General features: G+C 59.4%; 45 protein-coding genes, 1 tRNA gene and 1 other RNA gene (1 of these 47 only partly in view). 13 read left to right on the forward strand and 34 right to left on the reverse strand.

Annotated elements, in window-relative coordinates:
- Positions 1 to 37: 37 nt before the first annotated feature.
- Together J3R75_RS07820 and J3R75_RS07825 are read right to left on the reverse strand one after the other, a co-directional pair.
- Positions 38 to 985: an AbaSI family restriction endonuclease gene (locus tag J3R75_RS07820; RefSeq protein WP_307260944.1), complete on the reverse strand. Its 948-nt coding sequence runs from the start codon at positions 983 to 985 to the stop codon at positions 38 to 40.
- 385 nt (positions 986 to 1,370) lie between these two features.
- Positions 1,371 to 1,745, reverse strand: a complete 375-nt coding sequence (locus J3R75_RS07825; protein ID WP_307260945.1) for a transposase — start codon at positions 1,743 to 1,745, stop codon at positions 1,371 to 1,373.
- Here J3R75_RS07825 and J3R75_RS07830 point away from each other — a divergent pair.
- The 3 genes from J3R75_RS07830 (at position 1,646) to J3R75_RS07840 (ending at position 7,758) form a co-directional block, all read left to right on the forward strand.
- Positions 1,646 to 2,485, forward strand: a complete 840-nt coding sequence (locus J3R75_RS07830; protein WP_307260946.1) for an IclR family transcriptional regulator — start codon at positions 1,646 to 1,648, stop codon at positions 2,483 to 2,485. The genes J3R75_RS07825 and J3R75_RS07830 overlap by 100 nt on opposite strands.
- 15 nt (positions 2,486 to 2,500) lie before the next feature.
- Positions 2,501 to 4,705: a pyruvate formate lyase family protein gene (locus J3R75_RS07835; protein WP_307260947.1), complete on the forward strand. Its 2,205-nt coding sequence runs from the start codon at positions 2,501 to 2,503 to the stop codon at positions 4,703 to 4,705.
- Positions 4,706 to 6,174: 1,469 nt separating this feature from the next.
- Positions 6,175 to 7,758 (forward strand): bifunctional metallophosphatase/5'-nucleotidase, encoded by a 1,584-nt coding sequence (locus J3R75_RS07840; protein WP_307260948.1) that lies wholly within the window; start codon positions 6,175 to 6,177, stop codon positions 7,756 to 7,758.
- 547 nt (positions 7,759 to 8,305) lie between these two features.
- Here the strand turns inward: J3R75_RS07840 and J3R75_RS07845 are convergent.
- The gene (locus J3R75_RS07845; RefSeq protein ID WP_307260950.1) at positions 8,306 to 8,581 is read right to left on the reverse strand and encodes a hypothetical protein; all 276 of its coding nucleotides are present in this window, start codon (positions 8,579 to 8,581) and stop codon (positions 8,306 to 8,308) included.
- 180 nt (positions 8,582 to 8,761) lie between these two features.
- Between J3R75_RS07845 and J3R75_RS07850 the strand changes: the two genes are divergently transcribed.
- Entirely contained in the window at positions 8,762 to 9,475 is a 714-nt protein-coding gene (locus J3R75_RS07850; protein ID WP_307260951.1) for an NYN domain-containing protein, read from the forward strand.
- A 155-nt stretch (positions 9,476 to 9,630) separates the two neighbouring features.
- Here the strand turns inward: J3R75_RS07850 and J3R75_RS07855 are convergent, their stop codons facing one another.
- The 18 genes from J3R75_RS07855 to J3R75_RS07940 all read right to left on the reverse strand — a co-directional run bounded on the left by J3R75_RS07855 (position 9,631) and on the right by J3R75_RS07940 (position 34,085).
- A complete protein-coding gene (locus J3R75_RS07855) occupies positions 9,631 to 10,755 on the reverse strand; it encodes a zinc-binding dehydrogenase (protein ID WP_307260952.1) in 1,125 nt (374 codons plus the stop codon).
- 66 nt (positions 10,756 to 10,821) lie between these two features.
- Positions 10,822 to 12,894, reverse strand: a complete 2,073-nt coding sequence (locus J3R75_RS07860; RefSeq protein ID WP_307260953.1) for a pyruvate formate lyase family protein — start codon at positions 12,892 to 12,894, stop codon at positions 10,822 to 10,824.
- 356 nt (positions 12,895 to 13,250) lie between these two features.
- The gene (locus J3R75_RS07865) at positions 13,251 to 14,078 is read right to left on the reverse strand and encodes a hypothetical protein (RefSeq protein WP_307260955.1); all 828 of its coding nucleotides are present in this window, start codon (positions 14,076 to 14,078) and stop codon (positions 13,251 to 13,253) included.
- Between the two features lie 5 nt (positions 14,079 to 14,083).
- On the reverse strand, positions 14,084 to 15,040 hold the full coding sequence (locus J3R75_RS07870; protein ID WP_307260957.1) for a hypothetical protein: 957 nt from the start codon (positions 15,038 to 15,040) through the stop codon (positions 14,084 to 14,086).
- 1 nt (position 15,041) lies between these two features.
- The gene (locus tag J3R75_RS07875; RefSeq protein WP_307260958.1) at positions 15,042 to 15,932 is read right to left on the reverse strand and encodes a hypothetical protein; all 891 of its coding nucleotides are present in this window, start codon (positions 15,930 to 15,932) and stop codon (positions 15,042 to 15,044) included.
- Positions 15,933 to 16,067: 135 nt separating this feature from the next.
- Positions 16,068 to 18,410, reverse strand: coding sequence for a glycoside hydrolase family 2 protein (locus tag J3R75_RS07880; protein ID WP_307260959.1), 2,343 nt, complete (start codon positions 18,408 to 18,410; stop codon positions 16,068 to 16,070).
- A gap of 174 nt (positions 18,411 to 18,584) precedes the next feature.
- Positions 18,585 to 20,114: a prenyltransferase/squalene oxidase repeat-containing protein gene (locus J3R75_RS07885; protein WP_307260960.1), complete on the reverse strand. Its 1,530-nt coding sequence runs from the start codon at positions 20,112 to 20,114 to the stop codon at positions 18,585 to 18,587.
- Between the two features lie 60 nt (positions 20,115 to 20,174).
- Entirely contained in the window at positions 20,175 to 20,570 is a 396-nt protein-coding gene (locus tag J3R75_RS07890) for an ExbD/TolR family protein (protein WP_307260961.1), read from the reverse strand.
- Between the two features lie 83 nt (positions 20,571 to 20,653).
- A complete protein-coding gene (locus J3R75_RS07895; RefSeq protein WP_307260962.1) occupies positions 20,654 to 21,067 on the reverse strand; it encodes an ExbD/TolR family protein in 414 nt (137 codons plus the stop codon).
- A gap of 51 nt (positions 21,068 to 21,118) precedes the next feature.
- Positions 21,119 to 21,874: a MotA/TolQ/ExbB proton channel family protein gene (locus tag J3R75_RS07900; protein WP_307260963.1), complete on the reverse strand. Its 756-nt coding sequence runs from the start codon at positions 21,872 to 21,874 to the stop codon at positions 21,119 to 21,121.
- A 77-nt stretch (positions 21,875 to 21,951) separates the two neighbouring features.
- The gene (locus tag J3R75_RS07905; RefSeq protein WP_307260964.1) at positions 21,952 to 22,698 is read right to left on the reverse strand and encodes a YfgM family protein; all 747 of its coding nucleotides are present in this window, start codon (positions 22,696 to 22,698) and stop codon (positions 21,952 to 21,954) included.
- A gap of 77 nt (positions 22,699 to 22,775) precedes the next feature.
- Entirely contained in the window at positions 22,776 to 26,876 is a 4,101-nt protein-coding gene (locus tag J3R75_RS07910) for a tetratricopeptide repeat protein (RefSeq protein ID WP_307260965.1), read from the reverse strand.
- A gap of 119 nt (positions 26,877 to 26,995) precedes the next feature.
- Positions 26,996 to 27,073: transfer RNA gene (locus tag J3R75_RS07915), tRNA-Pro, on the reverse strand.
- Between the two features lie 246 nt (positions 27,074 to 27,319).
- Positions 27,320 to 28,570 (reverse strand): type II secretion system F family protein, encoded by a 1,251-nt coding sequence (locus tag J3R75_RS07920; protein WP_307260966.1) that lies wholly within the window; start codon positions 28,568 to 28,570, stop codon positions 27,320 to 27,322.
- Positions 28,571 to 28,630: 60 nt separating this feature from the next.
- A complete protein-coding gene (locus tag J3R75_RS07925; RefSeq protein ID WP_307260967.1) occupies positions 28,631 to 29,710 on the reverse strand; it encodes a type IV pilus twitching motility protein PilT in 1,080 nt (359 codons plus the stop codon).
- 74 nt (positions 29,711 to 29,784) lie between these two features.
- Positions 29,785 to 31,485 carry a GspE/PulE family protein gene (locus J3R75_RS07930; protein WP_307260968.1) on the reverse strand — a complete coding sequence of 567 codons (1,701 nt, stop codon included), beginning with the start codon at positions 31,483 to 31,485 and terminating at the stop codon, positions 29,785 to 29,787.
- 67 nt (positions 31,486 to 31,552) lie between these two features.
- Entirely contained in the window at positions 31,553 to 33,280 is a 1,728-nt protein-coding gene (locus tag J3R75_RS07935; protein WP_307260969.1) for a GspE/PulE family protein, read from the reverse strand.
- Positions 33,281 to 33,437: 157 nt separating this feature from the next.
- Positions 33,438 to 34,085, reverse strand: a complete 648-nt coding sequence (locus J3R75_RS07940) for a D-sedoheptulose-7-phosphate isomerase (RefSeq protein WP_307260970.1) — start codon at positions 34,083 to 34,085, stop codon at positions 33,438 to 33,440.
- Positions 34,086 to 34,403: 318 nt separating this feature from the next.
- Between J3R75_RS07940 and dnaN the strand changes: the two genes are divergently transcribed.
- The 5 genes from dnaN to J3R75_RS07965 all read left to right on the forward strand — a co-directional run bounded on the left by dnaN (position 34,404) and on the right by J3R75_RS07965 (position 38,687).
- Positions 34,404 to 35,495: a DNA polymerase III subunit beta gene (gene dnaN / locus J3R75_RS07945; RefSeq protein ID WP_307260972.1), complete on the forward strand. Its 1,092-nt coding sequence runs from the start codon at positions 34,404 to 34,406 to the stop codon at positions 35,493 to 35,495.
- A 55-nt stretch (positions 35,496 to 35,550) separates the two neighbouring features.
- On the forward strand, positions 35,551 to 36,654 hold the full coding sequence (gene recF, locus J3R75_RS07950; protein WP_307260974.1) for a DNA replication/repair protein RecF: 1,104 nt from the start codon (positions 35,551 to 35,553) through the stop codon (positions 36,652 to 36,654).
- 68 nt (positions 36,655 to 36,722) lie between these two features.
- Positions 36,723 to 37,715 carry a DMT family transporter gene (locus tag J3R75_RS07955; RefSeq protein WP_307260976.1) on the forward strand — a complete coding sequence of 331 codons (993 nt, stop codon included), beginning with the start codon at positions 36,723 to 36,725 and terminating at the stop codon, positions 37,713 to 37,715.
- Positions 37,716 to 37,776: 61 nt separating this feature from the next.
- Positions 37,777 to 37,899 (forward strand): hypothetical protein, encoded by a 123-nt coding sequence (locus tag J3R75_RS07960; protein WP_307260978.1) that lies wholly within the window; start codon positions 37,777 to 37,779, stop codon positions 37,897 to 37,899.
- 449 nt (positions 37,900 to 38,348) lie between these two features.
- Positions 38,349 to 38,687, forward strand: a complete 339-nt coding sequence (locus J3R75_RS07965) for a cupin domain-containing protein (protein ID WP_307260980.1) — start codon at positions 38,349 to 38,351, stop codon at positions 38,685 to 38,687.
- 63 nt (positions 38,688 to 38,750) lie between these two features.
- On the opposite strand, the gene J3R75_RS07970 is transcribed toward J3R75_RS07965, so the two are convergent.
- Positions 38,751 to 39,569 carry a helix-turn-helix transcriptional regulator gene (locus J3R75_RS07970; RefSeq protein ID WP_307260981.1) on the reverse strand — a complete coding sequence of 273 codons (819 nt, stop codon included), beginning with the start codon at positions 39,567 to 39,569 and terminating at the stop codon, positions 38,751 to 38,753.
- 130 nt (positions 39,570 to 39,699) lie between these two features.
- Here J3R75_RS07970 and J3R75_RS07975 point away from each other — a divergent pair, with 130 nt between their 5' ends.
- Genes J3R75_RS07975 through J3R75_RS07985 form a run of 3 tightly spaced genes read left to right on the forward strand, consistent with a single transcriptional unit; the run spans position 39,700 to position 42,663 of the window.
- Complete coding sequence (locus J3R75_RS07975) at positions 39,700 to 40,797, forward strand: Gfo/Idh/MocA family protein (RefSeq protein WP_307260983.1); 1,098 nt, start codon at positions 39,700 to 39,702, stop codon at positions 40,795 to 40,797.
- 57 nt (positions 40,798 to 40,854) lie between these two features.
- The gene (locus tag J3R75_RS07980; protein WP_307260984.1) at positions 40,855 to 41,511 is read left to right on the forward strand and encodes a ThuA domain-containing protein; all 657 of its coding nucleotides are present in this window, start codon (positions 40,855 to 40,857) and stop codon (positions 41,509 to 41,511) included.
- Positions 41,512 to 41,541: 30 nt separating this feature from the next.
- A complete protein-coding gene (locus J3R75_RS07985; protein WP_307260986.1) occupies positions 41,542 to 42,663 on the forward strand; it encodes a TIM barrel protein in 1,122 nt (373 codons plus the stop codon).
- Between the two features lie 161 nt (positions 42,664 to 42,824).
- Here the strand turns inward: J3R75_RS07985 and J3R75_RS07990 are convergent, their stop codons facing one another.
- From J3R75_RS07990 to J3R75_RS08010, 5 genes are all read right to left on the reverse strand, one after another.
- Positions 42,825 to 43,892, reverse strand: a complete 1,068-nt coding sequence (locus J3R75_RS07990; RefSeq protein WP_307260987.1) for an Ldh family oxidoreductase — start codon at positions 43,890 to 43,892, stop codon at positions 42,825 to 42,827.
- Positions 43,893 to 43,984: 92 nt separating this feature from the next.
- The gene (tsaA, locus tag J3R75_RS07995) at positions 43,985 to 44,848 is read right to left on the reverse strand and encodes a tRNA (N6-threonylcarbamoyladenosine(37)-N6)-methyltransferase TrmO (RefSeq protein WP_307260988.1); all 864 of its coding nucleotides are present in this window, start codon (positions 44,846 to 44,848) and stop codon (positions 43,985 to 43,987) included.
- Entirely contained in the window at positions 44,845 to 48,360 is a 3,516-nt protein-coding gene (locus tag J3R75_RS08000; protein ID WP_307260989.1) for an alpha-amylase family protein, read from the reverse strand. Before J3R75_RS08000 ends, tsaA begins: the two co-directional genes overlap by 4 nt.
- Positions 48,361 to 48,455: 95 nt before the next feature.
- Positions 48,456 to 49,589, reverse strand: a complete 1,134-nt coding sequence (locus J3R75_RS08005; RefSeq protein WP_307260991.1) for a Gfo/Idh/MocA family protein — start codon at positions 49,587 to 49,589, stop codon at positions 48,456 to 48,458.
- Between the two features lie 85 nt (positions 49,590 to 49,674).
- Entirely contained in the window at positions 49,675 to 50,004 is a 330-nt protein-coding gene (locus J3R75_RS08010; RefSeq protein WP_307260992.1) for a hypothetical protein, read from the reverse strand.
- A gap of 137 nt (positions 50,005 to 50,141) precedes the next feature.
- On the opposite strand from J3R75_RS08010, the gene J3R75_RS08015 reads away from it, so the two are divergent.
- Positions 50,142 to 50,846, forward strand: a complete 705-nt coding sequence (locus J3R75_RS08015; RefSeq protein WP_307260993.1) for a DUF1559 family PulG-like putative transporter — start codon at positions 50,142 to 50,144, stop codon at positions 50,844 to 50,846.
- 704 nt (positions 50,847 to 51,550) lie between these two features.
- On the opposite strand, the gene J3R75_RS08020 is transcribed toward J3R75_RS08015, so the two are convergent.
- From J3R75_RS08020 to ptsP, 7 genes are all read right to left on the reverse strand, one after another.
- Positions 51,551 to 52,246, reverse strand: coding sequence for a hypothetical protein (locus J3R75_RS08020; protein ID WP_307260994.1), 696 nt, complete (start codon positions 52,244 to 52,246; stop codon positions 51,551 to 51,553).
- Between the two features lie 96 nt (positions 52,247 to 52,342).
- Positions 52,343 to 52,948, reverse strand: coding sequence for a recombination mediator RecR (gene recR / locus J3R75_RS08025; protein ID WP_307260995.1), 606 nt, complete (start codon positions 52,946 to 52,948; stop codon positions 52,343 to 52,345).
- A gap of 15 nt (positions 52,949 to 52,963) precedes the next feature.
- Complete coding sequence (gene dnaX, locus J3R75_RS08030) at positions 52,964 to 55,219, reverse strand: DNA polymerase III subunit gamma/tau (protein ID WP_307260996.1); 2,256 nt, start codon at positions 55,217 to 55,219, stop codon at positions 52,964 to 52,966.
- Between the two features lie 85 nt (positions 55,220 to 55,304).
- Positions 55,305 to 55,404, reverse strand: an RNA gene (gene ffs / locus J3R75_RS08035) — signal recognition particle sRNA small type.
- A 193-nt stretch (positions 55,405 to 55,597) separates the two neighbouring features.
- On the reverse strand, positions 55,598 to 56,512 hold the full coding sequence (gene era, locus J3R75_RS08040; protein ID WP_307260997.1) for a GTPase Era: 915 nt from the start codon (positions 56,510 to 56,512) through the stop codon (positions 55,598 to 55,600).
- Positions 56,513 to 56,570: 58 nt separating this feature from the next.
- Positions 56,571 to 56,846, reverse strand: coding sequence for an Lrp/AsnC family transcriptional regulator (locus J3R75_RS08045; RefSeq protein WP_307260998.1), 276 nt, complete (start codon positions 56,844 to 56,846; stop codon positions 56,571 to 56,573).
- 23 nt (positions 56,847 to 56,869) lie between these two features.
- Positions 56,870 to 57,671: the 3' portion of a phosphoenolpyruvate--protein phosphotransferase gene (gene ptsP, locus J3R75_RS08050; protein ID WP_307260999.1), read on the reverse strand. It continues 1,523 nt past the right edge of the window; 802 of the gene's 2,325 nt are visible here — the last part of the coding sequence; the start codon falls outside the window, past its right edge — the gene reads right to left on this strand; the stop codon is at positions 56,870 to 56,872.

The raw sequence follows: 57,671 nt of genomic DNA on the forward strand, positions 1-57,671 counted from the left end.
AGAATCGTGACATAGCCAAATCAGGTTGAAGCAGTTGTTATGTTTCTTCACTTACTAATTCACTAAAACTTATTTTTTTAGCAGTTCTTGAATAGGATCTTGTTTGTATTCCTTTACTCTTTTTAAGGTCATTGGCCTCAAATACCCCTAAAAACCTTAAGCGATCCAAACCAAAACAATCTCTGATATGCATGAAAACAATTCTTTTATATTTATTCTCATTCCATGATCCATCTGGTAATGTTCGAGTATCACATCTATTCATATCCCCAACGACTTCAGTAATAATTGTTTTATCTTCATTAAGTGTATTTTTCCATCCATTTTTTGTTTTTACAGAACCATCTTCAAGTTGCACTGCTAAACTTGGAACCCATAGTTTATATTTATCATTAAGTTTTACAAAACAACGACCAAGATTTTTTACACTATGTCCAAGATAATTGTATATTTCTGTTATTCCTTCATAATCAACATCATCTTCTATATTAAATAAGCCTTTCTCAAGAATCTTTGTTTTGCGCATACTATTATCTTCCCACTTAAGCTTTTGTCCAGTTTTTTTATTTCTATCTAGAACCATATTATTAATAATATTTACTTCTCTATTAATTTGTTTGTTTACTTCATCATAGGCTTTTAGGGAACCATTATCATTATAAATTGCTATTCTACCTTGCTTACATTGAATAGAACTTAATATATCTTCTGCACGTATTTCATCATTTATTCTACTCTCATCACTAAGGTGATGACTCTCATCCACTTCAACACCATATTGTAACTGTGGAAAATAGAGATCCAGTAAATAATACTTTTTACTATTTGTTACAGAATGATTTTTGTTCCTTACATATTGTTGAGTAATCGGAATAAGCTCGGGATTCGAAAGCTTTGTATATATCGAGTTTATTACGAAGTTTTCATACCTCTTCCCTTTAGTACGTCTATTTAGCATAATTGATACGTGCTCTAGTTTATCCATATGACAATTAAACCTTCTTTATTCCGCCCGCGCAGCGTGAACATAACGTGTTTTTCTGGGGAAATCTCCATTACCCGGGGCAAGACCGTACCGCAGGCATAACTGACTATAGGCCGTTCGGCTACGGAGTCAAGGCAGCAGCCAGGAAATCCTCTCCGACGGCACTTGCCAGGGCTGCGAGGCGCATTACCACAACTATGGGATTTCCGTGGTTATGGAGATTCCCCATAAGCAGGGAGGTCGGATATGGCCGGTTTCGACGAGCGGCCGAGGAAGATACTCGACGGCTACGCGAACTTCCCGCGTGAGAACCTGAAAGTAGGCTAAAGCGCACACGTTAAGCCCAAAATTCGCATCATCCCGGTTTTACGAAAAAAGGCCATGTCTACGAGCAGGAACTGAGCAGTTGCGTCTTTATCTCCATTGAAGGCAATTCATGGATTTTCAGTTTTACGTAGTCGTAGTCATGAAAGCCGTAGGCCTGTGAGAACATGTGGCGCACCTTGTTGTTGAAGCCTTCCATGGCGGCGTTGGTTATGCGGTCGCTGTTTGAGGAAATCCTTTGACAGCCTCCGTTATGCGGATATACTAGCGTTATGCATTTAAAGACGGGTACCAGATCGGGGTTCCCCGTTAACCGTCCGCCACGCGAGGTGCAGAATGTCCGCAGGCAAGCCCAATGAAGCGACGGCGGGGAAACGCTATGCGGCGCCGGCCGTCGACGCCATGCTTGACATTTTGGAATACCTCTCGCAGGCAAACCGGCCCTGCGGGGTTACCGAGTTGTCGCGGGAGCTGGGCATAACCAACAACTTGGCGTTCCGGGTCATGAAGCGGCTGGTCGAGCGCGGCTACGCCGAAACGGGCAGCACCGCCTCGTACAAGCTCGGCACTCGGTTTTTCACCTTGGGCATGAAGCTGTACAGCGACTTCGAGCTGCGCAAGCGGGCGCGACCACATCTCGAGTGGCTGAGCGGCGAGTTGGGCGAGACGGCGCAGGTGCATGCCCCTGACGGCGACCGGATGCTGGTGGTTGACACGGTAACGCCGCACGCCAGCTACTTCCTCCAGGTGGTACCCGGCTCGCGGGTCTACTACCACAACAATGCCTTTGGCAAGGCGGTCATGGCCTTCATGGACGAGAAGGATGTCCGCCGACTGCTGCCGAAGGAACGCCTGCCCTCGCTGACCCACAACACCATCACCTCTGCGGACGCCCTGATCTCCCAGCTCGCCCAGGTGCGCAAGACCGGCGTGGCCTTCGACAACGAAGAGTACATGTACGGAATTTTTTGCATTGGCTCGCCGGTTTTCAACCACGAAGGCAAAGCCGTCGCCGGCTTGGGATGCACCGGCCTGACCAGCCGCTACCAGACGGGCGGCGGCGGCGGGGCGATCAAAGCGGTGCTGGCCGCAGCGGAAAACGTCTCCCGCGATCTGGGCTACGACGGCGAGTTTTTTGCCGAGACGAAGAACAGGAACGACCCGGAGCGATCTTGACAGGATGGAAGCGCGATGAATATGGATGTTCTGCGCGAAATGCGCGAGTGGACGGCGCTGGGGTTCTACGAGGCCGAGGCCGAGGGATTGCCATGGCCGATGAACTATGGCCGGGCGTTGCGACGGCTCTACGAAAACATGGAAATCGTGGTGCCGGAGGGGCGCTGGCTCATCCCCGTCGAACCGATGGAATTCTGCCAAACGCGAGCCAGCGACAACACGTGGCATGCCGAAAGCATGGTCTTCAACCTCCATCACGACTCCGGGCTGATGGTCAACCGGCGGCTGGCGGCGAGAAAAAAAGGTCAATTCCCCGAACGGGCGGCATTCATCGACGCCATGGTCGCCGACTTGAAATCCAAAACGGTCCGGTTCGGCGGCTATACCCACGCCAACCCGGATATCCGCCGGGTGGTCGGCGAGGGCGTCCTGGCCATGGAAGCGGAACTCGACGGCGAGCTGGCCGCCGTCAGGGCGATGGGGGAAAGTGCGGATTCCGCGGAACGGAATCTTCTCCTGGCGCTGAAAGACTATGTCGAGGGGGTGAAGGCGTTCCACCGTCGGACGCTCGAAGCCATCGGCAAGGCGAGGGACGCCGCGTCCGGCCGGCGGCGGGATGAACTGGCGGTCGTGGCCGAGGCGGTGGCCAACTGCCTCCTGGTGAAGTCAGAGACGTTTTATCAAGGTTTTCTGGCGGTGAATTTCGCCTGGATGCTTGATGGTTGCGACAGCATCGGTCGCCTCGACCAGGCGCTCGGTCCGCTTTTCGAGCGGGACATTCGCGAGGGCCGGCTCGACGTGGCGTTCGCGCGGGAGCTGCTCGACGAGTTCTGGTGCAACTTCGAAACCATGAACGGCTGGAACCTCCAGATCGGCGGTTACACCCCGGCGGGGAAGGATGGCTGCAACGAACTCACCCGCGAATGTATTCGCGCCTGCGCCCGCAACAAATTGCGCCGCCCCAACGTGGCGCTGCGAATAACCCGGGACACTCCGGACGACCTCCTGGCCGAGGCGCTCGAGGCTTTGGCCAAGGGAAGCGGCCGACCGGCGCTGTACAACGACGACCTCTATGTGGAAACCCTTAGATCGATGGACTTGGGATTGTCGGACGCCGATGCCCGCGAAATCGGTTTCGGCGGTTGCACCGAAACCATGATCGCCGGCCTGTCCAATGTCGGCAGTCTGGAAGGTTCGCTCAACTTGGCCAAAGCCCTGGAATTGGCGATGTTCGACGGCTTCGATCCGGTGGCGAATGTCCAGGCCGGGCCGCACACCGGCAGGTTCGCGGACTTCGCGTCGTTCGAGGCGTTCATGGCGGCGCTGAAACTCCAAATCGCCTACGCGACCGACGCCTTTGTGGCAGTTAACCGCGGCGCCCTCAAACGCCGCTTCAGCGAAGGCGACCCCAAGCTCTACCGCACTTTTTTCACCGGGGATTGCGTCAAAAACCGCAAATCCTTCGAGGCGGGCGGCGCCCGCTACAACTGGGCGGTGGTCTCCTACCAGGGCATCGCCAACACCATTGACGGCACCGCCGCCATCCGCAAAACCGTTTTCGAGGACAAGTCGGTCGCCGCCGCCGAACTCGTAGCCGCACTGCGGAACAATTTCCATGGCTGCGACGACCTGCGCCGCCGCTTGCGTGCGTGCCCCAAGTTCGGCAATGACATCGCCTTCGTGGACGATCTCGGCGCGGAGTTGATCGAATACGCCTGGCGACATCTCTACCGCCATGAAACGCCCCGGGGCGGTCGCTATCTGGCTTCGTGCATCCTTTTCACCACCTACCTCGGGGCCGGGCGCGCGGTCGGCGCCACCCCGGACGGTCGCGGCGCCGGCGAAGCCCTGGTGGACTCGGTCGGCGCCGTTCCCGGCTACGACGTCAATGGCCCGACCGCCCTGCTGAAGTCGGTTGCCAAATTGCCGCTGTGGCTGGCGGCGGGAACCCCGGTGCTCAACCTGCGCTTCCAGAAATCGTTGTTCGCCAACCGGGACGTCCTCGCCAAGATGGCCAGCCTGGTCCGTTCCTTCTTCAGCCAGGGCGGCATGCAAGCCCAAATCTCGGTTCTCGACGCCGCCGAACTGCGCGCCGCCCAGGCGAATCCCGAACCGTACCGCGACCTCATTGTCCGCATCGGCGGCTACAGCGAATATTTCAACGCCCTCGACAAGGAGTTGCAGGACAGCGTCATCTCGCGTACCGAGTATGGACTGTGAACCAAGGTGAACCGCAAGGCAGGCCAGCCAACCACAAAGAACGCAGAGAACCTGGCCAGAGCCTGTCCAGAAAGCCATTTGAACCGCAGATGAACGCAGATGGACACAGAGTGACATCCGTTCGTGCCGCGCGGGCAGGGCTTCGGACGGATCAGCCAGGGCGAGGCATACCGCAGATGCGGCGGCGGCAAAGATTGCCTGCGCATCATTAAGGTGAGACAGTACCTGCGGAAGGATCTGAATGCGAACCACGAGTTTCGCCGATTGCAGAAACGCCTGAAAAAGCGCGTGTCCAGTTTCCGTGTTGCAGACTGCATCCACCATTACCTGCGCTTTCTCTCGGGGACACGCGAGGCGTGTTTCCAAAAGCTCGGCATGCAGTCTCTCCCATTCCACCCGCAATGCACTGAAAAAGGCATTTTGGGTCTTGTTAGGATTGGAGTACCCCAGAATGACGGCATCGGTATAGTTTCCGGTACGCACCGCCCCTAACACCGGTCCGTCCGTCGGTTCAAATCCCAATGCGGCACGCAGGTCGGTGATGCCGTACCAAGTAAGCAGAACATGCTTTTTATTTTCGCGCCGTTTCAGTTCTCCGTCAGTCGCGGTGATAACCGGCAACACCGAGTCAGCGAGCGTCCTTTTCAACTCATGATATTCTTCGGGGCGGATGGTGATGACCGCATCCGCATCGCCGATGAACGCAGATTGTATTTGAGGCGAAGTGTTTGCTGGGGCAGAAGATGCGCAGGACATGGGCGGCTTCGCAACGGTGGTTCATGTTGTCCATCCTGGCCCATTTCTGCCTGAAAAATAAGGACTGTAGTGCCTTTTTGAGGCTAGCTTTACCCCCAAATGCGAAAGTCGTGCCGACGCAGGGCACGGCCTGGTGCCGCTCGCGGCGCGCCAAGGTATTCTTGGGCCTGCGCGGCAAATAGCAGGCATCCAGTGATCGGAGGTCTACCTTAGGGGGCGTTCGATAATTACATTTACAGCTATGCCCAGGCACGCTGAAAGCGTGCGACATCGCAAACAAAAAAAGGTGAGGTTCCATTGCCCCTTTGGCCCCAGTCAGCTTCGCCGACTGGGGCCAAAGGGGCCGAGGAACACGAGCGCAATAGGCGCTGTACCCAGGGCGGCGCTCCGCCTTCGGCGTCGCTTGCCCTGGGCTACGATGACACGCGCCCCTCCAGGGCGCGTGCCGCTTCGCGGCCAGGGAAATGTTGGCCGGCGACAAGGTATGACATGAAAGAGCGTTTACACTGCAATGTGTAAACGTAATTTGTGAACGGCACCTTAGCGGAAAAGGGTGGCGGATGAAGGCGACGGGCAGTCGGTGGGCGCGGCGCGATCTCTGGGCTCCCTTGGCTGCATTGGCGCGGCAGCCCTTGCGTTCGGGGGCGTTGCCGGTTATTGTCTTGAGGCTTTTGGCAATGGTTGCAGATCATCGCAGACATGGAGGACAGCGCATGGGCATGGCTTATCGGTTTTATCTGTTGTTGCTGGTAGTCTTTTCGGCGGGTGTTGTTGCGGGGCCGACGATCAGTATTCTGCATACGAACGACCTGCATCAGTCCTTGGCGCCGTTGCCGGCGCTGGCGGGCTATGCGAAGGCGTACAAGGCCGAGCATCCGGCGACGGTATTCATAGACGCGGGAGACTGGTTTGACCGCGGTTCGGCGCTGTGTCGGGTAACGCGCGGCGAAGCGATCTATGGCGCGATGGCGACGATGGGCTACGACATGTGGATTGTCGGCAACCACGACTGGGCCTACGGCGGCGCGCGGCTGGGCGAACTGATGGAGCGCTATCCCGTGCCGGTGCTGGGCGCGAATCTCGGTTGCACGGATCATCCACTGCCCACGAATGTGCTGCCCTACCTCATCAAGGAGCTGGCGGGACTGCGCGTGGGATTTTTCGGCATCACGATTGACAGCTACGGCCAGAATCCAAAGGGACGGCCCTATATTCATGTACTGGAGGCGCGGGAATCAACCCGCCGGGCGATCGCCGAGCTGCAAGCGCAGAGGGCCGATCTGATAGTGGCAGTCACCCACCTGGGCTTTGAACGGATGAAGCACGAGGCCACGCGGGCCTGCCCAAGCGACGTGGACCTGGCGCGGGAATTCCCGGACATCGACGTGATTGTCGGCGCGCATTCACACACGGCGCTTGCCGAGGCACGCGTACGCGAGATTCACGCCGAGACGGGCGTCATCGTGGTCCAGGCCGGCGCCAGTGGCCGCAATATGGGACGCCTCACCCTCGAGATTGATCCCGAAACGCGGCGCATTGTCGGCTTTGCCAGCGAACTAATTACCGGCGAGCAATTGCAGCCGTCCTGTCCCGAAACCGCGGCGTTCATCTCCGAGCAGTATGCGGCGCACATGCCCAATGCAAAGCAGGTAGTGGCGGCGCTAGCGGCGCCTTTGGAACGGCACAATGCGGGCAGCTGGTACGCGGAGTTCATCCGCGGCAGTAGCGCTGCCGACCTGGCCTTGCTGCCCGTGGGTGCTTTTGACAAGGAACCGAAGGCTTTTCCGCAGGGCGAGTGGACGGCGGAACAGCTGGCCGGTTATTTCTTTGATCGCTATCTGGTAACGATGCGAGTCACGGGTAAGGATTTGTTGGCCTACCTCCAGCAGCCAGCACGGGTGCACCGCCTCAATCCGCTGCACGACCGGGGGCGGCCCTTCAGCGAGGACGCGATCTACTGCGCGGGCTTCGCCGTACATTTTGACCCAACCACCAAGGATATTCACATTGACCTCGAGCCAGACCGGGAGTACACCCTGGTGACGCCCTGGCTGCATTCTTGGCGCGATCTGTTCAATGGTGACGAACGGGGACTCCCGCCGCGCAACCGGGCCGCGGCAGCCGACCCGCTGCCCGGACTGGCCCATGCCAACCGACACGTGCTGGCCAAGACCAGCATGCAGCACGTCTTTGACGCCGCTGCCAGCAAAGCGCTGGACATCACCCGCAAGTACGCCGACATCCCCGCCGAATGGCTGGCATGGAAGGAATTCTACGAGGCCGAACGCGCCAAATGACACCACGCAACGCGAGGTAGAGTGACTATCGCCGTCTGGTCGCGAGCCACTGCCAACGCGCCACTGCTTGCCGCCTTGACAGCGTCTGTTCGCCACAAATATCAATCACTCCTATGAAACCGATGTTCTTCACTTAACAAATTTCATAGTGCCTTAAGCTTCAGCAAAACAGTCTGTTATGATCGCGGCATTTATGGCCGGGAAGCGGCAGAAGCGCTGAAAGCGCGGCCTAAGAAAGCCCAGGGCAAGCGGCGCCGAAGGCGCGCGTCGCCCTGGGTAGAGCGCCAGTATTGTTCGTGTTCCTCGGCCTCTTCGGTCCCAGTCGGCGAAGCTGACTGGGGCCGAAGAGGCAATGGAACGATGTGTCTTCCCTCTCCTGTACCTAAGCACCCTGCACGGTGTTTTTTTTAGGTCGCCCCTACAGGGCTCCTTTCGGATAGGACTCTTACCCAGGGCGACGCGCCCTGCGGGCGCTTGCCCTGGGCTATCTTAGGTCGCGCCTTCGGCGCTCAAAACCTCGGCGAATGGTCACGCGAACGGTCACCAATCAACTCCTCGCCAACCATTGCCAGTACACTACGTGAAGAGCATTAATCCTAGGAAACCCGCTGCCGCAAAGATCGGCGGAAATCAAGGTCGAATGGTTGGGCGGCGGTTGGCCGTGGGTTTCCTGCAAATTGTCCCCGGTGTTTTCCCCACCGGGGTGGTTACTCCTATGAAACACGCTGCCGCAAAGGTCGGCGGAAATCAAGGTCGGATGGCTGGGCGGCGGCTGGCCGTGGGTTTCCTGCAAATTGTCCCAGCGAAGCGCCGGGGTGTACACTGACCGGTTACACTTGCCTCCCGAATGGACGTAAAATTGTCTTGACAGGGAACCCTGGATGCGTATATTGTGTCCCAACACAAAGAAAAGCAATCCCTTGGCAGTACGCTCCCGTCGTATATAATTGACGGGCAGCCGAGCCCAAGGGGTTTTTTTTCTATGGGATTAGGGGGAAAGGTAATGCCTACTGCGATCCTCGTTGATGGAGACTTTTATCTGCGTCGCTATCGCTTTCTGCGTGGCAGAGCGACACCGGATGTTGTTGCCAAGAACCTGCATTGGATGGCACGTCAACACCTAAAACAGGATCATGGTCGAGACGATAGAACGCTGTACCGGATTTTCTTTTACGATTGCCAACCGCTGCAGCATAAAGTGCATAACCCTGTCTCTGGCACTGCTATTGATTATTCAAAAACTGATGTAGCCCGCTGGCGCTTGGCATTTCATGAGGAACTGCGCAAACTGCGCAAGGTAGCGTTACGTCTAGGTTACCTCAACGAACGCTGTGGTCAATGGGTTCTTGGGGGCGAGAAGTTGAAGCAACTCCTCGCAGGAAAAATCACCATAAATGACCTGAATGACCACGATGTGCGTTACGAAGTCACTCAAAAAGGTGTTGACATGCGTATTGGTCTGGACATAGCGTCCATGTCATATAAACGCCAAGTCGATCAGATCATCCTAGTAGCTGGAGATAGCGATTTTGTGCCCGCCGCCAAACTTGCGCGCAGAGAAGGCATCGATTTCATCCTAGACCCAATGTGGGCACAGGTGAGGCCAGATTTATACGAACATATTGACGGCCTGCGATCTGTGTTTAACCGCCAAAACGGCCATCCCACTAACGCCGATGCGACATCCGAGGCTCCGCTGGCCCAGGAAGAAATATAGGCGCCAGCGACTGGTTCTACAGCTTTGAGTGCCCTTGCGTCTGCGACCTTGATCCGCAAATGACGCAGACTATCGCGGAGTGATTTCGACATCTTCAGCACATGAAACCTGCGGGAATCTGCGGAATCTGCGGATAGGGTCTTGACGGCGTGTTGTCAGCCGGCGCCTGAATCGGCGGGGTTGATGAAGACGGCTTTGATGGCCTGGCCGGCTTCGACGGCGGCGAAGGCGGCGGCGTGCTTATCGAGGGTGAAGCGCGCGGCGGTGCAGCGGCGAAAAAGCTCCGTAAGGCGGGCGTGGGTGAGGACGAAAGCGAGGTAGTCCTTGACGTCTTCCAGGTTGTATTGGCCGCTGCCGAAGATCTGCAGGGCCTTGAAGGTGATCAGCTGCGGCGAGACCGCGACAGCGCCGCTGTTTGAGTACTGCCCGGGGACCAGGTAGCGGCCGCGGATGCGGAGCAGGTCCAGTCCTTCCACGAAGGAGTCGGGCGTGCCGCTGGTTTCGATAACGACGTCGGCGCCGTTGCCGCCGCTGAGCTCACGGATGGCCTTCACGCGGTCGTCACGGCTGGCGCGGTAGTCGAAAATCTGTTCGACGCCGAAGGCCCGGGCCAGATCATTGCGTTCGTTGTTGGTCATGGACCCCACGGCGACCACGCGGCAGCCCGCCGCAGCGGCAGCGGCGATGGCAAAGAGCCCCATCGCGCCGGTGCCCTGCACGACCACGAACTCGCCGGCGCGAAAACCGCCGCTGTATTTGGCGGCGCGCATCATGGTCGGCCCCACGCAGGGGAAAGCCGACACGGCGACGGGGTCCACCGCCGCCGGCAGCCGCACGATATTGGCCGCCGGCGCGAAATGATACTCGGCGAAACCGCCGTGCAGATGGGGCGCGTCGGCTGGCGCTTTCTTGTAGGTCACGCCGAAGTTCATGCAGCTCGACGTTTCGCCGCGTCGGCAGTTCGCGCAGTCGCCGCAGGGTATGGCCACGCAGACGATGGCTAGGGCGCCGCAGCTGATCTTCTGGCCGATCGCGTCGCAGTCGGCGCCGGCGCCAATGGTGTCAATGCGGCCGACAAATTCGTGGCCGAGGACAATTTCGCCGGGGGGGAGGGCGAGGGTGCCGTGCAGAAAATGCATATCGGTGCCGCAGATGCCGCTTTGGAAGAGGGTGAGGCCGACCTGGCCAGGCCCGGGTTCCAGCAGCGGGTAGCGCCGCAGTTCAAATTGCCGGGCGGGCGAGCAGAACACCAGTGCCTGTGCGGTTTTATCCTTGACCATAATCAGTCTCCTGTCTTTGCGTGGTCCAGCGCGGCGCCGGTCGTCTGCCATGCTTGCCACGCCCATTCAGGCGTGGCCGTGGGCGTGACGGCGAATGACATCGCGTTGGACCATCGGGTCCAGATACACAAAATACGCAGAAAAACCGCTCACCCGCACCACCAGATTTTCGTGTTCGCGGGGATGCTGCAGTGCGTCTTCGAGCTCGGCGTTGTTATTGAAATTGAACTGCATTTCCTGGATGCGCCGGCGCACAAAGGCCTTGGTGAACACGACCATGCGGTCGAGGCCGTCGGCGCCGGCGAAGGCGTCCGGATCAAAGCGCGCATTAACGACCGTGCCGCCCTTGGAAAGAGTGAAGTCCGGCGCCGCGACCGAAGCAAAGAAGGCGGTCGGGCCGCTGACGTCGTTGCCGAAGAACGGCGAGCAGGCCGTAGACAGCGGCGTGTGCGCAAAACGACCGTCCGGCGAGGCGCCGACTTCGCGGCCCGCCGAGATATTGTGGATATTCGACGCGATCAGCGGCAGAAAGCGCCCGCCGTCAATCGTGTGATGCGCGAGCACAATCCGGCAATAGAGACCGGCAACGTCGCGGGCGATGCCGTCCACATAGGGATTGTCGTTGCCGAATTTCGGTGCGCGGCGTAGGAGCAGCTGCCGTTCGTTTTCGTAGCCGGCGAAGTCCTTGGCCAGGATTTCCTGCAGCTGTTCGATGCTCAGGAGGCCGTCCTCAAAGACGACTTTTTTGATTGCGGCCAGGGAATCGACCATGGAGGCGAAGCCCCGGATGCCCAGGCCATGCCAGCGCGGATAGAGAGCGCCGCCGGCGTTCACGTCCAGGCCGCGGGCGATGCAATCGCGGGTGAAGAGCGAGAGAATGACGTCTGGCACGCGTTCCGGCGGCTGGTCGGCGAGCTGCTGGTTGTACTGATCGACGGCGGTTTGGATGGAGCGTTCGACCTCATCCCGGAAGTTGTCCCAGAGTTCGTCGTAGCTGCGCGGGAGGCGCTGCCAGGAGCGCTCCAAGCATTGCATGGTGTTGGAGCTGAAGCCGTCGCTCCAGCCGGTTTGGCAGCCCGGTATATGCGATTCAATGCAGCCCACCAGGCAGTAGTCGCGCGCCGCCGCGAGCGGTATGCCCAGTTCGTGGAGCGACGGCACGTTCACTTCGTCGTTGAATATCGCGGGAAAGCCAATGCCGGACATGATGCAGCGCGCGCAGGCGCGATGGTAGCGTTCCGACGACCCGTCGTGGAAGCGCGCCGACAGGTTGGTCGACGGGCTGCGCACCGTACTGGTCGCCTCCAGCGCGATGTAGCTCAGCTCATTCTCGGCATTTTCGCCCGACGGCGTCAGACCGCCGATGGCGATATTGGTGACGCTGGACTGATTGTTGGGCGACTGATGCAGCGACTCGATCTTGGTCCAGAGATGACAGAAGAGGGCGAAGGTCTCGTCGCGCCGATTAGCATCGTAGAAGGGCCACAGGTACTGATCGATGCGGCCGAAGCCATTGGCGCCACGGCCTTCCGTGCGCAGGAAGAGGAACAGCAGCCAAATCAGCTGCAGGGCGTCATGCATATCCCGCGGCGGCTTGGTGCTCAGCCAATCGACGCGGTCGGCGAGGTCGCTGCGGCCTGCCGCGCGCGCCGCCGAGGCATGGCGCCGGAAAAAGACCTCGATCGCGTCCAGGCCAGCCAGCATCGCTTCGAGATAGGCCTTCTCGCTGGCCGGCCGTTCGCGGCGGCGTTCGGCATCGACGCGCTGGCGATAGCCGGCAAAGCCCGCCGCGAGCACCTCGGGGAAGTCGATCACCAGGTGGCTGCCGCCGCGCTGAAAATCGCGATTGGGGTGTGCGGCGTGGGCCGCCCGGGCCTGCTGGTAATCGTCATCGCTGATGCCCGCCGGCAGGGCGTGCAGAAGAAAGGTCGGCTCGCCGGCGAGTTCGTCGTCGTCATGCACGACACATGGCAGCATCGCCGCCATGTGCTGTAGAGCGCGCATCCGGTAGAGCGCCTCGGAGACGCCCGCGGCGCGCGGGTGGTCGCGATAATAGCTGCCGCGATAAAAGAGCCCGAGGTCGATCATCTCGCCCCGACCGGGCCGATACAGCTCACGCAATGGCCGCCAATCACGCATCACGGGCCTCCGTAGTCATCAACCAGCTTATGAAAATTCTACCCGCAGACGACGCTAAGACTTCTGAAAAATGATAATGTGCGAAATCTTGTGATAAACACTTGTATTTGCGCCAATGTGACCGAAACTCTTCTTTTGCGAAAGGCTTTTTGACAATAGACTCATTATCAAGTGGTTATGCATGAATTTGCCCCGTAGGGGCACGACTATGCTTAACCCCAGGCTAAAGCCTGGGGTTAAGCATGGTTAAGCGCCTACGGCGCTGAGAAAGGCTTCAGAACTACTTGTGTCAAGTCTCTCTTTTTATCACAAGATTTCGCACATTACCAAAAAATGCGGCTAGGAGGATTTGCGGACTAGCCTTGGAAGGTGGGGTATCCCCAGGCTTCGCGGCGGCGGAAAGGCGCCTTGAAGGCGGTCTTGACTTTGCCGCCGTCTTCGAGGCAGGCGATGCAGGCGCGAGTACAAGCGGCGGCGAGGCGGTTCGGCGGGGCGCTGGCGCTGGAGGTATCTGGGTAGGCGCCATTGACGCAGAAACGGCAAGCGTCGTCATTGAAACAGGCGACAGTGACCTGCTGGTCGCCGACAGCGATGGTGGTGTCAGTGGCGCCGAGAGCCTGGGCCGGGCAGCCCGCCACGCAGGCGCGGCAGTGCTCGCGATCACAGACCTGGCCGCTGCGGAAGGGCTCGTCGGGCTCGATGTCGGCTTCGCAGAAGAGTAAGCCCAGTGCCTGGCGGGCGCCGAAGCGCGGGGTCAGGAAGGCGCCGTTGTAGCCGATTTCGCCGAGGCCGGCCAGCTGGGCGGCGACGCGGATGTCGGGCGTGACATTGGGCGCGGGCTTACCGTTTCCGGCGGGGACGCCGTCGGGCCAGCGCTCGGGCGCGAGGGGCGAGCTGGGGACGGCGAGGATGCCATTGTCTTCGAAGCGACGGCAGAGCGCATAGGCGTCGGTGGGAGCGAGGATGCGGTTGACGCGCATGAAGACCGTGCCTTCTTCCATGCCGCGGAAATAGCTGCGCGGAATTTCACGGGCGAAGACCACGATGGCCCCGGCATTGGGAAGGATGCTCAGCGGGTTCCACTGCGGATCGACATTGGCGAAATGCTTCGGGTCGGCGACGCCGATCATATCCAAATGCAGTTCGGCGGCCCATTGTTTGAGTGTTTCTTTCGGGAATTTCATAGTCATCACCCTTTCACTCCGCCCTTGAGGCGTTTACGGCTTTCGAGGTGGTCATTGCAGGCCTGCACGCAGCCGATGGCGCCGCAGACGGAACCGGGGCGGCCGCCCTGGCCATGTTCAACGCTGCCGTTGGCAATGAGGCCGAGGTACTCGATGCGGGTGGACAGCGCGAAGCCCAGGCGATATGCCGAGTACCAGTCGTAGCTCACTTTATCGATGTCCATCTGCATGCCGGGCAGGTCCTTGGTGACAAAGGGCGAGGCCTTGGGATTGAGGCCCCAGTGCGTCACTTTGCACTTGCCGCAATTCACACGGCCCCAGGAGAACTCGCGGTCCTCGCAGACAACGCTTTCTTTCTCGCCGCCGAGGGCGTGGCCGGGGCAGTGGCGAACACAGGCCTTGCAGTTATCGCAGAGCTGCTCGCGGTAGAGCGGGTCGGGCTCCAGCTCGGCGTCGGTCAGCAGGATTTCGAAGCGCTGGCGGGGGCCGAATTCCGGGGTAAGGAAGACTTTCGACCAACCGATTTCGCCGAGGCCGGCGAAGGCGGCGGCGACGCGCATGTGCATCATCACGCAGGGCGGGAGCTTCCCGGGCGCGAGGGGCTGGCGGGCCGGCGGCGCTTCGTCAAGAAGCGTATGGCCGCCCGGGGAGGCGACGGCTTCGTAGCCGTGGTCTTCGAGCAAGGCGGAGATGGCTTCGCCTGCTGAGCCCAGCGAGTTGTAGAGGCCGCTGCCGTAGCCGTAGATCCAATAGGTGGACCAGTCGGTGCCTTCCTGGATGCCTTTGTAGCAGCCCTTGAGAATGCGATTGGCATAGACAATGACTGACTTGGCTTCGGGGAAGAGTGACAGCGGGTGGGTTTCGGGCGGGCAGTCTTTAAAGCGGTCGATACTGGCGATGCCGCAGATGTCGGCACCGCGCGTAATCGCCGCGTCTTTGATCATCTTGCTGGTCAGTGTCATGTTATTGCTCCTTCGCTTGATCGGGACGGAAACCCCAGGGCTCGCGGATGCGGAAAGGCAGGCGGTAGCCCGTGTCGTGCGTGGCTTCAAAATGGGCGATGCAGGCCCGGCCGCAGGAAGCCGCCAGGCGGTTTGGCAGACTGCCGCCCAAGAAGCGGCTGCTGCTTTCGCCTTTGACCTGGTTGTTCTCGACCTCGAAATGCAGTTCTTCGGCACCGGCGAAGTACTTGGAGTCGCCACTGACGCCATTGGGGCAGGCTTGGCAGGACAAGGCGTTGATGGCGCCGACGGCCATGGTCTGGCCCTGGCAGGACACCGTGCCGCGATCTGTCGCCGAAATAGCCGACAGCGGACAGCATTTCACGCATTCCATGCAGAGATCACAGATGGGCTTGCGGCCAGCCGGTACGCCCGGGCCGGGTTCAATGGGCATGTCCGTAACCAAAAGACCGAGGGACTGCCGAATGCCGTATTGCTCGGACATGAACATGCCGTGGTAGCCGATCTCGCCCAGGCCAGCGGCGACGGCGGCGTACTCCACCGCAATGCGGTAGGAATTCGGCCGGCACAGGTCCATATGGACGGCGCGGCGCGGCATCTTCGGGGCGTCGACGGGTGCGAAGGGCACGCATTCGTAGCCCTCGCGTTCGATGGCGCGGACAACGCCGTCCATGCCGGTCAGCCAGCGCGCTACGCCCGTCCACAGGGAGCCTTCCTCCATAGCCCGGAAACGCCCGCGACGAATGTGCTGGCCAAGGACCACGACGGATTTGGCGCCGGGGAACAGGGACAGCGGATTTTCCTGCGCCGGCACATCAGCGTAGGCACTGAGCGGCACGACGCCGACCAGGTCGTAGTGGGCTTTCGCCCGGAATTCTGCGAAGGGAATCATCGTCGGTTCTCCCGATGGGTTTGTGCGCCGCGGTAACCTCGTGGCGCTGGACAAGGACTCAGGACTGTGGTGAAATCGCTGCGAGCACTGTTGCCCCGGCCAAGGCCGGGGCGTGGCGTCGTTCTTTCGCGGTTGTCAGTTGCAGGTCCACTCGAAGGGCTCGAGGTCGCGGATGATGGGTAGCCAGCGCTGCCACTGTTCGAGAGCGAAAGGCGGCGTACCGAGAATGTAATGGTTCGCGCCGCGTTCGCCATCGGCTTCCCATTCAAGCAGGTAGAGCTCCTGGGTGCTGCGTGGCGCCCGGATGCGGCCGACGGTGATATTGTGGTTGGCCGGCGAGGTGAAATCGCCTTCCAGGACCACGCTTTTGTCTTCGCCGCGCTTGACCGTGAAATGGCCCTTGCGCTCGCGTTGCGAGTCGTTGCCGATGACGACCTGGCAGTGCCAGCTGTCAGGCTCGGACATCATCACGCAGAGCTCCTTATGGACCCGCTTGAGGAAATAGTACGCAAGTTTCTTGGTGAAATAGTAGTCCACGATGGCATCGGAAATTTGCGGCCAGCCGTCCATCATGTTCCACCAGAGAATACCGCCTGTGCGGCCCTTGCGCAGCCGGAAATTCTCCACGAAGAATTTTTTAGCTTCGGCCTGGACGAATTGTGAGGCGAAAGCGAAGTCATCGAGGTTATCGGGGATTTTGCCGAAGACTTCGAGGGTCTGGTCGGCCATCATCTTGATGCGGCCGTCGATATGGGAGACGCCGGGGATGGGGTCGGTAGCGTGGATGGCCCATTCGGGGTTGTCATACCAGGGCCAAAGTTTGTCAGGCGAGATGAATTTTTTGAGTGAGGTGATGGCTGGGCAGCCGTGGTAGCCGGTTTCGGAGGCGAAGCAGGCGTTGTTATTGGCGTAGAAATTACTCTTGTAGTAATCGCGCGGTCCCCACAGGTGCTGTTCGGGTCCGATGCGTTCATTGCCTTTGAGGGCGACGATGGACGGGGTGATGAACGGTGAGCTGGGCAGGTATGGCCGGTGCGGGTCGAGGCGCTGCAGGACTTGGGGAAGCACCTCGCGCGTCAGGCGGTTTTGGCCGGGATCGCGGTAGAGGCCCCACCAGCCGACGTAGCCGCTGTCGTTTTCATTGTCGCCGGCCCAGAGGGCAATGCAGGCGTGCTGCCGGCGTTCTTTGACTACGATCTCGGCTTCGCGGCGGAAGCGCGCCAGGAAGCCCTCGTCCTGCGGGTAGGCGGCGCAGGCCATGGAGAAGTCCTGCCAGATCATGATGCCGTAGCGGTCGCAAATGTCGTAGAATTCCTTGGCTTCGTAGACATTACCGCCCCAGCAGCGGGCCATGTTGCAGCCCATATCGCGGAAGAGTTCGAGGATGGCCGGGATGCGCGCGGCATCGCGGCTGTGCAAGGCGTCAGCCGGCACCCAGTTCGAGCCCTTGATGAAGACCGGCACGCCATTGACGATGAAGTTGAACCGGCCGGGGTGCTCGGGAGTGTTGAGCTCGGTGTGATCCAGCTCGACGGTGCGGATGCCGAGGGTGACGGTTTTGCTGGCGACAACCTCGTCGTGATGCAGCAATTCGACCACGACCTCGTAGAGATTGGCCTCGCCGTAGCCGTGCGGCCACCACAGTTTCGGCTTGGAAACCGTAAACGCGAATTGGTCCCAGACAAACTGCAGCGGCCGGCAGTGCTCGAAACTCGCATCGCCGCAGCGGCCGCGCAAGCGGAGCTTGAAGCCCTCAATGACCAGCGCGTCATTGCGCGTCTTGACCACGGCCCGCAACGCGGCGCTGCCGGCGTCACAGCGCTCGGTGAAGATGTAGATGTCCTCGATCTCATTCTTCGGGCGGTCTTCGATGTAGACGGGCCGCCAGATACCGGCGGAGACGATGCGCGGCATGATGTCCCAGCCGAAACAATGCGCGGGTTTGCGCAGGCGGAGCAGTTCGACGCCGAAGCCGTGGGCGCGCTCCCAGGGCTCCATGTCCTCGCCGCGGACGGCGTTGAGCGGCGATTTGAGGCAGACCATCAGCACGTTATCTTCGCCGACGTGGCGGAGTTTGCCGCGCAGACTGAAGCGGTGGGGGATGAGCGCGTTGTCGGTCGAGGCGATTTTTTTGCCATTGAGCCACACATCGGCGATGCAGTCGAGGCCTTCGAATACCAGCTCGGGGTCGCTGAAGGCCGGCGTGGTGAAGTGCCGTTCGTACCAGTACTGGTGGAATTCGTAGGGCCGCAGGCCGGTGCTGTTCAGGCCGAAGAAGGGGTCTGAAATCGTGCCAGCGGCCTGCAGGTCGATCTCCACGTTGCCGGGGACCTGCGCCGGAATGCCCTCCAAAGCCGCGCAGAGCAACTCGTCCGGCGTGTTGATGTTTTTTTCGCCTTCGAGAAAATGCCGCATGGTCCAGGTGCCGCCGAGGTCGAGACGGGGGCGCTGGCCCGAGGGAGACGCTGTTGTGGTCATTGCTGAGATGCCTTTCCAGTGATAAGAGGGCTCTTCATACCGTTATGTTGCCATCGGCAGTGCCTTACGGACTACGCGGTGGCGCCTTTTTGATCCGGTTGCACAAAAGCCCATTGTAGCAAGTGATGCGACAATGGGCTGTGGGAAAACAACGTCTGGTTTTTGGCGCAATGTTCAGAGATCGAGGCCGAGATCGTCGTCGAGTTTTTCCATGGTGGTCTTATCGGCCTTGGCGATGCCCTTGGGCATTTTATAGGTCGGCAAATAGCGGTAGTAGACTTGGAGACTGAGTGCCGCCAGGGTGGTGGTGTACCACTTGTCGTAATTGCAGCTGAATTTGCCTTTGTCTTGATTGGGGCATTCCCAATAACCCTCTTGGTGCTGATATTTGATCATCTGCGGGGCGCAGACGTCGTTCCAGTTTTTCCAGCTGGTTTTGCCGGCATGGAACATCACCTGGGTCTGGTAGTACCACGCGTAGATCGGATTGGCATGGGCGGCCTCTATCTTGCGTTTCGGGTTGTTCCACACCACCGTGCATTTTTCGCTGATGAATTTCACGCCGGCCTTGGCGGCGAAGCTGTCGCCGGAGCCAAGGAGCTGCAGGCAGAAGGTGCCGGCGCCCTGAAGGCCATCACTGCCATTTCCGGGGACATTATAGCCGAAGCGGTTGTTGACCTTTGAGAAGGACACTTTCTCCATGAAGCCGAGGCCTTTTTCAATGGCCTTTTCGAGTCCAGGCACATCCGCGCCGGCGACGTATCCGGCCTTCATGGCCTGGTATTGCCAGCCTGCCACCGACATATCCCATTTGCCATCGGGGTTATAGCCGTAGGAATAGCCGCCATTGCGCAGCTGGCCATCGACGACGTAGGCTAGAGACTTTTCCATCGCCGGTTTGAGGAAGGGTATTTTGGTCAGGCCGTAGCCCTCGGACAACGCATAGGCGACAATGCCATTGGAATACGAGAAAGTATCGGGCCATTTCTTGTCGGTAACCTTGGCAGGCCACTTATCGACCTGTCCGGCCAAGTACTGCATGGCTTTCTGGACCGTCGGGCCGAATTCTTCGGACATGGGCGTCTCGCCGTGAGCCAGGAAGGTCAGCAAGCCCAGGCCGGTCATGGCCTCTTTTTCGCCCGGCGCCCAGGAGCCATCGGCATTCTGGGTCTTTTTGAGCCAGCGTAACGCCCGGAGGACCGCCGACTCCGTAACGTCCGACCCGCCAAATTTCTTCAAGGTCTTCTGACGGCCTTCGTTGCTGCGGCCGCCGTAGAGACTGGACAGTTTCAAGGGGGAGTCATTGGCGCGGACATTGAGGACGTCGGAGAAGTCCATGTTGTCGTCGGTGGAGGCCATGGCATCGCTGAAATCGGCCACGGATGACACATCGACCATCTCGTCGGTGGAAATGGTCGGTTTTTCGACGGTGGGGACCATTTCCTGGGCGATGTCCTCGAGTTTTTCGAGCTCTTCCATGGTTTTGGGATCGAGTTCTTTGACTTCGAGTTCCTTCATTTCGAGCTCGACGCTGCTCATCGGCGCCTTGGCTTCGGCGTCATAGAAGAGAATGAGCGATCCCATCATGAGGGCGTGGACGACCAGTGAGATGATGGGCCCCATCATGCTCTCGACCATTTTCCGATGCTGGTATTCGGCCAATGCGGCGTCGTGATCCAGCAAGACCTGTTGTTCTTCACTCATAGCTCGTTCCTTCTGCCGAAGCCTCCTGGCTGGTGCGGTTCCAGCCGGCTGCCGGCGACATTATTTCAGCGTCATGACATTGAGTTTATCCAGCCCGGCGGCCCGGCAGAGGTCCAGGGCGGTGACCAAGTCGGTCGCCCGCGCGCTCATGCTGACCTGGATAATGACGGTCTGGTCGGGATCAAGGCTGCCGAGATACTTCAGGGTCGAGGCGATCTCTTCCACGGGTTTTTCGGCGCCCTGCAAGTACAGCTTGTTGGCGTGGACCTGCATTTCGAGCATTTTCGGCTTGACCTCGTCAGTCTTCGCGGCCCCGGGCGAAGGCAGATTCACCGCCAGATGCGCTTCGGAGATTTCTTCGCGGGCGGTGACGATAAAATAAATCAGCAGCAGGAAGACGATGTCAATCATGGACGACATCGGCACGGCCAGCTGATCTGCGGATTTTCGTTTCATAGCTGCTTCTCCGCCTCACTGGAGGTGCTGTGAGGCTCATCTTGCTCTATTATATCTTCGGTGGTCGGTTGCGAGGCCAATTCTCACATGCCGGTAGCTTCGGCGGCCAGGCGGACGCGATAGAGGCCGGTGGAGGCCGCGACCTGCATGACCCGGTCGATATGGCGGAACTGGGTATCGCCATCGCAGCGGATCAGTACAGGCACGGAATTGCCCGCCTGGGCGCGCATGGAGATCAGCAGCTGCTTGAGCTGGGAAAGGGACAGGGGCTGCAGCGCGATATTGATCTCGCCGTCCTTGCGCAGGTTCACCGTCACTGTTCGGGGGTCGCTTTGCTCGACAGCGGGGGCGTTTTTGGCCTGGGCGAGGATGATGGACTCATCCACCACGTCTTTGTCCACCGACGCCGTGACAACGAAAAAAATGATCAGCAGGAAGACAATGTCGATCATGGAGGTGATCGGTGTCTCCAGCGTGTCATCGCCGCGTTTTTTCATATTGGGCACTCCTTTTGCGAGCTCCAGTGGGGTTCACGGGACCGCTGCAACTTACTCGCCCTCGACTTCGGCGTTCCGGAGGACCTTGATGAGGTCAAGGACAGTCACTTCCGTTTCCAGGAGGATTCTGGTGGCAAGGTTCTTGAAATAGGTGAAGAAGAGCAGGGCAGGCACGGCGATGATCAGGCCCACGCAGGTGGTCCATAGCGCGGTGGAGATGGACTGGGCGAGGAGTTTCGCTTTGGCGGCGCCAGTGGCGCTGGCCAAGCCGGCGAAGGCGGCGACCATACCGGTTACTGTGCCCATCAGCCCGAGCATCGGGGCGATCTGGCCGCAGATATTGAGGTAATTGACGCGCTGCATGAGCTTTTCGCTTTCGAGATCCGTGCTGGACGACACGGCCTGCTGCACCACTTCATAGCCATCGTTGATATTGTCAAAAGCGGAGCGGAGGATATTGGACAGCGCGCCGGGATTGGCATCACAAGTCGCGATGGCGGTGCCGAGGTCGCCCTGGGAGAGCGCTTCACGCACGCCGGTAACCACGCCGGCCGGAATAAGCTTGTCTTTCTTGACGATGAGGAAGCCGTCGATGGCCAGCCAGACCATGACGAATGAGGTACCGAAGAGGCCAATCCAAATCAGCAGGTTGACGATGCTACCGCCGTAAAGAATGTCCCACAGACTGGTTCCGCCGGAGGCGGCTTCCGTCGGGACGTCGACACCGGCCTCCTGGGCCAGGACCATTCCACCACAGAGCAAGCCAAGGCAAAGCACATTCAAGAAGCCACGATTGTTTTTCGTCATTTGATTTCTCCTGGAGAACCCTTTGCGAACGGAACACTAGAATTCGACACCTATATACTTATGCAATAATATGTCACTCAGTCAATGGCCTCAATTTTGCTGACGCGGGGGTCATTGAGTTCCTTCATGATGGCCACGGCCTGCTTTTTGGCTTCGGCGCGTTCCTTGCGCAGTTTGCGGCCATCGAAAAGCAGCATGGTCTTAAGATACTCCAGGACGGCCTGTTTTTTCTGGCCCTGCAGGGCGTAGATTTGACCGCGCATATTGAAGGCGAAGGCTGCGTAGGCGTCTTCCTTGCTGAGCACCAACTTGTTGAGCTCGGCATCAATTTTGTCATACTCCTTGTTTTCGAGCATGATAAGCAGATTGGCGCGCATGAGCGCGTCCGGTCGTTCAGCGACAAAGGGCACGGCTTTGGCCAGGACCTTGCGGGCGTCGTCGGTCTTTTTCAGCGCCAGCTGTGATTCGGCTTCCAGGCCGCCGATGACGTCACCCCAACCGAGGAACTTGTAGGCTTCGAAGACTGCTGGGGCGTTTTTGACCACGTCCTGGTATTTTTCTTCTTCGAAGAGCTGTTCGAGCTGCTGCACTTCCTGCGGTTTGGGGATCATGGCGTAGCGATAGGTGCCGCGTTTGATATTGACGGCGCCGCGGCCATCGACATTGACCATGAGGTCACCCTGCGGGTTGGCGACTTGGATGGCGACGGCCTTCTGGCGGCTGCCATCGGGTTTGACGAGGTAGCAGTTCTGTTGCTGGGCCTGCACCAGCCCTGCGCCGACCAAGCCCATCAGAATCGCGATTAGGATGCTTTTTTTCATCATGAGGTCCTCGTTTTACGCACTCGTTTATGTAATCTTCATCAGTGATTAGGCGAAACTCTTTTCTGCCGCTTGCGACCTCAGCGCAGAAGCCGGGCCAACTCGGCGGCGTACTGGCCGCCGGCGAAGTGCTGTTGGTAGCGCGCGATCATGTCCTCCAGGCGTTCCTTCTCACCGCTTTCGGCGAAAAGCCGGGCACTGCCGACGATGGCCTGCTCCAGGTAAGTGCGGATGCCCGGGTTGTCGGCATCGGCGAGCATAACCACCTGCTGATAGCGAGCCAGTGCCTGCTTTTTGCGGGTGTCATCGCCATATTGCAGAAGAACGGCAGCCAAGCGGGTGAGGGCCTTGTTGCTGACCACGGGGCTATCCGCGTACTGGAGGATTTCCTGCAGATCATAGGCCGCGCCGTCCAAATCGGGCGGCGTGACTTTCGCTTTAGCCTCGGCGAGCATGAATTTGGCATCGAAGAAATAGCCCGTCTTGGGATTTTCCTGCAAGAGTTTCTGGAGATAATCCAGCGCCTGCTTGTCCTTCTTGAGCTGCAGCGCGGCCTCGGCGGCGCGCATATAGGCGCGGTCTTTGATGGCGCCGCGGACCTGGCCGGCTTCGGCGTGCTGCGACTTACCGCGTTTGAGGATTTCTTCACAGGCACTCAAGGCGACATCCGGCACGCCAGCATTCAGGCCGGCGTCGGCGACGTAGCTGAGATTGACGACGGAAACGCTGGCGGCGTTGGCAATGAGCGACCGGAAGGACTTGGCGGCCTCGTCCTTCTGGCCGGCTTCCATCTGGGCACGACCGAGGTTAAACAGCGCCATCTTGCTGGCATTGGAATCGGGGAAGTCCTTGGCTAGGCGGCCGAGGGTTGCTGACGCCTTGTCGTTTTCGCCCAGTTCCATGTAGACGGTGCCCAGCCGCGCCAGGTTGTCGGGCGCTTTGCTGGACTGGGGGAAGCGCTTCAGAAAATCGTCAAAGGCAGACACGGCCTGGAGCTTCCACTTGTCGAATTCGGCTTTGAGTGGCGCGATCTCCGCATCGAGCTTGGCGATTGCCGCTTCGTTGCGGGAGATGCCTTCGCCGGCGGCGGCGATGTCGGCCTTGGCTGTTTTTTCCTGCAGGTCGATCTTTTCGGTGCTGAGTTTTTTCACCAGTTGGAAGCCCTCCATGGCCTTATCACCGGCGTCTTTGATTGTCGGCAAGAGTCCAGCGCGTTCGGCGGGCTGTTTGTCGAGAGCGTCTTTGATGGCGTTGTTCATGGCCAGACGGCGGGCGGTGGCGACGAGCTGTGCCTTGTCGAGCTCCTGAGACAGTTTGGAAAGGGCCAGGGCATTATCGACCTGGCGCTGGCTTTGGGCCAGTTCGGCCCGTTCGGCCGCAAGTGATGCATAGACCGCTTCCAGCTGCTGGAGCTCCTTGCGCTTATCTTCACCGGCAACCTGGTTATGCTGGGCGATAGCCTCAATTTGCCGCTGGCCGATCTTTTCCAGCTCAGCGTTGGCCTTGGCGAGGTCTTGCTTGACGGCCGCGGCGGCGTCATCCTCGGCATCGCCGAGTTTGCCGTTCAGGTCGGCGATGAGGGTTTCGGCGCGCTGCTTCTCGGCCTCGAGATCGCTGAGCAGTTTGTCGGCGGCGGCAATAGCGCCGCTGATTTTTTTGATGTCGTCCTGCTGTTTTTTCAGTCCCTCATCAAGTTTGACGCCATCGCCATCCAGTTCGGCCTTGCGGGCCTCGAGAGTCTTCAGCTGCTGTTGATGCTCAATTTCGGCGGCCTTGAGTTCCTCGGTTTTTTCCTGCATGCTGATAATATCGCCGCCGATGGTGTCTTTTTTGCGTTTTTCGAGGTCGGCGGCAAGTTTGCGGATGTCCTGTTCGACGGTTTGCAGGTGGACCTGCTTTTCCTGTTCGCTCATGTTGGCGGTGGCCGCGCTGCGGTCGGCAAGCTGTTTTTTGGCCATCGCGTAGAAATCCAGGCTGAGTTCCTCCATGAGGAGGGTCATGGCCTTGTCGCTGTCGGCGAGTTGTTCGCGTTCTGTGGCGAGCTGTTCGAGGCGAGCCTGTGCTTGTTCGACGCTGGCTTTGAGCTGTTTGATCTGGGCGCGGAGGGCGTCCTGCTGATCGCGGAATTCCTGCATTGCGGGGCGCACTTTCTCGCCCGCCAAGTCGTATGCCCAGGGCAGATAGGCCGCGCTGTCCTCGCGGATGCGCAAGGCAGTGTCGCTTTTGACATTGAAGGACTTGCCGGGCACGCCCTCGGGCGTGAAGATTTTGGCGATTTCCTGGTAATGGGGCACGGCGTCCTGCGGGCTGTCGCCGTACATCAGGCGTTCGGCGGCGCGGAATTTGGCTTCGAGGCGATCATCGGCATTAGCGGCGACGCTTTCGTCTTCGTAGTAGCTCAGGAATGCCTCGGCTGCCGGGGCATTTTCTTCCAGGAAGTAGTATATCCAGCCGAGCTTATACCAGGAACGGACGCCCTTGTCGAAGGCGCTGAAGACCTCGACCAGGCGCTGATATTTGGGTATGGCGGCCCGATAGGCGGCGGTAGCCTGCTGATGCTTTGCCAGGCGATCCTTGTCACTCTTGGCTTCGCTGGCTGCTTTTGCCAGCAGGGACGCCTCTTTGTAGTAATACTCGGCGATGGCGAAAGCGGCGTCAGCGGCTTTGGGGTGTGCTGAGTCAGTGTTGACGAAAAGGTCCCAGGACCACATGGCGCGGCTGTAGAGATCGGTCTGCTTTTTCGCGTCCTTTTCATTGCGTGCGCGTTCATAGAGAACACCGCCATAGCGGTAGGCGCTTTCGGCGGAGCCGGCTTCCTTGGGCATGATCGCAATGACGTAGCTGATGAGTGCCTCGGCCTCCTCAAGGCGGTCGAGTTGCGCGAGGCAGAGGGACAAGCGGACAACCACGTCCGGGAGTTTGCGGCTGCGGCGGCCGATTTTCACGGCTTCGAGGTAGATAGGCGCGGCCGCTTGGTAATTTTTAGCGGCGAGGAGCGCTTCGGCCTGTTCGATTTTGATTTCGATTTCGGCGCTGCCGTCATTTCCGGCCAACTCAATCTTGTCGCCGAACTGTGATTCAGCGAAGCGGGCGCATTTATCATGCTCGATAAGCGCTTCGCTGCGGAAGCGGGAGTCGGGGTAGTCGCTCAGGATGGTCTCAAAGTACTTGGCGGCGCCAGCGTTCTGTTTGCGGGCGAGGTCTTTCTTGCCGGCGATGAGCGTGATCATAGCGTGGCGCTGGATGGCCTGGCCTTTGTAGAAGAGCGCTTCGGCGACGGGCGAGTTGCCGCGCTCCTTCTTGCCCATGCCGGCTTCGAGTTCTTCCAGGAAGCCATCGACCATCTTGATGGTTTTGATGGCCTCAAGGTAGTTTGTGATCTTGGCCACTTCGGCGGTTTTCTTCTCGCGCATCAGGCGATTTGCCGCGTCATTGCCCAGAATGATCTGGGCCCGGGCTGCCTGCAGGTAAGACGACGCGCCGACGCCGTCCCGGATGAACTGCAGGTCCTTGAAGCCAGCCAGGGCCTTCCTAACAGCGTCGCCATTGACAGGCTGGTTGTCTTTCTGCTTGATAGCTTCGGAATCCAGGACGGCCTGGAGTTGCAGGAATTGCATCTGGCGTTCGTCGCCGCCACCGCCGCCCATGCCGGCGAGTTTTTCCAGGATGGCGGCGGCTTCCTTGCCCTTGCCCAGTTCACGCAGAACCATGCTATAGATCATGACGGCGCGCTTGAACTGCTCGGCATCGGCCTTGCGTTTGGGGGCTTCTTTCACCCGGGAGAAGAACTGCTTGTAGGCGGCCTCGGCGTCGGGAAAGCGTTTGCGGGCGGCGGCGACTTCAGCCTTGAGAAGGGTCGCATCATTGGCGATGGGGGAATTGGCGGGGATGGCTGCCAGGGCCTGGTCGGCGTCTTTGCTGCGGCCAATGTTGTAGTAGAGGCGGGCTTTTTCGAGATTGAGCGTATCCTTTTCGCCGGGATACTTTTTGCTCATCTGGTCGATTTGCAGCTGAGCATAGTCATTGAGCTCCAAGTCGCCCAATTTGCGCAGGAATTCGACGTCGTAATCGAAATCCTGGTCGGCCTGCAACATGCAGAGGAAGGACAACAGGGCCGCAAGGACGGTGAGCTTGCCGAGAAATCCGCGCCGGCGGCGCCACTGTGCATGGTGATATGCCATTATTCCTGACCTTCTTTGTGTTTCGGGTACATCCGTGCGACATTGCGTCGCCAATATACCACTTGTTTCGCCAACAGAGAAGACGAAAAACACTAAGGCAGGAAATAAAGAGGGAAAAATGGTCGGGGCGAGAGGATTTGAACCTCCGACCTCTGCGTCCCGAACGCAGCGCTCTAGCCAGACTGAGCCACGCCCCGACATACGTTGTGCACCTGATGACGCGGTCTCCCATGACCGGTCTCCCAGCGACGACAAGCCCTTACTATATTCCACCTTTCTCTGCCGGCAACCCCTACCTTCATATTTTTGCTGGCTAGGGCAGTAAGTGCCACACTCACGCCGTAGCGCCAAACTCGTCTCGACCAATCCTGCCCGCCCCATCACCACGGCCGGGCTTCCACAAGGTGTCTCGGCCTCGGCTGGTAGCGGCAGGTCCGGCGACCTCAGCCACCGAGTTTGTCAATCATCTTGATCATCGGCGCGAACAGGGCGATAACGATACCACCAACGACGACAGCCAGGAAGACAATCATCAACGGTTCGATCATGGAGGTCAAGCCTTCCACGGCCCGGTCCACTTCTTCTTCATAGACGCCGGCGACTCGGTTCAACATGTCCGGCAGGGCACCGGTTTCCTCGCCGACCTCGACCATACTGCAAAGCATGAGGGGAAAGACCTTGGATTTTTCCAGAGGCTTGGTCATGCCTTCGCCTTCCTTAACGGCGTCGTGCACGTCCTGGATGGCACGGCTCACCAGTTCATTGCCAGCGGTGTCTTTGACGATCTGCAGCGCCTGCAAGACCGCCACGCCGGAGGCCATCAGGGTTCCCAGCGTTCGACAGAAGCGCGCCGAAACACTACGGACCACCAAGGCGCTGAATGGTGGACATTTGAGAGCCACCCAATCGAAAGCATAGGCCCCGGGTTTGGTTTTGAGCAGCATTTTGAAGATGACCACGAATACGGCCAGGCCGGCCGCGACGACCAACGCATGGTTGGCCATCATGTTACTCGCGTTCACGACCACCAGGGTGATGGTGGGCAAGGGCTCGCCCGGCAACATTTCGTCGAACATCTTGGCGAATTTCGGGACGATGAAGATCATCAAACCGGCGGTAATCGACCCGGCGATGCAGAGCACGGACAGCGGGTACATCATGGCCGATTTTACTTTGCCGGCGATACGCGCGGCCTTTTCCATGAATTCCGAAAGGCGCACCAGCACGATTTCCATGGCGCCGGATGCCTCACCGGCGCGGACCATGCTGACGTAGAGTTTATTGAAGGACTTCGGGTGGCTGGCCAGCGCTTCCGAGAAGGTTGCGCCGCCCTCGACCTGATCGGCGAGATTGCCCAGCACCTTATGCAGCTGGGGTTTTTGGCCTTTGGCCTGACGTTCCAGGGTACGAATGGCCCGCACCAACGGCAGGCCGGCCTGCAGCAGCGTAGCCAGCTGGCGGGTGGTCGTAGTCAGGTCCTTACGGGGGACCTTCGGCATGCCCATGCCGAAGCCGCCGCCGCCTTTGGCCGCGCCGCTCTTGCCTTTGCTGGCGGCCTTGCTGGAAGTCAGGCTAGTAGGAAATAGCCCCTGCTGTTTAAGTTGCGCTGACGCTTCCTGCTCGTTCTCGGCTTCGATGACACCCTTTTTCTCCTTGCCGTTGCCATCCATCGCCGTGTATTGAAATTTCGCCATAGACTGCTCCTTGCCTGGTCATGCCCGCTGCTGATCGCACAATGCCGTTATCGCCGCCACTTATTTCTTCTGTGCGGCCTCGAGTTGCAAGCGCTGGATAATGCCTTCGGCGTCCTTCGCTTTGGTAATCAAATCGCCATAGGAAATTTTACCTTCGGAGTACAGTTGCAGCAAGTGCGCGTCGAGAGTATTCATGCCGTACTTGGCGCCGGTCTGGATATCGGAGGTAATACGGAAGGTCTTGCCATCGCGGATCAGCGCCGCGATGGACGGCGTGCCGATCATGATTTCAAAGGCGGCGATACGGCCCTTCTTGTCAATGCGTTTCAGCAGCACCTGTGAAATCACGCAGATCAGGCTGCCGGCCAGCTGGGTCCGGACCTGCGCCTGCTGGTTGGTGGGAAAGGAGTCGACGATACGGTCGACCGTTTCAGCGGCGCCGGTGGTATGGAGCGTGCCAAAGACCAAGTGGCCGGTTTCAGCGGCGGTGATGGCCGCACCGATGGTCTCCAGGTCGCGCATTTCACCGACGAGGATGCAATCGGGATCCTGGCGCAAAGCGCGGCGAATGGCATCAGCGAAGGACGGGACGTCGTTATGCACTTCGCGCTGGGTGACAACGCTGTTTTTGTGCTTGTGATAAAATTCGATGGGGTCTTCGATGGTGATGATGTGGTCCCGCTTCTCCTTGTTGATGACGTCAATCATGGAAGCCAGGGTGGTCGATTTGCCACTGCCGGTAGGGCCAGTCACCAGCACCAAGCCGCGAGGCTTAAAGAGGATGTCTTTGGTTGACGGCGGCAGCCCGATCTGTTCGATGCTCAGCAGCGTGTTGGAGATGGTTCGCAACACCATGCCGATGTTGCCTTTGGCCTTGAAAACGCTGACGCGGAAGCGGGCCTTGTCCCCGAAAGCGAAGCCGAAGTCGGCGGTACCGTCTTCCTGAAGCTTCTGTTGGTTAGCCTCGGAGGTGATGGATTTCATCAGGTACTCGGTGTCCTCCGGCTGCATGGGGTCGACATCAAGCGGCGTCATTTCGCCATGGATGCGCAGTACTGGCGGCGAGAAGCAGGGGATATGCAAGTCGCTGGCGCCCTCTTCCAGCACCAAATCCAGCAAATCGCTCATTTCCAGATGCATGATATCAATCTCCTCTTTTTCACGAAAGGTGTTGCGGTGGCGCGTATCGGCTGCGTTTGTCGCCCCCGTGGTATTTAGACCGTGTACTGCAGGACTTCCTTGGCGGTGGTGATGCCGTTGAGGATCTGGTTGATGCCATCACGGCGAAGGGTGATCATGCCGTCGGCGATGGCCTGCTGACGAATAACCTGCGAGGGTTCGCGGCTGTTGATCAGCTGTTGAATCGGCTCGGAGATGATGAGCAGTTCAAAGATGCCCACGCGTTTTTTGTAGCCGCTGTTATTGCATTTATCGCAACCGATGCCGCGGTAGAAGGGCCGGTTGTCCACCTCTTCGCGAGTGAGACCGAGCATTTTGAGTTCGGCATCAGCGGGGGCGTATTCTTCGCGGCAGTCCAAGCAGACGCGGCGAAGCAGGCGTTGGGCGAGGATGCCGTTGAGGGTCGAGCTGATGAGGAAGGGCTCAATGCCCATATCGATCAGACGGGTGACGGCGCCGGCGGCGTCGTTGGTATGGAGGGTGCTGAGCACCATATGGCCAGTCAATGACGCCTGAATGGCCATGCTGGCGGTTTCCACGTCGCGGATTTCACCGACCATGATGCGGTCGGGGTCCTGACGCAGGAAGGCGCGCAGGGCAGCCGCGAAGGTCATGCCGACCTGTTCGCGCACCGGGACCTGGATAATGCCCTCGATGTCGTATTCGACCGGGTCTTCGGCGGTCAGCAGCTTGTCTTCAATGGTATTGATTTCACGCAGGCCGGAATAAAGCGTCGTGGTCTTGCCGGAGCCCGTCGGGCCCGTGACAATGAAGATACCGTTGGGAGCGGCAATCAGGCGACGGATGTCAGCAATAGTCTTTTCGGTCATGCCGAGGCTGTCGAGGCTCAGGTTGACGACGGAACGATCGAGCACGCGGAGAACGACGCTTTCGCCATAGCGGGTTGGCAGCGTCGACACGCGCAAGTCGATGGGTTTTTTGTTGATGCGCAGCTCAATACGGCCGTCCTGGGGGATACGGCGTTCCGCGATATTGAGGTTGCTCATGACCTTGATGCGGCTGATCACCGGGATGGCCAGGTGCTTCGGCGGCGGGGCCATTTCGTAAAGCGAGCCGTCAATGCGGTAGCGGATACGAAATTCGTCTGAAAACGGCTCAAAATGAATATCGCTGGCCTTGTCTTTGATGGCCTGCTGGAGGATCAGGTTGACGAAGCGGACGATAGGCGCCTCGTTGGCGGCCTTTTCCAGCGACTCGGCGTCGTCACCGCTGATATCCGTGCGCAGGGAGGACATTTCTTCGATGATGTCTTTGACGGTGCTGCTTTTTTCGGGGTAGAAGACATCGAGCATTTCATCGATTTCGCGAGGATAGCCGACCATGATGCGGCAGTCGCGCCCCAGGGCGAAGGGCAGTTCGTCGGTGAGCTGTGAGCTGAGCGGGTCTTTGGCGACGAGCCAGAGGACATCGCCTTCCTCCTTGACCGGGATGACGCCGTAGAAGCGCGCCATGTCGGCGGGAACGGTATTGACCAGATTCATGTCGAGTTCTTTATTTTTGAAAATAAAGACCTCGGTGCCGAGATTTTCGGCAATGAGTTTCAGCAGGTCATCTTCGGTGATAATATCGAAGTTGAAGAGGATATTGACGAAAGTGCGGTTCATGCGCTGGCTTTCGTCGAAAGCCTCTTCGAGTTGTTCTTCGGTGGCGATGCCTGCATCCAGCAGGAGATGCCAGATCATGCTGACATCCGCATCCATGTCGATAGCTGCCATAGTCCGTAGTCCTCGTCGGGTTAGATGCTGATCGTTATTTGCGGCACTGTTCGACCGTGGCGGCAGATCATGTGCGTTCCATGGTGATACGCAAGACTTCGGGAATAGTGGTAATACCGGCGGCGGCTTTGCGCAAGCCGTCTTCGCGCAAGGTGCGCATGCCCAGTTCAATGGCCCGTTTGCGGATGACGCTGGCGTCGGCCTGTTGATAAATCAGGGCGTGGATACTCTCGTCAAGGATGAAGATTTCATACACGCCGATACGGCCGCGGTAGCCTTTTTTGCATTCTGAGCAACCCTTGCCCATTTTGAAGGTACTATCGGCGAGTTCTTCGCGGCTCATGCCGAGCAAGTCCACCTGCTGGTCGGTCAATTCGATGGGTTCGCCACAGGTTTTGCACAGGCGGCGAAGTAGGCGCTGAGCCATGATGGCGCGCAGTGACGATGCCACCAAGAAGGGCTTGACACCCATATCCATCAAACGGGTGATAGCCGACGGCGCGTCGTTGGTGTGCAGGGTACTGAACACCAAGTGGCCCGTCAGCGAGGCGTTGACGGCGATTTCACCAGTCTCACTGTCACGAATTTCACCAACCATGATGATGTTCGGGGCCTGACGCAACATGGCGCGGAGGGCATTGGCGAAAGTCATCTTGATTTCCGCCATGATCTGTACTTGGTTGATACCCGATAACTCGTATTCGACGGGGTCTTCCGCCGTGATGATCTTGCGCGTCGGCTGATTCAGCGCGTGCAGGAAGGAATAGAGGGACGTCGTCTTGCCGGACCCCGTCGGCCCCGTAACCAGGAAAATGCCATCGGGATAATTGATGATCGACTGAATCATGTCCTGGTCGTCCTGGAAAAAGCCCAGTTCGGCGATGCCGAGCATGACGCCGCTTTTATCCAGAATACGCATGACGATGGACTCGCCGTAAGTCGTGGGCACATCGGATACGCGCAAGTCAAGGTCACGGCCCATGGCTGAGAAGCGGATACGGCCGTCCTGGGGGATGCGGTGTTCGGATAGGTCCATGCCGGCCATCAGTTTGACACGGGACAGGACCTGATTCTGCATGTACTTCGGGGGGCTTTCGACCTCGTTCAGCACGCCGTCAATGCGGTAGCGGACACGAAAGCGCTTTTCCATCGGCTCGAGATGGATGTCGGACGCGCGCGTCCGGAACGCTTCGAGGATAAGCAGGGAGACGAGGCGGATAATGGGGGCGGAATTTTCGTCATCATTGGCATCGCCGGTTTCAGTAGTGACGTCGCTAGTCGTGCCTACGGTCAGGTCGGTGGTCGTTTCGGTCAGCTCGGTCATCAACTGGTCGGCGGAATCTTCCTCGACATTGCCATAGTAGTAGGAGATGGCCTGTTTGATTTGCCGTTTGGAGGAAACGACGCCTTCGACGTCCATCTTCAGCAGGTAGCGAATAGCGTCCAGTGATTCCAGATCGGCGGGGTCAGCCATGGCGACCCGCAAAATACCTCCCGACATAGTCACCGGCATGACTGTATAGCGGCGGGCCACTTCACCCGGAATCATGTCAACGACTTCCTGGGCGATGCGCTGCGAGGCGTCATCGAAATCAAAGGAATCCATGCCATATTCGGACGCCAGGATCTGCACCACGTCCTGTTCAGTGACGACTTTGGTCAGATACAAGCCGTCAAGCACAGTACCGTCGCTGCTTTCTTCCTGCAGTTTGGTCTTGGCTGCTTCAACCTGCTCGTCTGTGACCAGACCGTGTGCAGTCAGCAGATCAACAATAAAATCATCAGCTTCAATCACGCTACCACCCGTGTATCCTGCCTATCAGACGCTAGGGTCTGGGTCGTCGTCAGAAAAAAACCGGCTGTTACTCAGAACCGGCCGTTATGTCGGAATCGTTCACAATACAACCGGAAACGAAACTGTCAAAGCTTCGGAGCCAAGCCAAGCGAGGAGCTCATTCCGGAAAGAAGAATGCTTCGACGGCTCGGCACAGCGCGTGATAGACCGGCAGATGCAATTCTTGCACGCGATAAGTTTCTCTTTCTGGCACTTTAATACATATATCAGCCAACTCTGCAAGCTGTCCACCCATCATGCCAGTCATACCGACAACTGGTATGCCCTTGAGTTTTGCCACCCGACAGGCCAAAGCGACATTACGAGCATTGCCGGAAGTGGACAAGGCGATAAGCATATCGCCCTGCCTGCCCATTCCGTAAAGCTGCTGCGCCGGGCCGAGGTCGCCACCCAAATCATTGGCGACCGCGCTACTCAGGCCTTGCTGGCTCATCAGCGACATGGCTCGCAATCCGCACTGCAGACGCGACGCCAAGTAGTCGCCATCAACGCCGGCGACGCTGCTTAACGCCGCGCGCTCAGCCATTGGCAAGGGCCGCCGCCGGACAAAGCCCTTAAGCAATTCGCCGACAATGTGATCGGCATCGGCGGCACTGCCACCATTGCCGCAGGTGAACACCGTGCCATCATGCTCATAGGTACTGATCAGCAGTGCAATCGCCGACGCCATCGCCTCTTCACAGACGGCCAATGCAGGATAGCACGCCAACAAATCGACAAGCTCGGGAAAACTCGTTTTTTTCATATCAAGACAACCCAATGATTAAGGGAGTGGATAGCTTGTTAATAACTGTGTTAATTGATTTATCACCGAATTATCAACAGCCTATCGTCGTTTTTTATTCTATGCAAAACTCTTTGATAATAAGAACGTTACATAGCGTTTCTTGAAAAGTGCCCTTCTATAATAATATTGTTTCAGCTCTTCATTTAATTATCTCTAAGACTTAATTCAGGGCGCTGATGAAGTGTGCTGGTCAGTGCTTGCAGAGTAGAAAAAATGCTATATGGTCTAGCACTCGGCATACTGTAAGCTGCAAAACCTCAAGGAAGAAATCCGACCATGAAATTTACTGTTACCAAAGATAATCTGGTTGCTGCTCTGCGTCGTGTGATGAATGCAGTAAGCCCCCGGAGTACCCTGCCGGCCCTGAGCAATTTGCTCTTTGAAGCTGATGGTGAGAATCTTGTCATTACCGCGACTGACTTGGAAGTGTGTGTGTCGACGCATATTCCGGCGTTGATCGAAGCTGGTGGAGCAACGACGTTGCCCGCCAAAAAGTTTAACCAAATCTGCAGTGGCCTGCCAGTTGGTGATGTCACTGTGGACTGCAGTGATGACGACATGGCGACGATTACCTGCCGCAAAGTCCGTTATCGCATTCACGGGTTGCCTGCGGAACAGTATCCCAAGCCGGAGAATTTCAGCGAAGACTGGTCGTTTGCGCTGCCAGCGCGGGATTTGGTGCACAGTTTGGAAAAAGTCGCCTATGCGCGCAGTGACGACGATTCTCGCAAGCAGCTTAGCGGCGTGCTCTTGAGCATCCGTTCTGGCATGTTCACTATCGCCGCAACCGACGGCCGGCGCCTGGCGCTGGTGGAACGGGTGCTAGACAGCGATGGCAAAGTTGATGGCGATGTCATTCTGCCGAACAAGGCCGTGGTCGAGCTGGTCAAGAATATGAATCAGGAAGGCGACATCAAGATTCGTCTTTCCACGGCCAACGTTGCCTTTGAGACTCAGGACACATCGGTCATGACCAAATTGGTTGAAGGCAACTATCCGAATTTCCGGCAGGTTATTCCTGACAGTTTTGCCCGTTCGGTGGCCATCCCGCGTCTGCCTTTTGCTGATGCGTTGAACCGCGTGTCCATGGTGGTGAGCGAGAACAGTTCTGCTGTTAAGCTAAGTTTCAGCGCAGGGCAGTTGGTACTTTCGGCTTCCAGTGTGGAATACGGCGAGGCCAGCGAGCCGGTAGATGTGTCCTTTGAGGGCGAAAACGTGGAAATTTCCTTCAATCCGGTCTTCTTCAGTGATCCCTTAAAGTACCTCGACTGTGACCAGCTGATCATCCAGTTCAATGACGAATTAAGTCCGGTGCAGCTATCCGGCGACGAAGGCTTCCTGTATATTCTCATGCCTATGCGGAATTGATCCTATGCGCCAAGTTGGCGTGGCAGCGGCGAGCTGTGTTTGGCGGTAATCGGTTGTGCTTGCCCAAATAAGACTACTTCATTTCAGAAACTACGATTCATGCCAGGTGCGTTTTGCTCCTGGCATGAATTTTCTTATTGGCAACAATGGCCAGGGCAAGACCAACATCCTTGAAGCGGTGTACTATCTGGCGCTGCTGCGGTCTTTTCGCACCAGCGTGATCGATGATCTCTGCCAGTGGCCGCAGAATTCCTTTGTTCTGCATGGCCTGCTGGAATCAGCGCCAAATCCCCCTGAAACGCTGGCCGTGTCCTACGGTAGCGAACGGCGCTTGCTGATCAACGACGCGCCGGTCTATCGCGCCAGCGATTTCATCAACCGTTTTCTCTGCGTGACGTTTATTCCCCAAGACATGGACCTGGTCTGTGGTCCACCGGCGCAGCGTCGCCGCTTTCTCGATATCGCCATCAGTCAGCTTGATGCGGGCTATCTCCGTCATCTCCAGGCTTATTACGAGGCTTTGAAGTCGCGCAATGCCATGTTGAAAGCGCCAGACAAGTTTCCCCCGGCGACCATTCGGGCCTACGATCAGGTGTTGGTAAAACACGCCGTGGCTATCGAATTGGCGCGGCGTAATTTTGCCGTCAGTATGAACGCCATTCTGGTGGAAAAGTCTCGCCAGCTCTTCGGCGAGCAGCAATTGGTCATTCTGAAATATCTTTCCCGACTGGGGTTCTTCCTGGAAAGTTGCGAGGGCGATGAGGAAGAACTGACCAAGGCTTACAGTCATGGCCTCCAGCATGGCTTCGAACGCGACCTGAAAAGCGGCACGACGAATTGTGGTCCGCATCGCGCAGAACTCAATTGTCTGTTGGATCAGAAGCTGTTACATAAATTTGGCTCGCAGGGCGAAATGCGCATGGCCTCCCTGGCTATGCGTTTTGCCCTGCTGGAGCTCATTCGCTGCCGCCAGAATCCGGACGACGTGGTGATACTGGTCGATGACGTCATCGGTGAACTCGACGAACAGCGGCGCGTCAATTTCATCAACGAGTTGAGTAAAAGCGGCCAGATTCTCTTCGCCTGCACGCGTATTCCACGGGAATTCACCGCCTCGGCCCAGGTGTTGAAAATCCGTGGCGGCAAGATTGAGGACTAGCGCGTGGGGGGCAGTGACCGGCGCTGATGGTGATAGATGACGGTAGGATTCAACAAGGAGTCATAGCGGTGGTTTTACAGCAGCATAGTTTGGAAAAAGTGGGCACGCTGGCGTTATTTCTGGCCATCGTTCTGTTCAGCACGGTGGAGATTGCCAGCAAGGCCATCGCGGAGCGGGCGGTCATCGATCCCTACGCGATGGTTTTCATCCGCTTTTTCACGACTGGTGTGGTGCTGTTGGCGATCAGCCTGCCAGGCTATCTGCGGAGCGGCCGGCGGCTTGGTTGGCATGATCTCGGTATCTTCACCTTGACGGGCGTCATCGGCATCACCTTGTCAATAAGTCTGTTTCATGCGGCCATATTGATGTTCGAAAATGCGTCTTCGTCTGCGGTGGTCTTTAGTGGCAACGCCCTGTTTACGACCGTGTTGGCGCGTTTCATCAACCGCGAGACCTGGACGTGGCGCAAATGGGTCGCGGTAACACTGGGTCTGGGCGGCATCAGCATGTTCATCTTTGAGTCCGGCACGCCGACGCGCAGCGCGGTTTATGCGATTCTGACCATGTGCATGTCAGCCTTCGCCTTCAGTCTGTCCATCTGCATCACCAAGCGCGTGGTTGCCCGCTATGGGGCCATGTTGTTTATGGGTTGCTCCTCGCTTATCGGCAGTTTACTGACATTGCCGATGGTTATCATCCGCCGCCCCGTGAATGCCATGGCGGAGATACTGTCCGTCGTGCCGCTGCTGATGTACATGGCCTTGATTGTTACCGCCTTGGCTTATTTTCTTTATTACTACGGACTGTCCCACTGTACGGCGTTCAAAGCGTCCATGGTGTTCTTTCTCAAGCCGGTCTTCGCCTGTTATCTTTCCTGGCTTATCCTTGGTGAAAAATTGAATGCGTGGACCCTCACTGGCACTGCGCTTATCATCTTCTCACTGTCGTTGACTCTCCCTTACGGCGCGAGAAAGAAACAAAACCAGACGGAAAATCCATCGGCGGCGCAACCGGGAAACACTAGCCCTGCTGTCGGTGCTGCAGTCACCTCGGAGCCATGAGTATACCGGGGGAAGGTAATCGGTCAGTAACCACCCCGGTGGGGAAAACCCCGGGGACAATTTGCAGGAAACCCACGGCCAGTCGCCGCCCAGCTATTCGACCTTGATTTCCACCGACCTTTGCGGCAGCGGGTTTCATAGGAGCCATGCTCTTCACATAGCATGCGGCAATCGCCGGCGATGAGTTGATTGGTAACCATGCACAAGATCATTCGCCGAGGTTTTGAGCACCGAAGGTGCGCCCTAAGATAGCCCAGGGCAAGCGCCCGCAGGGCGCGTCGCCCTGGGTAAGGTGCCCCAACCCAAAAGAGCCCTGAAAGGGCGGCCTAAAAGACCTGCGACGAAGGGTCACAGCACAAAATTGCCGCAGCAATCAATGAGTTCCATTGCCTCTTTGGCTCCAGTCAGCTTCGCCGACTGGAGCCAAAGAGGCCGAGGAACACGAACCAATATGGCGCGCTACCCAGGGCGACGCTCCGCCTTCGGCGTCGCTTGCCCTGGGCTATCATAGATCGCGCTTTCAGCGCTCAAATGCCAACAAGATGATGTTTATGCGGCAGGGCGATCAAAAAAAGACCGCAGGGACTACAAGTATCAATGAGTGACCGATTACGGGGGAAGTGTATGTCCAGGATGAACAAAACTCATCTGTTGTCGGTAGAGCGTCTCTGCTCTGGCCAAGAGCGGATTGAGGAACTGTTGCGGCGGCCGGGTTTGCGTGTAGAGCGCATCGTTTCCATGCAGGCAGCATCGTCGCCGGATTTCTGGTACGACCAGGACTGGGACGAGTGGGTCGCCGTTCTTGCCGGCTGTGGCACGCTGCTCTTCGCCGACGGGCCCGAGCGCGTCGCCCTGCAGGCTGGTGAGGCTATGCTTATAGCCGCACACTGCCGACACCGCGTGGAAAGTACCGACCCAGATAACGCGACTATCTGGCTCGCTATACATTTCCCGCCGACTGAAGATAAATGAGCCGACGGATCGGACGGATCCGAGCTCGGTCCGCTCGGTGCACGTATAGACTTTTGTGTCATCCTACCTGGCGGCGCGGTAGCGGCGGCGGTATTCGCGTGGGGTCATGCGTGCGAGCTGGCGGAAGCGGCGGCTGAAATAGTACTGGTCGGGAAAGCCCATGGCGGCGGCGATGCCCTTGATGAGATCGTCGGTTTCAATGAGACGGCGGCAGCTTTCCTGGAGGAAATAGCTTTCGCGGTAGCTGCTGAAGGACATCCCGGGGTGGTAGGCGGCCCAGCGGCGGCGGAGGGTGGCCAGGGACATGCCCATGGTGGTGGCGAGCGCCTGGTAATCGACGTGACCGGCCAGGGTGCTCTGAAGCTGCCGTTCAATCTGGTCGATGTGCGGGTCTTCTATGGGCCGGCTGGCCGGGGTGGCGTAGCTGGCCATGACGATTTCCCAGCAGGCCAGGTCGACGGCGTCGGGGTCGATGGGCGTTTCATTGAGGCGCTGGGCCAGGCGCCCAATGGCCTCGCGGACGGCGCTGAGCATGGGAATGTGCCTGACCGGCGTAATCTCCGGAGCAAAAGTCCCTGAGTTGCGCAGAAACTCCTGCATTTGCCCAGGGTATATAAGAAAGAGTTCTTCCCAAGTTTCACTGGGGCCGTAGTGCATCATCTCGCCGGGCCATTGCATGATCACACAGGGAGCGTCAACGGCGTAGCTGGCTGTTCCCAAGTGGTACTCGCCGTGGCCCGACAATATAAAAGAAAAATTGCACCCACTGAAATACTGGTGCATGATAGTGGTTTTGCGCGGCAAATAGCCGATGGTTTCTACCGGCGGGAGGACGGTGAAACGGCGGCTGAAGGGTTTTAGATGGCTGACTTTTATGTCCATTTTTTTGACGCGTCCATCCATTTTTCGTTGATAGTCGTTGCGATATTATATACAGCAGCGTGCAACAGAAGTCAATTTTCTCGTTGACGAGACCTATATTCGAGGCAAGATTCAGCAAGGAGAACAGACCATGACGATGAAAGCAGGAATTATTGGCTGCGGAGTTATCAGTGGTGCGTATTTGCGCAATGGTGCGACCTTTTCGTCAGTGAAAATTGTTGCCGGTTCGGATATTCTTCCCGAGGCCTCGCGCGGTCGTGCGGCGGAGTTTGGCATCAAGGACATGACGGTGCAGGAGATGCTGGCTGATCCGGAGATTGGCATCATTTTGAATTTGACGACGCCGCAGGCGCATGTCGAGGTGAATCTGCAGGCCTTGGAGGCGAACAAGCACGTGTATTGCGAGAAGCCATTTGGCCTTGACCGCCAGGGCGGCCTGGAAGTCATCAAGCTGGCGAAGGCCAAGGGCCTGCGGGTGGGCTGTGCGCCGGATACCTTCCTCGGTGGTGGCCACCAGACCTGCCGGAATGTGCTGGACAGCGGACTGATCGGCAAAGTCATTTCCGGCACGGCGTTTATGATGTGTCACGGCCACGAGTCTTGGCATATTGCGCCGGCGTTCTACTACCTCAAGGGCGGCGGGCCTCTGTTCGACATGGGTCCGTACTACCTGACGGCGCTGGTCCAGATGCTGGGCCCCGTCAAAAAAGTGACCGCGTTTTCGACGCGGTCGACCAATCTCCGCGAAGGTCTAAAAGTGAATGTCGGCAAGACCTTCCCGGTGGAGATCGACACGCACATTTCGGCGGTGTTGACCTTCCAGTCCGGCGCGATCATCACGTTGGTCACCAGCTTTGACGTGTGGAAGCACTCCAACTTCCGCGACATCGAGTTGCATGGCACCGAAGGCAGCATGCATGTGCCAGACCCCAACACCTTCTCCGGCGACGGGCGCTTCTTCAAAGCCGGCCTGAGTGCGGATTGGGCGCCGATTGACAATCCCTTCATTTACAACGAGAATATGCGGAGCATCGGTCTGGCTGACATGGCCCAGGCCATTGAGACCAAACGGCCCCACCGCTGCAGCGGTGAACTGGCTTTCCATGTGCTTGACGTCATGTGCGCCATTTGTGAATCCGCCGCTTCGGACCAGGCCGTGGCGATCCAAAGTACCTGCGCGCGGCCCGCGCCGCTGCCCATCGGCCTGAGCAAGGGCCAGTTGGACTGATATGTTATCCGGAACACTCCATAATCGCGTCGACACGCAAAAAAAAAGGCAGATGAGATGACAGCACGAATACTGATTTTCCGCGGTGGCTGGGCTGGGCACGACCCGGTTCCGACGTCCGAACTGGTTGCCAAGACCCTCCGCGAACGCGGGGTGGAGGTCGACATCCAGGACACCCAGGCCTGCCTGTTGGAGCCCGATCTGGCTGAGCGCTACCAAGTGATTGTGCCGGTGTGGACCATGGGCGAGATCGGCAAGGCCGAATTGCAGGCACTGATTGCTGCGGTGCAGAAGGGCGTCGCGGTCGGTGGTTGGCATGGCGGTGCCGGTGATGCGTTCCGCCAGAGCACCCAGTACCAGTTCATGATCGGTGGTCAGTGGGTCGCCCACCCGGGCGGCGTCATCGACTATCGCGTCAACATTGTCCAGCATGACCACCCGATCCTCAAGGGTCTCAAAGACTTCGATATGCACAGCGAGCAGTATTACATGCACGTCGATCCCAACAGCAACGTCCTGGCGACGACGACCTTCGACGCCCGCCACGCCGAGTGGATCGACGGCACGGTCATGCCCGTGGTGTGGACGCGCCGCTATGGCAAAGGCCGCGTGTTTTATTCCTCCCTTGGCCATGTCATTGCCGACTTTGAACGCACCCCCGAAGTGCTGGAAATCACCGTGCGCGGCCTGATGTGGGCTGCCGGTGTCCTCTGATTCATTCACAGCACAGCTTAAGGAAACGCTATGACGGCTCAATCCTGTATTACTGAACGCTCCATGCCTTTCTGGTGCGTGGGCAGTCCCCTGTCGGACCCCTTTGGCGGCGCGGTGCTGAACCGCATGGACTCGCTGGAGACCGCGCGCATTCTCGCCTGGGCTGGCAAAGAAGGCTACATCGAAGCAACGGGCTTCCATGACGACGATCTCGTGCCCTGGGACCCGCAACAGCCCGAAGACGATCTTGATCCCAACAGCGCCTGCGCCAAGAAGCTGCGGGAGATCAAGGCGATTCTGGATGAGGGCGGGGTAAAAGTGAACTCGGCGGTCTGCAGTCTTCACGGCCATCCGATGTTCCGCAATGGCGGCATCTGCAATCCCGATGCCGAGATACGCCGTATGGCGCGGCTAAAGGTCGAACGGGCGCTGCGCATGGGGCAATTCCTCGGCGCGCGCCATTACATCTATTGGGTCGCCCGTGACGGCTTTGAAGTGCCGGTGGTCACGCAATGGACCCAGGTCTATGAGTGGCTTGCCGATGGCCTGAACCACGTTCGCGACTACATCCGCGACAAGGGCATGACGAACTATGTCGGCGCTACGGTGGAGCCCAAGCCCAACGAGCCGCGCGGGCAGATGTTCCTGCCCACCAGCGGCCACGCGGCCGGCTTTATCCTCGGGCGGCTGCGGGACCCGGATTTCTGGGGTGTGAATCCCGAGCTACTCCAACATGAAAGCATGGCGCTGATGAATGCCGTCATGACGGTGAGCTACCTCTGCAGCCTGAAGAAGCTCAAATTCCTCCACTTCGGCAGCCAGATCAAGGCGCAGTTTGACAACGACTTCCCGCCGCTGGTCGGTCCCGAAGGCCTGAAGGAAACCGTGTTCATGTTCTGGGCTCTCAAGCAACTAGGCTGGCGCGGCGTCTGCGAATTTGACTGCCACATGCTGCGGGCCGAAGCTACCCCGGACAAGGCTACGGAATGCCGCAAGCAGTTCATCGTCGATTGCGTGACGGCACTGGCCATGGCCTTGGACCTCGCCGACCGCATCGAAGCGCCGGCACCCGGCCTGAGCCAAAGCACGGCCGATCTGGCCAGCATCCGCCAGCTCTGCAAGCTAACGTCGCCTAATATCGTCAGAAAATAAAACGACTGACAATGCGCCGCCACGGTGGGGAGAAGACTCCGTGGCGGCGCTTGTCAGTTATATGGACGATATGGACGGGATGGACCGACGTCGTCCAGGGCGCAAGTGCTGAAAAGCCCCTGCCACTCAAGACAGGGGTGGCATACGGGCGGGAGCGGCGCTTATTCGGCGCTGGGGGTGATGCTGAAGGGCTCCTGCACCAGGTCGGCTGCTGCGCGCAGTTCCTGCAGGGAGGCGTCGGTGAGAAGCACGCCGTGTTGGCGGGCCGCGGCCTCTTTTTCGAATTCCAGCTGACCGGGATAGAGAATGCGTTCCACGCCGGGGGCCTTGGGGCTCTGCAGTAGCGTGTCGATAACGTGGTCAATTTGGGCGCGGAAGGGCGCCAGACCACCGAAATATTCCGGGTTGATGGCGACGAAGCACTGGCCGGTGTTTGCATCGCGTCCGGGCTGTTTATTCCACGCATGGACGCCGCCGAGGACGCCCGCGCCGCCCAGCACGCCGGTCATGATTTCGACCATCAGCGCGAAGCCGTAGCCCTTGTGGTCGCCGACGGGGAGGAAGAAGCCGCCTTTTTTGAGGACATCGGCGGGGTCGTTGCTGGGGTTCCCGTCTTTGTCGGCGATCCAGCCGTAGGGTATTTTCTTGTTTTCGGCCATGGCGATCTGTACTTTGCCGCTAGCGACGACGGCCATGCAGATATCGAAGAGGATGCCGCGGTATTTGCTGCCCGGCGCGGCGTATGCCCATGGGTTGTTGCCGATGGCCCTGGCGCCGGCGCCGGTGATGGCCATCATCGGCGGCGTGTTGCTCATAGCGTAGCCGAGGAAGCCGTGTTCGGCGAGTCGTTGCGCGTAGAGGCCGGCCGCGCCGAAATGGTCGCTGTGGTTCATGGTGGTGACGAAGACGGCCTGCTTGCTGGCGCGTTCCAGCATCATGTCGATGGCCCGCATGGACGAGGGTATGCCCAGGCCGCCTTGCGCGCTGAGGCGCAGATAACAGGGCCCTTCGGCAATCACTGCCAGCTCGGCGGCGGGCTTGATGCCGCCTGCCTGTACGCATTGGAGATAATGAGCGCTGCGGATGACCCCATGCGACCAAATGCCGCGCATGTCCGTCAACACCAACGCCTCAGCGAGCGTCGCCGCGTCCGCCGCTGGCACGCCGGCTTTCACGAAGAGCTTTTGCGCAAAGGCTATGAGGCTGTCACAATCGTAGCGGGTTTCCATGGGTAGAGCGGTCCTTTGCGGGGGGGGTGAATGGGAATTGGTGTGCGCCGGCTGGCCGCCTGCGCACAGAGTCGAGGTGTTCGGGTTGGCGATCAGCTGTCCTGCGTGGGGCCGGCGGCGTCCGAGTCGGTATCGGCTGTGTCTGCGGCAGCCGCGCTGGCTTCTTCGGCAATGTCGTTATTCGTCGCGTTCTTTATCTGCTGTGCCTGCCGTCGTTTGGATGGCGGTGGCGTGGCATCGCGGGTGATATGAGTCACGACGGCGCTGTCTGCGCCGGCCTGCCAGACCACTTCGTAGCCGTGGAGAAAAATGCCGTAGACGCGCCCGGCTTCGCGCTGGTAGGCGGGTCGTGGATCGGCGGCGATGACTTTTTCGGCCAGCAGCCGGAAGCCGTCCAGCCCACGTTTTTCGATAGCGGCGGCCTGCTGGGCTGCCTGGTCGCTGAATTGGACGGGCAGGGCTGCGCTGGCAGGCGCCACGGGTGCGAAGCCGGCGCGGGCGTCGCTCACGGCGTCGGTGTAGGGCAGGTAGGGTTTGATATCCAGCACGGGCGTGCCGTCCAGGAGGTCCAGGCCCTCGACAGCAAGGGCGATCTTGCCATGGTCGCCAATGCGCACGTCGCGCAGGGTGAGCACGGACAGACCGATGGGGCAGGGCCGGAAAGGCGATCGCGAGGCGAAGACGCCGACGCGTTTGTCCCCGCCCAGGCGGGGTGGCCGCACGGTCGCTTTCCAGCCTTCGCGCAACGCATCATGGAAGACGAAGAGTACCCAGATATGCGAGAAGTCCTCCAGGCCGCGCACGGCATTGGGCTGATTGTAAGGCGGTAGCAACTCGATGCTGCCACGGGCTTCACTGATCAGACCGGGCTGTCGGGGTATGCCGAACTTGGTCTTGAAACAGCTGCGCACGACAGCCACTGGCTGAAAATGATATGACGACAATTCGCTGTTCATTCTGCGGGGTACTCAATGCGGATGTTCTTGAGGAAGACGCCGGAGCTCTTGCCCGTGCCACGGAATTGGAAAGCCAGCGACGACAAGCTCAGCCCCGCCGACTGGTCGTTTTTGGGCAGCCAGCGGTACAGGGGTTCGCTCGCGGCCTCAAAGGTTTCCTCGTGGCTGTCCGGTCGCATGTGCGAATGGACAAAGCCCTTGCCGATGGAGATTTGCAGCGCCTGGCCGCCTTTGTAGTTCCCGAAGGGGTCCCGGCCGCCGTTGACCTCGTATTTGATGACGGCCTTGCGGGCCTGCTCGGCCGTGAGTTCAAGCGGCGCGGGCAGCGGGAAGCGCACGCCGGCCCAGTTCGAGCTTTTTTCCGACACCACGACTTCGGTGATGCCGTTGACCACGACGGCATCGCAGCCCCAAGAAAGCGGCGCGATGCCGGCCAGCGACAGTTCGTTCATGCCTGGCGCCAGTTTTTCCGCCGTGATGCCGATGATGATGGGCACTGCCGCGCCGCCCGCCGAGATGATGTCCACGTGGCTGATGCCGCAGTTCGGGTCGGGATTGCGCCAGGCGAAGACTTGGAAGCCGCGGCCGGCGGAATTGCGCCAGGCCGGGTGGAAGTCCGCGGTGGCCGGCGGCTCCGGCAGCGTCCACAGGTCGATATTGTGGCCGCAGATGATCGGCGCGTCCACGCTGCCGCCGTCGAGGTAGTGCACGCGGTAGGTCATGACCGGGTCGCCGGGCTGCGCGTTGGCCGTGGTGTGGAAGAAGAAGAGTGCGCGGCAGCGGTCTTTGATCGGAATGCCGCGGCTTTCGGCTGGGTCGTTGCGCTTGACGCTGGTTGAGGCGAGGATGATGCAGCAGCGGTTGTCGTTGGCGTCGAAGCGGATAAAGTCGCAGGGCACGCCCAGCAGTGGGGTGATCTCCCACGGCGTGTGGTCCAGCGACTGGTCTTTGCCTTGGTCGATCCAGCCGCCTTGGCCGTCATTGGCGATCTGGTCAACGAAGGCGGCGTTGGCATGCGCGCGCAGGTCGACAGGCGATGTGTGCGTCGGGTCGATATGGAAGACGCCGGCGCTGGCGATTTGCTCGGCGAGGGCCCGTTCGTGGGCCTTGACGGCTTCGTCATAACGCGCGGTGACGGCGTCGCGACTCACAGTAGTCATGGCGCCGAAACGCTGCGCAAGCAGGTCAGCGCTGGTGGCGAAGCCGACGACGCAATGGCGGTTGTTGCCAATCATGAGGCGGGCGCGGCCAGCGGTTATGGGCAACAGCTCGTTGCTGAGCAGATCGGCGGCGGTGGCGCAGCCGGCCGGCAGGGTAATGTCCACGCATTTCGGGTAGAGATCAATATTGAGGAGTGAGGCGAGGGTCATGCCGTCGCGCCGGGCGCAATGCGCTTCGATATTGGGGGCGAGGTCGCCTGCCGGTACGCGGGCGATGCTCAGCGCCGGCCGGATGTCATGCCGCGCCAGCAGGGCCGTGGCCACGGCAGCGGCGGCGTAGTCTTGCAGCATCGGCGTGATGGCGTAGATGGCGCCGGCGCCAAGCGCGCGGCGGAGCACGGCCGGCTGGCCGTCGCAGGTCGCCAGCGTCTCCCAGCCGTCAGCACGGAGGACGCGCAGGCTGTTCCTGGCGGGGATTTTGCCCGGCAGCAGCGCCGGCTGATCAAGCGCGGTGAAGACCAACTCGCTGATGGCCGCATCGGCGACCTCGGCGGTCTCCAGGCCCGCGAAGAGCGGGTTGGCCGTCGCGTTGCCGTATTCGTCCCACGGCATGAACTCGCGCGCGGCGATGAGTACGCCGCCGTTTGCCACGTAGCGCTGCAGCGCCGCAGCGGTGCCGGGCAGGACATTGCGCACACCGACCGCGACCACGGCGCGATAGCTCTTTTGCTCCAGGCGTCCCTCGGCGAGTTGTTCCTCCAGCACGACATCCTGTGGCAGGTGGCTGTATTCCAGGCCGCTGGTGTAGTGCAGCATTTCGTTGTGCACGACATAGCCGTCGGCAAAGGCGTAGCGCTCGGTGGCGAAGGACATCAGTAACGCGACCTCGCGGGCTATGCCGCGTTCGCGGGGCACGAAGAAATCGGCGAAGCGGGCGATGTCCTGTTTGGCGTCCATGAAGCCCTGGAGATCGTCGATGCTGAACGCGTAGGGATTGGCGAGGATGTAGGGGAAGCGCTCGGCGATCTTGCGGCCGCCGGCCTCGTCGCGATCGGGGCCCCATTCCCAGGCGCGTTTGGACCAGGTGAACATGTAGGTGGCGTTGCTGCCGCGCAGGAGGTCCTGCCAGACGATATTGCGGTTGCTGTTGCGGCTGCGGGCCGCATAGCATTCCGGGTTGTGAATGGGCTTGCCATCGGCGATGCAGCGGAAGAAATGGCGCTGGAGGATGCCCTCAGGCAGCGCCGGCACATTGGCGGGCGCCTGGACGGTCTGCGCCGGCGGCGCCGTGAAGGTGCTGCGCGTGCCGAGGCCGCCGCCGGTGGGCGTCGAAATGGCGTCCAGGTGCCGGTTGATCTCGTAGATGTTGATGTTCGTGGCCGCCGGCGAGCGGTACGACGTGTAGCCGAGGATCTGGTAGCATACTCGCGCGCCGGCGGCCTTGGCGCGGATGCAGTCCCGGCCGTCGCGCGCCAACGCCGTCATGCCCTCTTCACAGAATTTCGACCAGTCGATGACGATGCCCGGGTGGTCTTTGCGGTCCGCGAATTGGCTTAGGGCCGCGAAGGACGCGAACTCGCTGCGCCAGAGGGCGTTAAGTTTTTCGATGCTGCCGTATTTGCGTTCGAGGTACTCGGCGAAGAGGTGGCGGTTGTAGGGCGACGGGTCGAAGTAGGACGGCTCGTTGAAAAGCTCATAGACGAGCTTTTGGTTCTTGCCTAGCTGGCGTGCGTGGTCCACGCCGTATTCCCAGAAAGACAGGTACATCTTCCGTCCTTCGGGGTGGAAGATATTGTAGGGCACCCAGTGGTTGCCGGCGGCAGAATGGTGGCGGTTGATGGCCTCTTCCGGGAGGATGCCCGCATAGGCCTTGCTGGTGCCGGGCTTACCGAAGCTCCACGGGAAACAAGTGTAATCAACCAGCAGCGGCAGGCCGTTGTTGACGACGACCCCCAGCATCTCCTGGTCCTTCTCGGAACGCCCCCAGCGATGCTCTTCGACGCCGAAGCGGTCCAGCCAGGGCCCGCTGGGCAGGAACCACGCGAAGCTGTCGAAGCCCAGGCGCTGGGCCGTCTCGTAGGTCATGGGCTCTTCGTAGACCCACTTGAGCTCCGGAGGATAACCCGCAGTCGGCCCGAAATCCACCCCGAGCGCCGAACCGATCTGCACGCCGAAGAGATAACGCGGCTGGCCGTCAACCAAGTAGTCGCCGGCAGCCGACACCGAAACGCTCGGCGCGGGCGGCAGGACCACGCCGGCCGGCAGCGCGGCGAATTCGGCAACTTGGCCGACGAGGCCTGGTAGGATGCAGCAGATGGCCGCAGCAATGCCCGCGCGAAGTCCTGTCGTCATGGTCGGGTGCTCCCCTGGTTCTGGTCTGGTCGGACACAATAGAGCCGCGCCGCCAAGACGGCGACGCGGCCCGTGGTGGCCCAATGTTTCGGCGCTTAGAGCGCTGTCCACTTGGCATCGCCAGCGGAATTGGCGACGATGGCCTCGAGGAAGCGCATTTCGTCGATGCCGTCTTGAATGCCCGGGAAGTCCAGCACGGGCTGGTCGCCGTTGAGGTCGGCGTGGATAGCGTCAGCGAAGGCGCGGTAGATGGCCGCGAAGGCCTCCAGGAAGCCCTCGGGATGCCCCGCCGGTAGGTGACTGACCTTCTGGGCTTCTTCGCCCGTGCCGGGCCAGCCGCGGCGATAGACGAGCATTGGCGCGTCGTTGGAGCGGATGATCAGGTCTTCCGGACTCTGCTGGTGCCACTCCAACGCCGCTTTCGACCCGTAGATCTTGATGATGAAATTGTTCTCTTCGCCGGTGGACACTTCGCTGGCGAAGATGACGCCGCGGGCGCCGCTGTTGAAACGCAGGAGGACGCTGCCGTCGTCATCCAGCTCACGCCCTGGAATGAAACTGGCCAGATCAGCCGATACCGCCGTGATACGCAGGCCGCTCAGGTAGTGGATGAGCTGCTCGGCGTGGGTGCCGATGTCAGCCATGCAGCCGCTGATGCCGGCCTGCTTGGGATCAACCCGCCATACCGCCTGCTTGCCGGCATTCGGCGCCGCCAGCCAGCCCAGCGAGTACTCGACGTTGATCTTGCGCAACTCGCCCAACACGCCGTCGGCGATGAGCTTCTTCGCCTGCTTGATCATGGGATAGCCGGTGTAATTGTGCATCAGCGCGAAGAATTTGCCGCTGGCCTGCTGCGTCTTGCCCAGCGCCTCGGCGTCCGCCGCGCTCATGGCGATGGGCTTCTCACAGAGGACGTGGAAGCCGGCTTTGAGGAAGGCGTTCGAGATGGGATAGTGCATGAGATTTGGCGTGACCACCGACACGAAGTCGATGCGCTTATCCGCCGGTAGAGCCAGCTCGCCGGCGATCATCGCCTCGTAATTGGGATAAACGCGCGCGGGATCGACAAAGAGCTCCGCGCCGCACTGCCGCGACTTCTCTACGTTGGTGCCGAAGACGCCCGCGACCAGCTCAATATCGCCATTGAGGCGCGCCGCCCGACGGTGGACATCGCCAATGAACGCCCCTTGTCCGCCGCCAACCATGCCCATTCTGAGTTTTCTCTTCATCTCGGCCTCTCCTGTTCCTGGTTTCTTCGCTTCGCGATCAGAAGCCCCGCCGGCCATGGCTGCGGGCCGGGGGTCTTTCCGCACCTCACAAAAATACACGGCCAGAGCCAATCTGCCAGTTCAAGCCGATGAGAACCGCCCCCACGGGGTAATCGGTCAGTGTACACCCCGGCGAAGCGCCGGGGTGTACACTCCTATGAAACACGCTGCCGCAAAGGACGACGGAAATCAAGGCCGGATGGCTGGGCGGCGGCGGGCCGTGGGTTTCCGGCAAATTGTCCCAGCGAAGCGCCGGGGTGGTCACTCCTATGAAACACGCTGCCGCAAAGGTCGCGGAAATCAAGGTCGGATGGCTGGGCGGCGGCGGGCCGTGGGTTTCCTGCAAATTGTCCCAGCGAAGCGCCGGGGTGTACACTGACCGATTACAAATAAAAGAAGAATTCTTACGGGAACTATTTCTTTTTTACCATATCCAAGCTATAATTTCTTTTGTTATCAATCTTTTCGATTTTGAAAGCCTTTTTTGCATAATGCCCTATCTATTTGGAGATCATGATGTTGAAACGCACTTTTACCTTGATTGAGTTGTTGGTGGTGATAGCGATTATTGCGATATTGGCGGCGATGCTGTTGCCGGCCTTGGCGAAAGCGCGGAACAAGGCCCAGAACATGAGCTGCATCTCGAATCTGAAGCAGCTAGGCCTGGCGTCGAACATGTACACGGACGACAATGAGCCGCGGATTGTGCCGGTTTCCGGTAGTGGCAATAAAGCGACGCCGGCGTGGGGCGATTCGCTGCTGCCTTACGCAGGCGACCTGAAGGTCTTCAAGTGTCCGCTGAATCTCCTCGCCATCAAGATGCAGGGCACGACACCGGATCGCATCTGGCGTTACAACGATACCGGCGTGCCGGCCAACACGGGCTATTCGTATGGCCTGAATTGCTGGTCAGGCACTGGTGGACTCATCCCCCGCGGCCCGGGGAACCGCACTGCGCCGGAGATTCCCAAGCCGTCGTCGGTTATTCTGATTTCCGATGCGGCCGGCCCGAGTCCATCGCAGGTCGCCGGTGGCGGCAGCGGCTGGAACTACGTGGAAGTTCGCGGGCAGATGATCGAGGCGTCGAAAAACTCCGTGCACTATTACGAAGACAAGGCCAACTGTACCTTTGTCGACGGCCACGTCCAAAACGTCATTGTCAAGAGCCTCTACACGGCGGATCCCTTCAAGAGCGCCCTGGACTACCTGCAGCCCTAAGCGCAGCGTTGCTTGGGCTGGTGAGTCTGCAGATGTGATCGGACTGATCGGACTAATGCTCTTTACTTAGTGTACCGGCAATGGTTGGCGATGAGTTGATTGGTGAGCGTTCGCGTGACCATTCGCCGAGGTTTTGAGCGCCAAAGGCGCGACCTAAGATAGCCCAGGGCAAGCGACGCCGAAGGCGAAGCGGCGCCCTGGGTAAGAGGCATCAACCAATATGAGCCCTGTAGGGGCGACCTAAAAGACCATCGACCATGGGGCACAGCGCGCAATACTGCAGCAGTCAATGAGTTCCATTGCCTCTTTGGCCCCAGTCAGCTGCGCCGACTGGGGCCAAAGAGGCCGAGGAACACGGCCAGAGTTGGTGCTTTACCCAGGGCGGCGCACGCTTTCAGCGCTGCTTGCCCTGGGCTGTCATATCTCGCGCTTTCAGCGCTTCTGCCGCTTCGCGGCGATGAAATGCCGCGATGACAAAAGGCTGTTTTGATGATGCACAAGGCACTATGAGAATTGTTAAGTGAAGAGCATTGGACTGATCGGACTGATCCGACTGATCCGACGATTGATCGGTCCGATCCGTCCGATCGGTCCGATCCGTCCGCGAAAAAAGCCAGATGATCCGACTGATCCGACGATTGATCGGTCCGATCGGTCCGATCCGTCCGATCCGTCCGCGAAAACAAGAAAGACGATTGTCCCGCTCAGAATTTATCGACGATGCGTTGCATGACGTCGATGACGAATTCGGCTTGGGCGAGGATTTGTTGGGTGAGGGCTTTGAAGCCGCCGCGCCACTGTCTGGTAGCCATGATGAGTGCCATGAAGACGAAGAGCAGGTTGCCGGTGACGACCATCATCAGCGAGAGAATTTTGCCCTTCATTTTGAGGTCGGCCTGTCCGGAGCGCAGGGCGAAGAAGGTCAGGATCACGTGGTAGGCATAGCTGAGGCCAAGGAGGACGGCGAAGGCCTTGACAGCGTAGGGATGGATGGACGCGTTGGCGATGAGCATGATCAGGCCGTACAGGCCGATCACGACCAACAGATAGAATGGCAGTACGTAAGGCGCGAGGATAATCCACACGTTGGGATTTTCGACCTCGACGGCGCCGGCGTTTTTGCCGCTCTGGAAGCGGCCGGTTTTGCGGAGGAAGATCTTCGCCATCACCCAGTGGGTGAGCTCGTGGCCGAAGACGTACAGCGAGTTCAGGCGCAGGAAGCAGAACAGAGGCAGACCGACGACGAAGGCCCCGCCAGCAATCAGCGCCAGGCGGTTCTTTTCCAGGGTGCCAAGGACCTTCGGAATGCACAGCACCAGGGCTACGCTGAGATACAGCAAGCCAATGATGCACAGGAACTTGACGACGGCCAACAGCAGTTTGAGCATCATTTTCTTCATAGTTTCCTCCGCAACGTCGTTCTTGAACACCCCCGGCCCGCGATCCGCTTGCGCTCGCCGTGGCGGGCCGTACCGTCACGACTCCAGAAAAATACTCTACAGTTTGTGGCGGCCGGACAGGGCCATGGTGATGGTCGCCGCGTCGGCAAAATTCAAATCAGCGCCCGCCGGCACGCCGGAGGCGATGCGCGTGATGGTCATGGGCAGCGCGGCGAATTCCTGGGCGAGGTAGTGTGCCGTGGCTTCGCCTTCGACGTCGGGGCTGGTGGCGATGATCATTTCGCTGATTTCGCCTTGGCGCAGGCGAACGGCGAGCTCCTTGATGCGCAATTCCTCCGGCCCTTTGCCACTGAGGGGCGACAGTTTGCCGCCGAGGACGTGATAGAGGCCTTTGTATGAGCCGGAGTTTTCGAGCACGATGATCTGGCTGGCCTGTTCGACGACGCAGAGCACGCCGCGCTGCCGGTCTGGATCCTGGCAGATCGCGCAGAGCTCGTCTTCGGCGTAATTGCCACAGACGGCGCAGGGCCGGACCTTATTTTTCAGTTCCAGTAGCGCCTGACCGAATTGCTCGGTCTGCTGTTCGGGCCAGGCCATCATGGCCAGCGCCAGGCGTTCCGCACTGCGCCGGCCTACGCCGGGCAAGCGGCTGAAGAACGACATGACATGCTGCAGTGCCTGGGGATATTGGGTAGCGGCCATGGGTGCCTTGGGGGGTTATTTTGACTCGCGGATACGCGCGTCGATAATGTCGCTGCCGAATATCTGGCTGAATGTCTCGACGATCGGCTGCTTCGCCAGCGCCTCCCGCTCTTCGATGGTGCAGCGGCGCAAACCGGCTTTGGTGTCTTCATCCACGAGGGGCATATGGGCGGTTATTTCGACCCTGCCGCGGGATTGCACCATCTGAAAGGCGTGGTTGAGGGCCTTGAGCGATGCCGCTTCCTGCAGCACGCGTACGTGATGTTGGGTCATGGTGCGCCGATCGTAGGCGAGCAGGAGAACGCCGGCGCGGTAGGATACTGGCGTTAGCGCCTTGACGATGTCCACCAGCTCGCTGCCCGGCGCAATCTGCGCCGTTTTGTCAGCCAAAGCCTGAAGATGGCGCCCCGGGTCATTTTTCATGTCGTCGGCAGGGGCGTTCAGCAGGCTTTCGGTGGCATCGGCAAAAGCCATACCGTCGAGCACGTCGTCGGGTGCCATGCCATCGTCATCGCTATCGGCCGCCTGTGCCAGCAGATTGTTGATCATGTCGGCCGAATGGGCGCCGTGGGCCCCGGCGAGCACGGCCACGTCGTCGGCGTCAGCGTCAGCGTCGTCGTCGTCGTCAGCGTCAGCGTCAGCGTCAGCGTCAGCGTCGGTCGGTACGGCCTCCTCTGCTTCTGCCTCGGCAGTGGCGGGTGCGGCAAGCGCGTCGTCGTCTTCGTCGGTGACGTTATGATCGGCAGCGTCCGCTACCGCAGTGTTGTCGGTACTGGCCGCGGCTGGGACATCGTGAGCATCGTTCGCCATCGCGGCGGACGAATCCGGCGCACTGGCTGTGGTTGCGGCCGGTGCCGGAGTTGCGGCGGGTGCGGGTGCCGGAGTTGCGGCGGGTGCGGGTGCCGGAGTTGCGGCGGGTGCCGGAGTTGCCGCCGGTGCGGGTGCCGGAGTTGCCGCCGGTGCCGGAGTTGCGGCGGGTGCGGGTGCCGGAGTTGCCGCCGGTGCCGGAGTTGCCGCCGGTGCCGGAGTTTCCTGGCGGACGATTTTCGTTAGCGTGACTTGTGGTGGCGGTATGACCACTGTTGGCCGTGGCGGCGGCATTTGCTCAGGTGGCAGGGCGCCGCTGATGAGGTTCAGTTGGGTCATGATGTCGTCGATTTGAACGCTATGGGCGTCGAGCATGACGCGGGCCAGCACGGCCTCGAAGTAAATGCGTTTGTTGAGGGCGGCGCGGAAGGACCATTCCTGGGCCACCAGCCCCTGTAGGACGCGCTGAACCAGCTGCGGGTCAAGCGCTTTGCCGATGGCGCAGAGGTCGGCCAGCTCGCTGTCGCTGACTTCCAGCAGGTCCTGTGGATTGCCGCACAGCGACGCCACCATGATGTTGCGGACATAGCCGATGAGATCCGCGAAGAGCCGCTCGAGATCGCGGCCGTTGTCCGCCAGTTCCTGCAGGATCTGCAGGCCGCGATTGAGGTCGTTGGTGAAGAGCGCCGCCGCCATCTCGCGCAGCTCGACGCCTGAAGCCAGGCCAAAGACGTCGATAACGTCCTGTTCGCGGATTATTTCGTCGGCCTTGAGACCGCCGCAGAAGGCGATCATCTGATCGAAGATCGACTGGGCGTCGCGCATGCCGCCGTCGGCAGCGCGGGCGATCGCCGCCAGGGCGGCGTCTTCGACGCTGATTTTCTCTCCGTCGGCGATCTGTCGCAGGCGATGGACGATCAGTGGCACCGAGATGCGCTTCAGATCGAAGCGCTGGCAACGCGACACGATGGTCGGCAGGACTTTGTGGGGCTCGGTGGTCGCAAAGATGAATTTCACATGTGACGGTGGTTCTTCGAGGGTCTTGAGCAGTGCATTCCACGCCTGGGTGGTGAGCATGTGCACTTCATCGATGATGTATATTTTGTACTTGCCATGTACTGGCGCGTACTGCACGTTGTCGCGAATGTCGCGGATGTGCTCGACGCGGTTGTGGGACGCGCCGTCGATCTCAATGACGTCTAGCGAGGAGCCATTGGCCACCTCAAGGCAACTTTGGCAGCGGCAACACGGCTCGCCATCAACGTTGTTGCTGCAATTCAACGCCTTTGCAAAAATGCGCGCGGAGGTCGTCTTGCCAATACCGCGGGAACCGACGAAGAGATACGCGTGGCCAATGCGGTTCTGCAGAATGGCGTTCTTCAACGTCCGGCTAATGTGCTCCTGGCCGACGACTTCAGCGAAAGTCTGTGGCCGCCATTTTCGCGCGAGAACTTGATAAGGCATGATGGAGGGTCCTCTCGGGATGTCATGGCGGACCGGCATTGGACGGACAATGCGGTCCCTGACCCGGAAAAAAGAAGCCGTGCCGTCTGCCCCGGATTGTCCCGGCGCCCAAGTCGGCTGCTTAGGGCTGCTTGGTTCCCCACCTGACCCGGTTCACAGAGTTCCTGTCGCACAGGTGCCGAGACAGACGACACGGCAAAAACCAAATATACCGCCTGAAACAACCTAATTCAAAAGACAAACGACGCTCTTTTTCATCCGACTGATCCGACTGATCGGACCGATCAAGTCGACGATCCGACTGATCCGACTGATCAAGTCGACGATCGGTCCGATCGGTCCGATCGGTCCGATTGGTCCGCGAAAAACGTGCGAGGTTCATTCCATCAGGCGTATTTCCTTGAGGAACTGCTTGCGTCGGCGCCAGTCGGGGACGACCTTGACGAAGAGACTGAGGTCAACGCGAGTGCCGCAGAATTCGGCGATTTTAGCGGCGGCGTGGTGTCGCAGGTGTTTGATCATCTTGCCGCCCTGGCCGATGATAATCCCCTTGTGGTTTTCGCGTTCGATATGCATGGTGGCGCCGACCAGCAACTTGCGGTCTTTCTCTTTCCAGGTGTCGACCGTGACGGCGATGCAGTGCGGCACTTCCTGCTTTAGTTCCTGGAGGAGGACTTCGCGGATGAGCTCGGCGGCGACGTCCCGCTCATAGACATCGGTCAGTTCGTCGGCATCATAGAGAAAGATGCTCTGCGGGAGCATGCTTTTGATCATGGCCATGAGGTCTTTGACCCGCTCGGGGTCCATGGCGACCAGCTGCACGCAAGGCGCGTCGGGAAGGTACTGGCGGTAGAAGCCCAGACTGGTGGCGATCTGTTCCGGCGTGGCCACATCGACTTTGTTGATGGCAATGATAGCCGGCTTGCCGTTGGCCCGGGCACGCTGGGCGGTCAGGGCGTCTTCTTCGCCGGGTTCGCGGCTGGGATCGACCATGCAGACGAGCAAATCGGCGTCTTCCAGCACCCGCGACACCGAGTTGTCCATCGCCTCGTCAATGGCGATTTTGTTGACATGCACGCCCGGTGCGTCGAGGAAAAGAATTTGCGCCTCGGCATCGGTGTAGATGGCCAGGAGGTACTTACGGGTCGTCTGTGGTTTGTCGGACACCGCCGCCAAATGGCGGTTGAGGACGGTGTTGACCAACGTGGACTTGCCGGTATTCGGCCGGCCCAGCAAGGCGACATAGCCGGTGATGCCGCTGCGAGGTTTTGGGGTATCTGCTGTTGAATCCATAGGGGGAGGGGGGCATGTCACCGGCACGGCTTGCCGCTGGCCTGTCAGCGGGCCTTGATCATGAGTTATTGCCGAATAGTGCGGGCAGGTCGTAGGTCGAATGACTTTCCAGGGCGAAGAGTGTCTTGGTCCGTTCCACGCCCGGCGCGTTGACGATGGTGTTGGTGATGAGATTGGCTAGGTCTTTATTGTCCTGCACCCGAATGACTGCGACCATGTCGTATTCGCCGGCGACGACGTGGACTTCGGTGACGCCCCTCTGTTCCAGGAGGGCCCGGACAGTCTCGTGGACGCGTTTGTCTTCAACGCTGATCAGAACGAATGCTGTGACCATGTGCCTGTTCCTCGGGGTTGGGGTTAGCTGGGACTCTTGATCATGCCGGCTTCGTCAATGAGTTTCATCACGTCCATCTCCGTTTCACAAAGGATAGCACGTGCAAAGAGTTTTTCACAATCGGGTATCGATAATTGGTTGACCAGTGGGCGCAGTACCGGCGCTTGATGCGGCGTCATGCTTAGCTGGCGTAGGCCGGCGCCAAGGAGCAGCGGCAGCGCCCGGCGGGAGCCGGCCAGTTCGCCGCAGAGGGTGACGGTCTTGCCTTTGTAGGCATGGACCTGCCGGCAGATGTCTTGCAGAGCCCGCAGCACGATCGGGTGGCACTGCCGGAACCACTTGCTGACCCGGGCGTTGGCGCGGTCGACCGCAAAGAGGAACTGTACCAGGTCGTTGGTGCCGATGCTGACAAAATCGACCTCCGGTAGCAGCCGGTCGAGACCGTAGAGCGCGGAAGGCACTTCGATCATCATGCCGAGGCGATAGTCGCCGATCTTGTCGCCGCGCTGCCGCAGTTCCGCCGCGGCAACCTGCAGCGCCTGTTTGATTTCCGCCAGGTCGTAGAGGTCGGCGACCATGGGAACGAGGATATGGACGTCGCCCAGCGCGCTGGCCCGCAGGATCGCTCGTAGGTGGGGCGCCATGATCTCGGGGTTGGAGAGCAGGAAGCGCAGGCCACGCCAGCCTAGCGCCGGGTTGTCTTCGTGGTCGGTTTTGAAATAGGGCAGGGGCTTGTCGCCACCGGCGTCCAGCAGCCGGATGGTCACCGTCGCCCCGGCGGCGGCCTTGAGCATGCGGCTGAAGATATTGAACTGGTCGTCTTCG

Origin of the sequence: Oligosphaera ethanolica (assembly GCF_030814695.1) — a bacterium.
GTDB lineage: Bacteria > Verrucomicrobiota > Lentisphaeria > Oligosphaerales > Oligosphaeraceae > Oligosphaera > Oligosphaera ethanolica.

What these genes read in the sequence shown, in the direction of transcription:
- J3R75_RS07855 (WP_307260952.1), bottom strand. Translation starts at nt 10,755, where the DNA reads ATGGTCAAGGATAAAACCGCACAGGCACTGGTGTTCTGCTCGCCCGCC.
- J3R75_RS07830 (WP_307260946.1), top strand. Translation starts at nt 1,646, where the DNA reads ATGTCCGCAGGCAAGCCCAATGAAGCGACGGCGGGGAAACGCTATGCG.
- J3R75_RS08015 (WP_307260993.1), top strand. Translation starts at nt 50,142, where the DNA reads ATGATGTTGAAACGCACTTTTACCTTGATTGAGTTGTTGGTGGTGATA.
- dnaN (WP_307260972.1), top strand. Translation starts at nt 34,404, where the DNA reads ATGAAATTTACTGTTACCAAAGATAATCTGGTTGCTGCTCTGCGTCGT.
- J3R75_RS07835 (WP_307260947.1), top strand. Translation starts at nt 2,501, where the DNA reads ATGAATATGGATGTTCTGCGCGAAATGCGCGAGTGGACGGCGCTGGGG.
- J3R75_RS07970 (WP_307260981.1), bottom strand. Translation starts at nt 39,569, where the DNA reads ATGGACATAAAAGTCAGCCATCTAAAACCCTTCAGCCGCCGTTTCACC.
- J3R75_RS07965 (WP_307260980.1), top strand. Translation starts at nt 38,349, where the DNA reads ATGAACAAAACTCATCTGTTGTCGGTAGAGCGTCTCTGCTCTGGCCAA.
- J3R75_RS08020 (WP_307260994.1), bottom strand. Translation starts at nt 52,246, where the DNA reads ATGAAGAAAATGATGCTCAAACTGCTGTTGGCCGTCGTCAAGTTCCTG.
- tsaA (WP_307260988.1), bottom strand. Translation starts at nt 44,848, where the DNA reads ATGAACAGCGAATTGTCGTCATATCATTTTCAGCCAGTGGCTGTCGTG.
- J3R75_RS07870 (WP_307260957.1), bottom strand. Translation starts at nt 15,040, where the DNA reads ATGACACTGACCAGCAAGATGATCAAAGACGCGGCGATTACGCGCGGT.
- J3R75_RS07890 (WP_307260961.1), bottom strand. Translation starts at nt 20,570, where the DNA reads ATGAAACGAAAATCCGCAGATCAGCTGGCCGTGCCGATGTCGTCCATG.
- J3R75_RS07840 (WP_307260948.1), top strand. Translation starts at nt 6,175, where the DNA reads ATGGGCATGGCTTATCGGTTTTATCTGTTGTTGCTGGTAGTCTTTTCG.
- era (WP_307260997.1), bottom strand. Translation starts at nt 56,512, where the DNA reads ATGGATTCAACAGCAGATACCCCAAAACCTCGCAGCGGCATCACCGGC.
- J3R75_RS07860 (WP_307260953.1), bottom strand. Translation starts at nt 12,894, where the DNA reads ATGCGTGATTGGCGGCCATTGCGTGAGCTGTATCGGCCCGGTCGGGGC.
- J3R75_RS07850 (WP_307260951.1), top strand. Translation starts at nt 8,762, where the DNA reads ATGCCTACTGCGATCCTCGTTGATGGAGACTTTTATCTGCGTCGCTAT.
- J3R75_RS07990 (WP_307260987.1), bottom strand. Translation starts at nt 43,892, where the DNA reads ATGGAAACCCGCTACGATTGTGACAGCCTCATAGCCTTTGCGCAAAAG.
- J3R75_RS07925 (WP_307260967.1), bottom strand. Translation starts at nt 29,710, where the DNA reads ATGCATCTGGAAATGAGCGATTTGCTGGATTTGGTGCTGGAAGAGGGC.
- J3R75_RS07880 (WP_307260959.1), bottom strand. Translation starts at nt 18,410, where the DNA reads ATGACCACAACAGCGTCTCCCTCGGGCCAGCGCCCCCGTCTCGACCTC.
- J3R75_RS07900 (WP_307260963.1), bottom strand. Translation starts at nt 21,874, where the DNA reads ATGACGAAAAACAATCGTGGCTTCTTGAATGTGCTTTGCCTTGGCTTG.
- J3R75_RS07920 (WP_307260966.1), bottom strand. Translation starts at nt 28,570, where the DNA reads ATGGCGAAATTTCAATACACGGCGATGGATGGCAACGGCAAGGAGAAA.
- J3R75_RS07905 (WP_307260964.1), bottom strand. Translation starts at nt 22,698, where the DNA reads ATGATGAAAAAAAGCATCCTAATCGCGATTCTGATGGGCTTGGTCGGC.
- J3R75_RS07980 (WP_307260984.1), top strand. Translation starts at nt 40,855, where the DNA reads ATGACAGCACGAATACTGATTTTCCGCGGTGGCTGGGCTGGGCACGAC.
- dnaX (WP_307260996.1), bottom strand. Translation starts at nt 55,219, where the DNA reads ATGCCTTATCAAGTTCTCGCGCGAAAATGGCGGCCACAGACTTTCGCT.
- J3R75_RS07895 (WP_307260962.1), bottom strand. Translation starts at nt 21,067, where the DNA reads ATGAAAAAACGCGGCGATGACACGCTGGAGACACCGATCACCTCCATG.
- J3R75_RS07865 (WP_307260955.1), bottom strand. Translation starts at nt 14,078, where the DNA reads ATGAAATTCCCGAAAGAAACACTCAAACAATGGGCCGCCGAACTGCAT.
- J3R75_RS07940 (WP_307260970.1), bottom strand. Translation starts at nt 34,085, where the DNA reads ATGAAAAAAACGAGTTTTCCCGAGCTTGTCGATTTGTTGGCGTGCTAT.
- J3R75_RS07910 (WP_307260965.1), bottom strand. Translation starts at nt 26,876, where the DNA reads ATGGCATATCACCATGCACAGTGGCGCCGCCGGCGCGGATTTCTCGGC.
- J3R75_RS08000 (WP_307260989.1), bottom strand. Translation starts at nt 48,360, where the DNA reads ATGACGACAGGACTTCGCGCGGGCATTGCTGCGGCCATCTGCTGCATC.
- J3R75_RS07885 (WP_307260960.1), bottom strand. Translation starts at nt 20,114, where the DNA reads ATGAGTGAAGAACAACAGGTCTTGCTGGATCACGACGCCGCATTGGCC.
- J3R75_RS08045 (WP_307260998.1), bottom strand. Translation starts at nt 56,846, where the DNA reads ATGGTCACAGCATTCGTTCTGATCAGCGTTGAAGACAAACGCGTCCAC.
- J3R75_RS07985 (WP_307260986.1), top strand. Translation starts at nt 41,542, where the DNA reads ATGACGGCTCAATCCTGTATTACTGAACGCTCCATGCCTTTCTGGTGC.
- J3R75_RS08005 (WP_307260991.1), bottom strand. Translation starts at nt 49,589, where the DNA reads ATGAAGAGAAAACTCAGAATGGGCATGGTTGGCGGCGGACAAGGGGCG.
- J3R75_RS07975 (WP_307260983.1), top strand. Translation starts at nt 39,700, where the DNA reads ATGACGATGAAAGCAGGAATTATTGGCTGCGGAGTTATCAGTGGTGCG.
- J3R75_RS07875 (WP_307260958.1), bottom strand. Translation starts at nt 15,932, where the DNA reads ATGATTCCCTTCGCAGAATTCCGGGCGAAAGCCCACTACGACCTGGTC.
- recR (WP_307260995.1), bottom strand. Translation starts at nt 52,948, where the DNA reads ATGGCCGCTACCCAATATCCCCAGGCACTGCAGCATGTCATGTCGTTC.
- J3R75_RS07820 (WP_307260944.1), bottom strand. Translation starts at nt 985, where the DNA reads ATGGATAAACTAGAGCACGTATCAATTATGCTAAATAGACGTACTAAA.
- J3R75_RS07930 (WP_307260968.1), bottom strand. Translation starts at nt 31,485, where the DNA reads ATGGCAGCTATCGACATGGATGCGGATGTCAGCATGATCTGGCATCTC.